This is a genomic window from Chryseobacterium sp. KMC2 (assembly GCF_016756935.1).
GTDB lineage: Bacteria > Bacteroidota > Bacteroidia > Flavobacteriales > Weeksellaceae > Chryseobacterium > Chryseobacterium rhizosphaerae.
Genome location: NZ_JAESIT010000013.1, coordinates 1 through 57671, shown reverse-complemented (window position 1 = coordinate 57671; position 57671 = coordinate 1). Strand labels below are relative to the sequence as shown.

54 protein-coding genes are annotated in these 57671 nt (G+C 35.4%); 13 read left to right on the top strand and 41 right to left on the bottom strand.

Going from position 1 to position 57671, the window contains the following annotated elements; translation table 11 throughout:
* Positions 1 to 6 precede the first annotated feature (6 nt).
* Positions 7 to 1116, bottom strand: coding sequence for a M14 family zinc carboxypeptidase (locus tag JML65_RS15735; RefSeq protein ID WP_202271374.1), 1110 nt, complete (start codon positions 1114 to 1116; stop codon positions 7 to 9).
* Between the two features lie 971 nt (positions 1117 to 2087).
* On the opposite strand from JML65_RS15735, the gene JML65_RS15730 reads away from it, so the two are divergent.
* Positions 2088 to 2633, top strand: coding sequence for a helix-turn-helix transcriptional regulator (locus tag JML65_RS15730; RefSeq protein WP_202271373.1), 546 nt, complete (start codon positions 2088 to 2090; stop codon positions 2631 to 2633).
* A gap of 460 nt (positions 2634 to 3093) precedes the next feature.
* Here the strand turns inward: JML65_RS15730 and JML65_RS15725 are convergent, their stop codons facing one another.
* From JML65_RS15725 to JML65_RS15565, 33 genes are all read right to left on the bottom strand, one after another.
* On the bottom strand, positions 3094 to 4260 hold the full coding sequence (locus JML65_RS15725; protein WP_047495877.1) for a proline dehydrogenase family protein: 1167 nt from the start codon (positions 4258 to 4260) through the stop codon (positions 3094 to 3096).
* 64 nt (positions 4261 to 4324) lie between these two features.
* Entirely contained in the window at positions 4325 to 5254 is a 930-nt protein-coding gene (locus JML65_RS15720; protein WP_202271372.1) for a UbiA family prenyltransferase, read from the bottom strand.
* Positions 5255 to 5264: 10 nt separating this feature from the next.
* Positions 5265 to 6191, bottom strand: coding sequence for a mevalonate kinase (locus tag JML65_RS15715; RefSeq protein ID WP_047495939.1), 927 nt, complete (start codon positions 6189 to 6191; stop codon positions 5265 to 5267).
* 189 nt (positions 6192 to 6380) lie between these two features.
* Positions 6381 to 8549 carry a T9SS type A sorting domain-containing protein gene (locus JML65_RS15710; RefSeq protein ID WP_202271371.1) on the bottom strand — a complete coding sequence of 723 codons (2169 nt, stop codon included), beginning with the start codon at positions 8547 to 8549 and terminating at the stop codon, positions 6381 to 6383.
* A 155-nt stretch (positions 8550 to 8704) separates the two neighbouring features.
* Positions 8705 to 10873, bottom strand: a complete 2169-nt coding sequence (locus JML65_RS15705; RefSeq protein ID WP_202271370.1) for a T9SS type A sorting domain-containing protein — start codon at positions 10871 to 10873, stop codon at positions 8705 to 8707.
* Positions 10874 to 11036: 163 nt separating this feature from the next.
* Positions 11037 to 13217, bottom strand: coding sequence for a T9SS type A sorting domain-containing protein (locus tag JML65_RS15700; protein ID WP_237390902.1), 2181 nt, complete (start codon positions 13215 to 13217; stop codon positions 11037 to 11039).
* A 151-nt stretch (positions 13218 to 13368) separates the two neighbouring features.
* On the bottom strand, positions 13369 to 14859 hold the full coding sequence (locus JML65_RS15695) for an MFS transporter (RefSeq protein ID WP_047494829.1): 1491 nt from the start codon (positions 14857 to 14859) through the stop codon (positions 13369 to 13371).
* 106 nt (positions 14860 to 14965) lie between these two features.
* Positions 14966 to 16144, bottom strand: coding sequence for an acetyl-CoA C-acyltransferase (locus JML65_RS15690; RefSeq protein WP_202271369.1), 1179 nt, complete (start codon positions 16142 to 16144; stop codon positions 14966 to 14968).
* Between the two features lie 10 nt (positions 16145 to 16154).
* Positions 16155 to 16544, bottom strand: coding sequence for a hypothetical protein (locus JML65_RS15685; protein WP_047494837.1), 390 nt, complete (start codon positions 16542 to 16544; stop codon positions 16155 to 16157).
* Positions 16545 to 16567: 23 nt separating this feature from the next.
* On the bottom strand, positions 16568 to 16972 hold the full coding sequence (locus tag JML65_RS15680; protein WP_115918821.1) for a hypothetical protein: 405 nt from the start codon (positions 16970 to 16972) through the stop codon (positions 16568 to 16570).
* A 296-nt stretch (positions 16973 to 17268) separates the two neighbouring features.
* Positions 17269 to 18651 carry a nucleoside permease gene (locus JML65_RS15675; RefSeq protein ID WP_047494844.1) on the bottom strand — a complete coding sequence of 461 codons (1383 nt, stop codon included), beginning with the start codon at positions 18649 to 18651 and terminating at the stop codon, positions 17269 to 17271.
* Positions 18652 to 18672: 21 nt separating this feature from the next.
* Entirely contained in the window at positions 18673 to 19272 is a 600-nt protein-coding gene (locus JML65_RS15670) for a bifunctional nuclease family protein (RefSeq protein WP_047494847.1), read from the bottom strand.
* Positions 19273 to 19452: 180 nt separating this feature from the next.
* The gene (locus tag JML65_RS15665) at positions 19453 to 20400 is read right to left on the bottom strand and encodes an electron transfer flavoprotein subunit alpha/FixB family protein (RefSeq protein WP_047494850.1); all 948 of its coding nucleotides are present in this window, start codon (positions 20398 to 20400) and stop codon (positions 19453 to 19455) included.
* 85 nt (positions 20401 to 20485) lie between these two features.
* Positions 20486 to 21232, bottom strand: coding sequence for an electron transfer flavoprotein subunit beta/FixA family protein (locus JML65_RS15660; protein WP_047494853.1), 747 nt, complete (start codon positions 21230 to 21232; stop codon positions 20486 to 20488).
* Between the two features lie 150 nt (positions 21233 to 21382).
* Complete coding sequence (locus JML65_RS15655; protein WP_202271368.1) at positions 21383 to 22090, bottom strand: SDR family oxidoreductase; 708 nt, start codon at positions 22088 to 22090, stop codon at positions 21383 to 21385.
* A 78-nt stretch (positions 22091 to 22168) separates the two neighbouring features.
* On the bottom strand, positions 22169 to 23059 hold the full coding sequence (locus tag JML65_RS15650; protein ID WP_081989202.1) for a T9SS-dependent choice-of-anchor J family protein: 891 nt from the start codon (positions 23057 to 23059) through the stop codon (positions 22169 to 22171).
* A gap of 265 nt (positions 23060 to 23324) precedes the next feature.
* On the bottom strand, positions 23325 to 24332 hold the full coding sequence (locus JML65_RS15645; protein ID WP_047494867.1) for a T9SS type A sorting domain-containing protein: 1008 nt from the start codon (positions 24330 to 24332) through the stop codon (positions 23325 to 23327).
* A gap of 239 nt (positions 24333 to 24571) precedes the next feature.
* Positions 24572 to 25489 (bottom strand): T9SS type A sorting domain-containing protein, encoded by a 918-nt coding sequence (locus JML65_RS15640; RefSeq protein WP_202271367.1) that lies wholly within the window; start codon positions 25487 to 25489, stop codon positions 24572 to 24574.
* Between the two features lie 343 nt (positions 25490 to 25832).
* Complete coding sequence (locus JML65_RS15635; RefSeq protein WP_047494870.1) at positions 25833 to 27212, bottom strand: dipeptidase; 1380 nt, start codon at positions 27210 to 27212, stop codon at positions 25833 to 25835.
* 156 nt (positions 27213 to 27368) lie between these two features.
* Positions 27369 to 27644 (bottom strand): hypothetical protein, encoded by a 276-nt coding sequence (locus tag JML65_RS15630; RefSeq protein ID WP_047494873.1) that lies wholly within the window; start codon positions 27642 to 27644, stop codon positions 27369 to 27371.
* Between the two features lie 55 nt (positions 27645 to 27699).
* Positions 27700 to 28848, bottom strand: a complete 1149-nt coding sequence (locus JML65_RS15625) for a class I SAM-dependent methyltransferase (protein WP_202271366.1) — start codon at positions 28846 to 28848, stop codon at positions 27700 to 27702.
* Positions 28849 to 29091: 243 nt separating this feature from the next.
* Positions 29092 to 30252 carry a methylmalonyl-CoA mutase family protein gene (locus JML65_RS15620; RefSeq protein ID WP_202271365.1) on the bottom strand — a complete coding sequence of 387 codons (1161 nt, stop codon included), beginning with the start codon at positions 30250 to 30252 and terminating at the stop codon, positions 29092 to 29094.
* Positions 30253 to 30377: 125 nt separating this feature from the next.
* Complete coding sequence (locus JML65_RS15615; protein ID WP_047494884.1) at positions 30378 to 30734, bottom strand: FtsB family cell division protein; 357 nt, start codon at positions 30732 to 30734, stop codon at positions 30378 to 30380.
* A 3-nt stretch (positions 30735 to 30737) separates the two neighbouring features.
* Positions 30738 to 31352 carry a uridine kinase gene (gene udk / locus JML65_RS15610; RefSeq protein WP_047494887.1) on the bottom strand — a complete coding sequence of 205 codons (615 nt, stop codon included), beginning with the start codon at positions 31350 to 31352 and terminating at the stop codon, positions 30738 to 30740.
* Between the two features lie 207 nt (positions 31353 to 31559).
* Entirely contained in the window at positions 31560 to 31865 is a 306-nt protein-coding gene (locus tag JML65_RS15605) for an ATP-dependent Clp protease adaptor ClpS (RefSeq protein WP_052188768.1), read from the bottom strand.
* A 14-nt stretch (positions 31866 to 31879) separates the two neighbouring features.
* On the bottom strand, positions 31880 to 33238 hold the full coding sequence (locus JML65_RS15600) for a hemolysin family protein (protein ID WP_202271364.1): 1359 nt from the start codon (positions 33236 to 33238) through the stop codon (positions 31880 to 31882).
* Between the two features lie 104 nt (positions 33239 to 33342).
* Positions 33343 to 34206, bottom strand: a complete 864-nt coding sequence (atpG, locus tag JML65_RS15595; protein ID WP_047490908.1) for an ATP synthase F1 subunit gamma — start codon at positions 34204 to 34206, stop codon at positions 33343 to 33345.
* A gap of 87 nt (positions 34207 to 34293) precedes the next feature.
* Positions 34294 to 35871: a F0F1 ATP synthase subunit alpha gene (gene atpA / locus JML65_RS15590; protein ID WP_047490910.1), complete on the bottom strand. Its 1578-nt coding sequence runs from the start codon at positions 35869 to 35871 to the stop codon at positions 34294 to 34296.
* A gap of 16 nt (positions 35872 to 35887) precedes the next feature.
* Entirely contained in the window at positions 35888 to 36427 is a 540-nt protein-coding gene (gene atpH / locus JML65_RS15585) for an ATP synthase F1 subunit delta (protein WP_047490913.1), read from the bottom strand.
* A 2-nt stretch (positions 36428 to 36429) separates the two neighbouring features.
* A complete protein-coding gene (locus JML65_RS15580; RefSeq protein WP_047490916.1) occupies positions 36430 to 36927 on the bottom strand; it encodes a F0F1 ATP synthase subunit B in 498 nt (165 codons plus the stop codon).
* A gap of 82 nt (positions 36928 to 37009) precedes the next feature.
* Positions 37010 to 37204 (bottom strand): ATP synthase F0 subunit C, encoded by a 195-nt coding sequence (gene atpE / locus JML65_RS15575; protein WP_002979108.1) that lies wholly within the window; start codon positions 37202 to 37204, stop codon positions 37010 to 37012.
* 47 nt (positions 37205 to 37251) lie between these two features.
* A complete protein-coding gene (gene atpB / locus JML65_RS15570) occupies positions 37252 to 38358 on the bottom strand; it encodes a F0F1 ATP synthase subunit A (RefSeq protein WP_084083886.1) in 1107 nt (368 codons plus the stop codon).
* Between the two features lie 59 nt (positions 38359 to 38417).
* Positions 38418 to 38789: a hypothetical protein gene (locus tag JML65_RS15565; protein WP_115918811.1), complete on the bottom strand. Its 372-nt coding sequence runs from the start codon at positions 38787 to 38789 to the stop codon at positions 38418 to 38420.
* Positions 38790 to 38981: 192 nt separating this feature from the next.
* Between JML65_RS15565 and ffh the strand changes: the two genes are divergently transcribed.
* On the top strand, positions 38982 to 40343 hold the full coding sequence (gene ffh / locus JML65_RS15560; protein WP_115918809.1) for a signal recognition particle protein: 1362 nt from the start codon (positions 38982 to 38984) through the stop codon (positions 40341 to 40343).
* A gap of 71 nt (positions 40344 to 40414) precedes the next feature.
* Here the strand turns inward: ffh and JML65_RS15555 are convergent, their stop codons facing one another.
* The 6 genes from JML65_RS15555 to JML65_RS15530 form a co-directional block, all read right to left on the bottom strand.
* The gene (locus JML65_RS15555) at positions 40415 to 41068 is read right to left on the bottom strand and encodes a porin family protein (protein WP_202271363.1); all 654 of its coding nucleotides are present in this window, start codon (positions 41066 to 41068) and stop codon (positions 40415 to 40417) included.
* A 78-nt stretch (positions 41069 to 41146) separates the two neighbouring features.
* On the bottom strand, positions 41147 to 41809 hold the full coding sequence (locus JML65_RS15550) for an outer membrane beta-barrel protein (RefSeq protein WP_202271362.1): 663 nt from the start codon (positions 41807 to 41809) through the stop codon (positions 41147 to 41149).
* A gap of 76 nt (positions 41810 to 41885) precedes the next feature.
* Complete coding sequence (locus JML65_RS15545) at positions 41886 to 42536, bottom strand: outer membrane beta-barrel protein (protein WP_047490931.1); 651 nt, start codon at positions 42534 to 42536, stop codon at positions 41886 to 41888.
* 527 nt (positions 42537 to 43063) lie between these two features.
* Complete coding sequence (locus tag JML65_RS15540) at positions 43064 to 43561, bottom strand: hypothetical protein (protein WP_047490934.1); 498 nt, start codon at positions 43559 to 43561, stop codon at positions 43064 to 43066.
* Between the two features lie 146 nt (positions 43562 to 43707).
* Positions 43708 to 44379, bottom strand: a complete 672-nt coding sequence (locus JML65_RS15535) for a porin family protein (protein WP_047490935.1) — start codon at positions 44377 to 44379, stop codon at positions 43708 to 43710.
* Positions 44380 to 44494: 115 nt separating this feature from the next.
* Complete coding sequence (locus JML65_RS15530; protein ID WP_047490938.1) at positions 44495 to 45454, bottom strand: PhoH family protein; 960 nt, start codon at positions 45452 to 45454, stop codon at positions 44495 to 44497.
* Positions 45455 to 45585: 131 nt separating this feature from the next.
* On the opposite strand from JML65_RS15530, the gene JML65_RS15525 reads away from it, so the two are divergent.
* The 7 genes from JML65_RS15525 to rplI all read left to right on the top strand — a co-directional run bounded on the left by JML65_RS15525 (position 45586) and on the right by rplI (position 51562).
* The gene (locus JML65_RS15525; RefSeq protein ID WP_047490941.1) at positions 45586 to 46413 is read left to right on the top strand and encodes an S-adenosyl-l-methionine hydroxide adenosyltransferase family protein; all 828 of its coding nucleotides are present in this window, start codon (positions 45586 to 45588) and stop codon (positions 46411 to 46413) included.
* A gap of 63 nt (positions 46414 to 46476) precedes the next feature.
* Entirely contained in the window at positions 46477 to 47784 is a 1308-nt protein-coding gene (locus tag JML65_RS15520) for a dihydrolipoamide acetyltransferase family protein (RefSeq protein ID WP_047490944.1), read from the top strand.
* 258 nt (positions 47785 to 48042) lie between these two features.
* Positions 48043 to 48390: a hypothetical protein gene (locus JML65_RS15515; RefSeq protein WP_047490949.1), complete on the top strand. Its 348-nt coding sequence runs from the start codon at positions 48043 to 48045 to the stop codon at positions 48388 to 48390.
* A gap of 312 nt (positions 48391 to 48702) precedes the next feature.
* Positions 48703 to 50055 (top strand): chloride channel protein, encoded by a 1353-nt coding sequence (locus JML65_RS15510; protein WP_047490955.1) that lies wholly within the window; start codon positions 48703 to 48705, stop codon positions 50053 to 50055.
* 136 nt (positions 50056 to 50191) lie between these two features.
* Positions 50192 to 50533, top strand: a complete 342-nt coding sequence (gene rpsF / locus JML65_RS15505) for a 30S ribosomal protein S6 (protein WP_047490958.1) — start codon at positions 50192 to 50194, stop codon at positions 50531 to 50533.
* Between the two features lie 32 nt (positions 50534 to 50565).
* The gene (rpsR, locus tag JML65_RS15500; protein ID WP_034706728.1) at positions 50566 to 50868 is read left to right on the top strand and encodes a 30S ribosomal protein S18; all 303 of its coding nucleotides are present in this window, start codon (positions 50566 to 50568) and stop codon (positions 50866 to 50868) included.
* 181 nt (positions 50869 to 51049) lie between these two features.
* Entirely contained in the window at positions 51050 to 51562 is a 513-nt protein-coding gene (rplI, locus tag JML65_RS15495) for a 50S ribosomal protein L9 (protein WP_047490961.1), read from the top strand.
* An 86-nt stretch (positions 51563 to 51648) separates the two neighbouring features.
* On the opposite strand, the gene JML65_RS15490 is transcribed toward rplI, so the two are convergent.
* Positions 51649 to 52452 (bottom strand): helix-turn-helix domain-containing protein, encoded by an 804-nt coding sequence (locus tag JML65_RS15490; protein WP_202271361.1) that lies wholly within the window; start codon positions 52450 to 52452, stop codon positions 51649 to 51651.
* Positions 52453 to 52594: 142 nt separating this feature from the next.
* Between JML65_RS15490 and JML65_RS15485 the strand changes: the two genes are divergently transcribed.
* The 4 genes from JML65_RS15485 to JML65_RS15470 all read left to right on the top strand — a co-directional run.
* Entirely contained in the window at positions 52595 to 53926 is a 1332-nt protein-coding gene (locus JML65_RS15485; RefSeq protein ID WP_237390901.1) for a TolC family protein, read from the top strand.
* A gap of 5 nt (positions 53927 to 53931) precedes the next feature.
* Positions 53932 to 54978, top strand: coding sequence for an HlyD family secretion protein (locus JML65_RS15480; RefSeq protein WP_084083876.1), 1047 nt, complete (start codon positions 53932 to 53934; stop codon positions 54976 to 54978).
* A gap of 280 nt (positions 54979 to 55258) precedes the next feature.
* A complete protein-coding gene (locus JML65_RS15475) occupies positions 55259 to 56821 on the top strand; it encodes an MFS transporter (RefSeq protein WP_202271360.1) in 1563 nt (520 codons plus the stop codon).
* A gap of 162 nt (positions 56822 to 56983) precedes the next feature.
* On the top strand, positions 56984 to 57671 hold a 688-nt coding region (locus JML65_RS15470), incomplete at its 3' end, for an aldehyde dehydrogenase family protein (protein ID WP_202271359.1).

Here is a 57671-nt window from a genome sequence, read left to right as displayed (position 1 = left end):
TATTTTTTAATCTTCTATCGTAAAACTTACTACTGCATCCAGTTTGGGATATTTAGTTTCAGAAATAAATTTCTTTCCTGTACAATCTATTTCCAGCCAACCTTTTCGTTTTTTCACATCTCCTACTTCCATTACAAAAGGGATAAAAGAAATCTCATCTTTTTCATCTTCTTTTATTTCTCTGTACTGAACAGCAATGTCCAGAATACATTCATGTTCAGTATTCAGTTTTACATTTCTGTAGACTATATCGTAATGGGTTTCTTTATTTTCAGGAATTTCAAGATAAGCCTCCCATCCCGTGGTTTCAGAATTGAGTTCGCTTATTGCTTTCAAGGCATAATAAAGGGCCACTGTATAATATTTCCTGGTTCCCTGTCTGCTATAATCATCTATAAAATGTCCTCCTTCAAATAAAATAGTCGGCATCCCGGCTTTTATAAAATTGTCTCCGGTCGATGTAGGATAAAACTCATCAGAATATCTTCCAATCTGATTAGGGATTATTTCTTTTAAATGATGGTAAACACTTCCAATAACTGCCATACATTTTTTCCTGTTTTCAGTGACGGTACGTTCTACATTTTCAGAAGGTGCCAAAAAAGAGAGTGTAGCAGGATGAATGCCGTCGGTAGTAAAAATGGTTCTCTGCTCATGAAGGTTCAAGGCATAATCGTATTTTTTAGAGGCAGCAGCATTTTTAAGGAACTTAATCTCTTTACTGGCTTCATTGTGAAAATCTCTGTTCAGGTCAATATCCGCAGCATTCAGTCTTGTCCACCTTTCTGACCCGTCAGGATTAAGCATAAAAATAAAATCAAGTGTAATCTTACTGAACAAATCTTCTTTCATCTCAGGAGCCTTATCCAAACTTACCAGAAGATCCAGCATAGCATGGGTGGCATTAGATTCGTTTCCGTGCATTTGCGACCATGCTAAAATATGAATGTCACCGGTTCCGATGCTCAATTGATATATAGGTTTCTCTAAATATGATTTTCCGATCTCCTGAATATAATCGACGAGATTCGTCTGTAGGTAAGAAAATAATTTTTCAGGGGAAATATACCGATTAGGAAAATTAGGGTGTTGGGAATAGATCTGTTCAAAATTCATTGTTGGAATAGTTTACAAAAATCAAATTTAACCATTTTAAGGCATAAAAACCAGATTAACATCTGTAAACAATTGTAAAAACAGCAAAAATTTGAAAATTTTCTTGTCTTATCGTTTTGTTTACATAAGTGAAATATTTCAATTTAAAGAGATCAAAGCCTATTAACAGATGTAACATTGTTAAACAGTATGAAGAGCCATATTGTCTGTTGATAAAATTGTGGATTGCGAATAATTTAATTCAATATATTTAAATGTCTGCAATTCAGCAATTTATAAAATCTATCTCAATCATATTTATAAAGATACTTGAAGTGAATAAAAGCCTGTTTTATAGTAAATAGGCATAATTTTATTAAACATGTCTAATGTGGATAAGTCCGTATTTTACATTACTATACATTTGTAAATTAACGAAATTCCGGGAATTTTATCAGAAATGGAGTCCAATTTTTATTAGTAAGGAGTTTTATCCGATGAAATAAAATTGCTTTGGTGGGCACGGAGATATTTAGTTCTAAGAAGCTTATAAAAGTGGTATTAATCCCCTATTTACATTCTTAATTTACCATTGTATACAATAGAAAACATCGTTATAAAGCATTACAAGCCAGTATTGGGTCTTATTATATCTTCTTTGTAAGAATATAGCAGATTAATAATGTAAATAGTAAAAAATAGAAAATTATCTCCCAAAATACCCTGGAAAAGTCTTATAATTTACATTTATAATCAAGCTTTATTGGGAAAAAACGGTTCAAAATAGACAATATCATGGAGCTTATTGTACTCTGTAAATAATTAGATTCTTATCTAGATACAATTGTAATTAATACATATCATACTGTTTTACTAGTAATTACATGTAGTTTACATTTGTATTTAATAAAACAATCTCTAAATTTACATTTGTAGTTTGTTTTTGTAAATTATAATATTTACATTTGTAACATAATTAAAAGCTTATTTTTATGAGTTTAAACGAGAGAATTTCACAAGTTATAGAGTATTCTAATTTTACGCCTTCCGAATTTGCTGATGAGATTGATGTACAACGATCATCCATTTCGCATATTACCTCAGGCAGAAATAAACCCTCTCTGGAGTTTATCATAAAAATAAAATCACGTTTCCCGGAACTTCTTTGGGACTGGCTGGTTACCGGTGAGGGTGAGATGCTGAAATCTTCACTTCCTGAAGTAGCAGTACATGAAGAAGAGGCTCATGATGATGAAAAAGAAAAAGGAAGGCCAACACCTCTACCCGATCTTTTCACTATGATGAATACCGATGATGAATTTGGAACCGACGAGATGGAAGCAGAGCTTCCCGGGGAAGGCCCTGCAGAATCGGTTATACCGGCCCCAAGTAAAGCTCAGGAAAAAATATTGGATTCTCAGCGATTAGAAAATTCAGCAGATCAAATTATCAGCCAAGCTATTGGAAATCAAACGAATAAGATAAAACGTATTGTTTTGTTCTATGAAAATGGAAAATTCGAAAGTTTTGAGCCTTAAAAAAAACCTGACCAAAAAAATGGTCAGGCTAAAAAATATTTGAAGAAGAAAACTAAAGCTATTGCTTTATTTTATTTTTAAAAATTTACGAATCCGTATTTTTATATTTTCCTGTTTTTTGATTAATCTCAGAGATGATACCCCGGCCAGCTATAATTAGAAAAATAATGAAACTGATCCCGGAGTAAAACTATCATCAGTAGGGGTAATCAGTGGAAAGTATTTTCATGCATTAGTTTTTTATTGTTAACCAAATATAATAATTTAAAATTAAATCAACAATAAAAATAAAATTATTTTACGATATATATAACACAAATAAGAATTAGGTTTAATATCTTTAATTTCGATTGTTTTTTCAAACTTAATAAATTGACATTAAATCTGTTATACTTTTTTATACCAGCATCATAAAAAAAGCCCACATTTCTGTGAGCTTTCTATTTGCTTATAACAACTGCTATTTTTTTCTTCTTTCCAGTTCCTTTTTAATAAGTCCCAGTTCTCTCCCTGTTTGCCCAGCCACAGAAGTGTTCTCACGAGCTCTTCTTGTCAGATAGGGAACAACATCCTTTACAGGTCCATATGGAAGGTATTTAGCCACGTTATAGCCCTTATCAGACAAATAGAAAGTGATATTATCACTCATTCCGTAAAGCTGTCCAAAATAAACGTGAGGATTGTCGCTGTTCAAAGATTTGGCTTTCATTTTATCCATAATCAGTTCTGAAGAAACTTCGTTATGGGTCCCAAAGAAAGCAGAAACTTTATCCAGGTGATTCATTACAAAATCAATTCCTGCGTTATAGTTTTTATCTGAAGCATCTTTGGTAGGCTGAATCGGATCTGCATACCCTTTTTCTTCTGCTCTGGCTCTTTCTTTCTCCATATAAGCACCACGAACAATCTTGTAGCCTATGAAATAGTTCTTTTCTCTTGCTCTCTGAAGGTTTGCTTCCATGTATTCCAGTCTTCCTGTTCTGTACATCTGGATGGTATTCCAAACGATAGGTTTTTCCTGGTTATACTTCTCCATCATTTCTTCGCAAAGGTGATCTGCTGCGTCCTGCATCCAGGTTTCTTCTGCATCTACCATTACTTTTTTATCATTTTCGTGGCAAAGGCTGCATACCTCATCAAATCTCTTTACCACTCTTTCCCATTCTTCTTTCTGGCTTGTGGTAAGCTCTGCTCCTTTTCCAACAGCTTCATACAAATCAATTCTTCCAAATGCTGTAGGCTTGAAAACAATAAAAGGAATTGCCGGATTTCCTACTGAGAACCTTACAATATCCTTAATCTCTTTACACACCGCATCAAAAGTTTCTTCATCTTCCTTCCCTTCAATAGAGTAATCGAAAATACTTCCAACTCCTCTTTTGAAAAGCTGTTTTACAACTTTCATACTTTCTTCACGGGTTTCTCCTCCACAGAATTGAGCAAACAGAGTGTTTTTTACAATTCCTGTTACGAAAGGAAAATTATTGTGTACTGTAAAATTAAGGACAGATGTTCCAAGGCTGGTAAGTGCAGGCTGTTCAATCATTTTAAACATCCAGTAAGCCTTTCTCAGTTGTGCATCAGATTTATCTGCAAATGCAACTTTAGTATCATTAAAAATGGGCATTCCTATTTATTAAATTTAGTTTTACAAAGGTAATAATAACCTCAGTTTATTTAAAGAATTTTTTTTATAATTTACTCTCAATTCCGTTCAAAAGCATTGCAATAATTCCTACAAAAACCCAAAAACGTAATATATTAATTGTAAAGAAGTTACTTCTCCTTGAAGAATTTAAAAGCAGATAAATACAAATAATCATCACAAATAATCCACCGGCAAAATAATAAGCCATAAAACCGGCCACCCCTGTTTTGGTAATGATTTTCATTGAAACAGTCATTGTGATCAGCAGCAGAGAGATAAGAATGGTTTTTGTATTCTTAGTTTTAAAATAGTTTGGAATCGTGGTATACCCGAATGCCTTGTCTACGCTTCTGGTCAATGTATCTTTTACAATATCAATACAAAGAAGGATCAGAAAAAGAAACACAGCCATCAGAATTATTTTTCTGGAAAAAGTTTCATAATATACCATCATTCCAAAGAAAGGATATAAGGTAAGGCTTACAAAAGTGAGATTGTTGAGTATCAGTATTCGGCTCAGTTTATGGCTGTAGAACCACATAAAAAACTGGTATACCAGAAAAAAGAAGAAAACATTATGGGAAATCATCCAGGCTACTCCCAAAGAAATAACACTTAATACCAGATAAGCATATAAAAAGTATTTCTGCTTAATAAAGCTCTGAATTCTGGTTCTGAAAGGTTTTACAATATGATCTTTCTCAAGATCATAAAACTGGTTGATAATTCCACCGGCTAAAATGGTAAGAACGGTACAGAAAATAATGCCATGAACTTTGAAGTCAAATACAAAATTCCTGAATGTTTCATCCTGATTGAAGAGGAAAAAAGTGGAAACATAGAGGGCAAATGTCAGCAGAGCGGCTACAAAAAAGCGGGCTCCGAGCATAAAGCCCACGAATTGTGAGAATCTATAAAATAAAGATTTAGAGATATAATTTTCAGATTGGAAAGTTTCTTTTTCAGAATTCATTCCAACCTGTTTAAAATCTGTAAATCACCTCTTTTTGGAAACCATCAAGCATTTTTTCTGCTTTTTCATAGTCTTTGGTAAATCCTAAGATATACCCACCTCCACCACTTCCGCAGAGTTTAAGGTAATAAGCATTGGAATCCAGACCTTTTTTCCAGATATTAAAAATACTTTCAGGAATCATAGGACGGAAATGTTCATATGCCCAATGAGAAAGTTTCTTTAAATTTCTAAAGAACGGATTCATATCTTTTTTAAGAAAAGCTTCTATACATGCGTTATTGTAACGAATAAACTCTTCTTTCAGTGTTTTACGGAAACCTTCCGTTTTCATTTTTTCAAAGAAAATTTGAATCATGGGTCCGGTTTCTCCTGTTATTCCTGAATCGATAAGGAAAATAGCTCCTTTGCCTTCTTCGCCATTAGGGATTGATACCCGGTCTAAATTCTCTTTATTTTCGATCAGTATAGGTAAATTCATATAGCAGATCAACGGATCCATTCCTGAGCTTTTACCATGGAAATAACTTTCCATTTCTCCGAAAACTGCCTTTAATTTTTTAAGATTATCTTTTGAAATGCTCTCAGCATTCAGCTTACTGACTGAATATTTTTCAAAAATAGCAGCTACTAAAGCCCCTGAACTTCCTACTCCATATCCCTGAGGAATATTGGAATCAAAGAAAAGTCCGTTTGATATATCAGTCTTAAAGCTCTTGATATCTAATTTAAAATCGTCGGAAAGATCAAGTACGGTAAGGTAATCAGCATATTTCTGCAGATGTCTGTTTGATTTAAGCTCAAATTCAGAGCTCAGATCTGAAAATTTTAAAGTTCCTTTATAGAAGCTGTAAGGTACTACAAGCCCCTGGGAATCTTCAATCATTCCATATTCTCCAAACAGGATTATTTTTGCATAAAATAGAGGGTTCGTCATTTTGACAATAAATCTTTTTGCAAAGTTAAAATTATTCTGCTGAATATAAGCAAAACTTGGACCGAATTCAGATTTATTTAAGGCTGAACCCCTGGTTTTCGGCTTTCCATCATTCTCATAAAGAAAAGATGTTGACATTAATACAACAAAAAGCCTGATCAAATCAGGCTTTTTGTTGTATTTTTAAAATTATTGTTTTATCAGTTTCTTATTTACCGTCTGTTTCTCAGTTTCTATGCTGATTACATAGTTTCCTGTCTGTATGGAAGAGAGATGTACTTCTGCTTTATTTCCTTTTAAAGAAGACGCTGAAGATACTAACCTTCCTGCTTCATCAAAAATTTTATAGGATTTTAAATTTTCTTTTGATGAAATGATGATCATTGTTTTAGCAGGATTCGGATAGATTGAAATGGTATTATCTTTCACCGCTATATCTTCCACTCCTAAGAATTTACATAGGAATCCGGCATTCCATCCATTACCTGTACCCGATTCATTAGAGAAAAACTCAACTGTAATGGCGCCGGTAGGATCTGTAGATACAAATGGCCCCGGAGGTAAAGTCCCTGTAAGGTTATTTCCGTTTGGAAATAGTGGAGAACCTGCTGAAGGTCCGTTATACACATACATATAGTCTTTAAAATTTTCCAAATTAAATTCGCTAAAAACCAAGGTCAGTTTGGAGTTGGACAGAGGATAAAAAGTTTTGGTCAGCTTTTCATTATTAGAATATCTTCCTGAAGCACCTCCTGAATCTGTAAATCGTGCCCCTGCACACCAGTCTCCGTCTGTTAAAAATGTTCTGTATTTCTGGTAAGCTGACGAACCTGAGCATTCACTTCCAACGGATAAATTATAATAGGTATTCGGATCCAGGTTGTTTATATTAAAACTATTGGAATTAACAGTTCCTGACTGTACAATAGTTCCGTCCATTTTGGAGAGTCTATATTTCCATGTTGACGAAAATCCATCAATAATAAAGGCACTTGCTGAATTCTGTGTGATGTCGGTAATACTTACATCCAGCACAGTGACTTCACAGGAAGAGGTACAGTTGGTACCCAGACAAGCTTTTGAATTAATTGTATTCCTTATGAACTCAGCGGGCTGTGGTCCAAACCCATTGGCAAAATTGATTCCCACTCCGGCCACCAAGTGGCAGTAGCTCATTATAGTACCTCCTCCAGATCCCGGAATTGGCCCAGCACATGCATTTCCCTGATTTCCACTTTGAGTTCCACAGCCATCAATGGCTGTATTATTACCATTCCACACGCAGGCATGAGTATGCTGAGATCCTAGTCCATGCCCCATTTCGTGGGTGGTTACGTTGACCGTCCAGGAATACATTGGAAACTGCTGATAATTGATTTGAACCGGTGCGTAACAATATTTCAAATCTGAACATAGAGAATTGATGTAGGCATATCCGGTAGCTGTAGGTGAGGTCACCAGCTGGGCAATATCACCGTTAAAATAAGGTCTGCCATTTCTGAACACTCCTAGATCGGGATCATAATTGCCTGTATAAGGATCCGGTGTGGTCCATACATACATTTCACTTAAGGAGACTTTAATATCATCATTAAAGTAAATGGTTTCTAAACTGTTATGAATAGCGGTCATCCAGTTAATGGTAGCGGTTATATTGGAACCATTACCCTGATAAGGTTTGTAGCCTACTTCATAAAATATTCTTACACAATTATCAGTCATCGTTCTTCTCGTGAGCTGCCCCGGATCAGGTGCTGTTTTTTGAATTTTATTCTCCTTCAATTCATCTGCACCACAGATAAAACTGTTTTGCACGGTCAGCTTAGATTCTGAATAACTTACGAAATCGCTTGAATTCTTCATCTTTCCCAGCACGATATTTCCCAACGCTGGTGTCGAGACAATTCCTACCACATCATTATCAAAGAAGCTGAAAGATACAATAGACTGATCATCTCCTTTTACAATGCCGCGATAATAAATTCCCGGATGGTAAGGTACAAGTTCATCTTTTTTAGTTTTCACTTTAAAATCTGCGGTGAAAATCTGCTTTTTATACAGTTGCACGGTGATTTCTTTGTCTCCGTCAAAAGGAAAAGAGACCTCAAGGAATTCGGGACTTTCAGCAAGTAACCTCATTAGCTTGGGTACATTCAGGTTAAAAACCGTGGCGTCCGGTGCTATTTTCTTTAGATCAACCAGATTATCAAGGTTTTTCACATCAAATAGGCCATACCTTGGCGCTCGGTAGTTTAATTTCTCATATTCATGGATTTTTCTGGCTACAGGTTTAATCTCCTGAGCAAAACTGAAAAAATTCCAAAACAACACAGTAAACATTAGAATTTTCTTAATCATTATTAATTTTTTGTTAAAAATATAAATAAATACACACATATCACTGTACATCCATACATAAAGAAGAATAAAAATCAACAATGTATAAAAAAACCACAGTAGAAATAATTCCACTGTGGTTTAGCTATTATTTTATCATAGGAGAACCCGTTATATTATTGCTTTATAAGCTTTTTATTTACCGTTTGCTTTTCGGTCTCAATACTGATTATATAATTTCCTGTTAGCATGGAAGAAAGATTTATTTCTGTTTTATTCCCTTTCAGAGAAGATGCCGAAGTCACTACCCTTCCTGCTTCATCAAAAATTTTATAGGATTTTAAATTTTCTTTTGATGAAATGATGATCATTGTTTTGGCAGGGTTTGGATAGATTGAAATGGTATTATCTTTTACATCGATATCTTCTACTCCTAAAAATTTACACAGGAATCCTGCATTCCATCCATTAGCTGTACCAGTAGCATCAGAGAAAAATTCAACCGTAATCGCTCCGGTAGGATCTGTAGACACAAATGGTCCGGGAACAAGAGAACCTGTCAGGTTGTTGCCATTTGAAAATAAAGGAGAACCTGCCGAAGGTCCATTATACACATACATATAGTCTTTAAAGCTTTCCAAATTAAATTCGCTAAAAACCAAGGTCAGTTTAGAATTGGACAGTGGGTAAAAAGTTTTGGTAAGCTTTTCATCATTAGAATACGTTCCTGAAGTACCTCCTGAATCTGTAAACCGTACTCCTGCACACCAGTCTCCATCTGTTAAAAATGTTCTGTGTTTTTGGAAGGCTGAGGAACCGGAACAGTCTGTTCCTATATATAAATTGTAATAGGTATTGGGAGCTAAACTATTTAAATTAAAACTGTTTGAATTAGTAGTTCCTGACTGTACAATAGTTCCATCCATTTTAGAGAGCCTATATTTCCATGATATGGAAGTACCATCTATAATAAAAATGCTCGCTGTGCTTTGCGTTATATCCGTAATACTAAGATCCAATATAGTGGTTTCACATGAAGAAGTACAGTTCGTACCCAGACAGGCTTTTGAATTAATCGTATTCCTTATTAACTCGGCTGGCTGCTGCCCAAATCCGTTGGCAAAATTAATTCCAACTCCGGAAACCGAACCGCAATAACTCATAATAGTACCTCCTCCCGGTCCCGGAAGTGGCCCGGGACATACACTTCCCTGAGATCCAGATGCAGCTCCACAGCCGTCAATAGCTGTATTATTACCATTCCAGGCACAGGCGTGAGTATGAGGAGAACCTAATCCATGTCCCATCTCATGGGCAATAGTATAGATCGTTATTGAAAACATTGGAAATTGATCATAATTTATAGCAACAGGAGAAAAACCATATTTCAGATCTGAACACAATGAGTTGAGATATGCCATGCCCTGACCTCCAGGAACAGTTATGAGCTCTGCAATATCGCCATTAAAAAAAGGTCTGTTACTTCTGAACATTCCCAGATTGGCATCTGCCCCTCCTGTATATGGATCCGGCGTTGTCCACACATATATTTCGCTTAAAGAGATTTTAATATCATCATTAAAATATAAGGTTTCAACACTGTTATGAATAGCAGTCATCCAGTTAATGGTAGCAGTTGTATTGGATCCATTACCCTGATAAGGTTTGTAGCCTACTTCATAAAATACCCGTACACAATTATCGGTCATGGTTCTTCTTGTGAGTTGCTCAGGGTCAAGTGATGGTCTTTGAATCCTATTTTCCATCAATTCATCTGCCCCACACATAAAACTGTTTTGTACGGTCAGCTTAGATTCTGAATAACTTACGAAATCGCTTGAATTCTTCATATTTCCCAGGACGATATTTCCCAACGCTGGTGTCGAAATAATTCCTACCACATCATTATCAAAGAAGCTGAAAGATACAATAGACTGATCATCTCCTTTTACAATGCCACGATAATAAATTCCCGGATGGTAAGGTATGAGTTCATCTTTTTTAGTTTTCACTTTAAAATCTGCGGTAAAAATCTGCTTTTTATACAGCTGAACGGTGATTTCTTTGTCTCCGTCAAAAGGAAAAGAGACCTCAAAGAATTCGGGACTTTCAGCCATTAAACGTTTTAATTTTGACTGATCAAGATCAAAGATGGTAGCATCAGTTGCTATTTTTCTGAGATCAACCAGATTATCAAGGTTTTTCACATCAAATAGGCCATACCTTGGCGCACGGTAGTTTAATTTCTCATATTCATGGATTTTTCTGGCTACAGGTTTAATCTCCTGAGAAAAACTGAAAAAACTCCAAAACAACACAGTAAACACTAGAATTTTTTTAATCATTATTAATTTTTAAATTAAAAATACAAATAATACCCACATATTAAGGTAAACTCATACATAAAGATTAATAATGTATAAAAAAACCATAGCAGAAATAATTCTACTATGGTTTATCTATTATTTTATGATCTCTACTTCTATATCATTATGAGAACACTTTTTATTATTGTTTTATCAGTTTTTTGTTTACTGTCTGTTTCTCAGTTTCTATGCTGATTACATAGTTTCCTGTCTGTATGGAAGAAAGGTTTACTTCTGTTTTATTCCCTTTCAAAGAAGAGGCTGAAGACACCAACCTTCCCGCTTCATCAAAAATTTTATAGGATTTTAATGTTTCATCAGATGAAATGACAATCATATTTTTTGCAGGGTTAGGATAGATGTTTATTGAGTTATTTTTCGTGTTAACATCTGCCACTCCCAAAACATTACAGGAGAAATTCACATTCCAGCCATTTGCAGTAACCCCGGCATCAGAAACAAATTTTACAGTTATAGCACCGGAAGGATCTGTTGATGTAAACGGACCGGGAACGGTATTTCCTGTCAGATTATTTCCATTAGCAAATACTGGTGAAGCCGTAGAAGGTCCATTATACACATACATAAAATCATAATCCTCTTCAAGGTCAAATGCTGTAAATGTCATGGTCATAGAAGAACCTGAGGCAGGATAAAATGTCTTTACCAGTTCTTCATTGTTTTTATAAGTTCCGGCAGAGCCTCCCGTATCTGTAAACGACACTCCTCCACACCAATCTGCATCGGTAAGAACCAGACCTGATTTTTGATAATACGTTTCATTTGCACATGGACCTACAGCGTCAACTTTATAGTATGTTCCCGGCTGTAGATTTGCGATACTGAAAGAGGGAGAATTTGTATTTCCTGTAGCCACATTAGTTCCATCCAATTTAGAAACTTTATACTTCCATGAGGAAGATATAGCATCCGTAATGAACATATTGGCAGAATTCTGTGTAGTAGAAGTGGGCGCTATAGAAGAAATACTTGGAACACATGATGTTGTACAATTGGTACCAAGGCATGGTTTGGAGTCTATTGTACTTCTAATTAAAGCTGCCGGTTGGGTACCAAAACCATTACTGAAATTAATCCCGATATTTGACATCAGATGGCAATAGCTCATAATGGTACCTGATGGTGGCAGAACATTACTGGTACATGTAAGTCCTTCGCTGTTTATGATAGAAGGCATTGCTGTGGGTCCACACCAGTCAATGGGAGTATTATTTCCGTTCCACGCACAAGCATGAGTATGCGGAGACCCTAAGCCGTGTCCCATTTCATGAGTCATCGCCTGAATAGTCCATGAATATACCGGCACATTATTATACGTCTGAGAAATCCCGGAATACGCATGTGCGTAGGTTTTACACAGGGAATTCAGAAAAGCAATACTTGTAGTACTCGGAGTATTAATTAAATGGGCAAGATCGCCGTTAAAAGTTTGTCTGGCAGCTGAAAATTTATTTAAATTACTACTTGGGCTTCCTGTATAAGGGTCCTGGGTAGTCCAGATATAGATCTCGCTTAGGGCTGTCTTTATATCGTCATTGGTATATAACGTAGCAATGTTGTTATGAATGGCTGTAAGCCAGTTGGTCACGGTTGTTGTATTGGAACCGTTATTCTGATAGGGCTTAAAACAAACTTCATAATAAACCCGAACACAATTCTGAGTTAATGTTGTATTCTTATTTGCATTCGGATCGTATGATATTTTTTGATCATTGTTTTCTTTCAATTCATCAACACCACAGATAAAAGGGTTTGCCCCTGTCAATTTAGAGTCTGAATAGCTTACAAAATCTTCAGAATTTTTAGCTTTTCCAACGACTATATTTCCCAGTTCCGGGGTAGAAGCTACTCCTACAACGTCATTATTAAAAAAACTAAAGGCCACAATGGAATTATTATTTCCTTTTACAATTCCCTGATAATAAACTCCCGGAGTATAATTGACTGTTTTCCCGGTATTGGTAACCACTTTGAAACTGTTGGTGAAAATCTGATTTTTATACATTTCTACGGTAATCTGCCGTCCTCCGGCAAAAGGAAATGTAATTTCAATAAAGTCAGGCTTGTCATTAACGAGTCTCTTCAGCTCGGAAGATTTTAGGGAAATAACACTAATATCTGTTGCAGACTTTCTGTATTCTGCCAGCTTATCCGTGTTGTTATTAACTTCAAACAGGTCATACGTTTTAGACTCTATTTTACCATTATGATATTCCGAAATTTTCTGAGCAACCGGTTTCAATTTCTGGGAAAATCCCAAAACAAAACATTGCATGAAGCAAATCAATAGAACTTTTTTCATGATTTTGATAATTTTATTCACTCAGCAAATAAACAAAAAAAATCAAAACGTAGTGAAAAATTAATGCTAATTTCTAATAATATTTTAAAATATCGTAATCCGTAAATTAAATTATAAAAAAAAGACGTTAAAATTAACGTCTTTTATATTTTTATAAGGTATCTCTCTCTTTTCGCATGGTAACCTTCAGGAAGCGGATCAATACGAGCCCTGCTCCAAAGAATACAGTCATTGATAAAGCTGCGATACGCATATTGTTGAAATGCTCAATAAGAGTGGCAAAGATAAATGTACCGATGATAATCGCAATTTTCTCCAATACGTCATAAAAGCTGAAATAAGTGGTATTCTCCATAGAGTCTACTGGAAGCAGTTTCGAGTAAGTAGATCTGGACATGGCCTGAAGACCACCCATTACCAATCCTACTACTGCAGCAACACCGTAGAACTGATATTCCACTGTAGGGTTTTCTTTATTTAGGAAATAGGCCCACAGACAGGCTACAATCCATAATACGATAGCAATGGAAATTACATTTTTATTACCAATTCTTTTGGATAGCCTTGAGAATATTACAGCTCCTATGATGGCTTCAATCTGAATCACCAATAAGGTACCGATCAGTTTATCCTGTGCCAGATTGATCTCACTTTTCCCAAATAACGTTGCCATCAGGAAAATGGTCTGCATTCCTACACTATAAAAGAAGAAACTTGATAAAAAGAATTTAAGGTTTCTGTCTTTAAAAAGAACTCCACCCACTTTAAACAGTTCATGAAAACTTTCTTTGGCAATATCTTTATAAAAGCTCATATTGTCTTTTAATACCTCAAAAAAACCTCCCTGCTCTTCATGCTTTTTAAAGATGTTTTTATAGTTTAACAAGACAAGGTCCTTAGGTAATTTATCTTTCACATCTCCAAATTGGGGAAGATGCTTGAACGTGTACTGAGAGAAACCGAACCACCATGCCCCGGTCAGTAAGAAGCTTATTCTTGTAAATAATAACTGTTGAGCTGCTCCTTTTGCAAAAACCTGGATTAATATTAAACAAATTACTACCAAGACTACAGATCCAAGATAACCATATACATATCCTTTTGCAGAAAGAGCATCCTGTTTATCTTGTGTGGCAATATCAGGCAGAAATGAGTTGTAGAAGACCAAACTTCCCCAGAACCCTATACTGGCGGTTATACTGAAAAGAAGGCCCAGAAATACATTGTGCATTCCTGTAAACATAGCTAATCCCATACATGAGGTAGCCCCCAGATAACAGAAAAACTGCAGGAATGATTTTTTATTTCCAATGGTATCAGCCAATGAAGACAAAAATGGAGAAAGCAATACCACTACAAAAAATGATATTGTTAAAGAATATCCATACACGGCATCCGGTTGATATTCTTCTCCAAAAATTTTGATCATGTGCCTTACCGGAACATCAATCCACTTTTTTGTTTCTGCTACATATTCCTTTTTTTCATACGCAGTGGTAAGAATAGAATAATAGATAGGAAAAATAGTAGAAGTAATAACCAAAGAGTATACAGAATTGGCCCAGTCATATACTGCCCAGGCTTTCATAATCTTTGGATTATTTTTTATGTTTTTAGGCTGTCGATTCTCAGTTTCAGACATTTCAATTAAATATTAGTAGCACAAAAATAGAAAAACCATTAAGAAATGAATAAGTTTTTAAAAAAATTATCCATTCCTTAATGGTAATGTATTATTATACAGAATATTAGATATTCTCAATCACGATTGCAGAAGCACCACCACCACCATTACAGATAGCTGCAGCACCATATTTTGCATTATTCTGCTTCAATACGTTGATCAATGTAACGATAATTCTTGAACCAGAACTTCCCAGTGGGTGTCCCAATGCAACAGCACCGCCATTTACGTTTACTTTAGAAGCATCCAATCCCAAAATTTTATTGTTAGCCAGTCCTACTACAGAGAAAGCTTCATTAAATTCAAAGAAATCAATATCTGAAACTTCCAACCCTGCTTTCTTAAGAGCAATAGGCAATGCTTTTGCTGGAGCTGTTGTAAAGTTTTCAGGTTCGTGTGCTGCATCCGCATAAGAAACGATTTTTGCTAGAGGTGTAAGCCCCAATTCTTCCATTTTTTCTTTAGAAACAAGAATTAAAGCTGAAGCACCGTCATTTAATGTAGAAGCATTAGCAGCCGTTACCGTACCATCTTCTTTCTTGAATACTGTAGGAAGCGTTGAAATTCTGTCGAAATTCACCGCTTTATATTCTTCATCTTCTGCAAAGATGATAGGTTCTCCTTTTCTTTGAGGAATAGAAACCGGTACGATTTCGTCATTAAATTTCCCTTCGCTCCAGGCTTTTGCTGATCTTTTATAAGATTCCACTGCAAAATTATCCTGTTCTTCTCTTGTAATATTATAGTCAGCAGCACACTTTTCTGCGCATACTCCCATATGTACTTTATTGTATACGTCTGTAAGACCGTCTAATACCATACCATCCAGCACTTTGATATCACCCAGTTTTGTAGCTACCCTTGCATTATAGTAATGAGGTACTAAAGACATATTTTCCATACCACCTGCAACAATTACCTCAGCGTCACCTGCCTTAATAGCCTGTGCAGCCATTGTTACAGCTTTCATTCCTGAAGCACAAACTTTATTTACAGTAGTAGAAGGTGTATGTATTGAAAGACCCGCTCCCAAAGCTACCTGACGAGCCGGTGCCTGACCTTCTCCAGCCTGCAGTACATTCCCCATATAGATCTCCTGAACATTATTAGGATCAAGACCAATTTTATCTAATGCTCCTTTTACTGCAGTAGCTCCCAGCTTTGTAGCCGGAACTGTTGATAAGCTTCCCATAAAACTCCCCATCGGAGTTCTTACTGCGGAAACAATGAATACTTCTTTCATGTGTATAATTTTATTTTGATTTTGCTTTTGCATATATCAGCTCTATCTGAGAGTTCCCGATACGTGTCTGTATTTGTAAATAGTTGTCCTGAGTCTTCGTAATGATATTACTGAAGACATCACCAACCTTTATGCGATCATTTTGAGCCGTTTTCTCTATGACTATGGCTTTATAACTACAGTCATTCAAAAAAACAAGCGATGATTTTATATAGTCTTTACCATTATTAAAATATTCCGTCTGAACATTATCTTTAATGGTCATATTCCAAATTCCAGCAGGATAATCTACGCGAACGAATCTTCCTTCTTTTATACTGGCACATTTAGCCGGGTTATCCGGTTTTTTCAGTTCAAATCTCTGAGCTTTAACCTGTGAAACACCCAGTAATATCATCATTACCGGAAAAATTTTAAAAAATCTCATATCTGTGTTCTATTATTTACTTTTTTACTCCTTCCTCCGGCGATCATCAGTAAGGCTCCCAGAAACTCTACTCCCCAGCCCCATTTCAGTTTTACGACCCCTGCAAAGGTTTCTCTCCATGATTTAAAAGGTAAAAAGCTGAAATAATCTAAAGACTGCATTTTCACTGCGATCAATGTGAATATAAAGAATAGGATCAGCAGAATACCAAAAAATCTTACGATCTTCGTATTGTTATTTACGATTCCAAAGACGGCACATGCTGCAAAAAGCCAGCACGTGATGGCTAAATAGTGGTCAAGTTTCCAATAGTTCCAATTTCCGATAATAGGTACATGTACCAAAGGTAAAAAACTCCCTATAACCACCAATAAAAGTCCTAATAACTGAATGTTTTTCATATTTACTAAAGTGCCAAAATACGAAAAAAAACACATTTCCAAATGATGTATTTCAAAAACAGAACATTCACATAAAAACAATAATTAATAACAAATATTCTTTACTAAAAATATCTATTTAATAATTAAACGGCATTTTTATTATCAAAAGAGAAAATTAAAATTGTAATTTATCATGCAATTTTCATCCCTGATTAGCAGTTTACGGGAACCAAACTTATTCCCTAAAAGGTCTTTAATAAAAAATTGCACTTTCATGACAAAAGTGCAATTTTTATTTTTTATGATTAATTGAATTAATGTTTTATTGAAGACAGCTCTTCCGGATTGTGCTTATGTCTAAACAGTATAGCAAAAAATATAGCAAGTACTAAAGCATAAATAGCAAAAGAAAGCCATATCTGTTGCCAGTCTTTCACCATAACCACTGAAGAAAGCGTTCCATCAGAATTCACAACTGCATTAAAACTTGTTTTTAAAATCTCCAGGAAAGTAGGATTGTCAGCTGTTGTATCCAAGTACGCAGAAAGATCTGAAGCAGTGGTAAACTTATGGGTAAAGAATCTATCTATAGCCCACCCTGCAATATAACTTCCAAAAACAGCTCCAAATCCATTGGTCATCATCATAAATAACCCCTGAGCAGAAGAACGGATATTCTTATCTGTAGTGGTCTCCACAAAAAGAGATCCTGAAATATTAAAGAAATCAAAAGCCATTCCGTATACAATACAAGAAAGGATGATTAATGATAATCCATAGCCATCCGGAACACCGTAGGCAAAGAATCCAAATCTTAACACCCATGCCAGCATAGACATTAACATTACTTTCTTAATTCCAAATTTCTTCAAGAAGAAAGGTATTGCCAAGATAAACAGGGTTTCTGAAACCTGAGAAATAGACATAATAATAGTAGATCTCTGTACTACAAATGAATCTGCATATTTTGGAAAATGGGCAAATTCACTTAAAAAGACATCACCATATGCATTTGTCAGCTGAAGTGCTGCTCCCAAAAGCATTGAAAACAAAAAGAACAAAGCCATTTTATAGTTCCCAAAAAGCTTAAATGCATTAAGCCCTAATTGCTCGGATAAAGGAGCTGTTTTGTCTATTAATTTTTGTGGCGGGCATTTCGGTAAAGTAAGGGCATAGATTCCTAAAACAATTGCTATTGCCCCTCCGATATAAAACTGTCCTTCAGTTGCTTTATTCCCTGTAAGATTTGTAATCCACATAGCCACAATAAAACCAATAGTTCCCCACACACGAATTGGTGGAAAATCTTTTACCACATCCAAATTATTGTTTTTAAGGATGGTGTAGGAAATAGAATTGGCAAGGGCAATGGTAGGCATATAAAAACACATTGCCACAAGCATCACCGAAAAGAAAGAATTAGGATCAGCAGAATGCGGCAAAATGAAAAGAATAGCCCCGTAAAGGATATGCAAAACTGAGAAAATACGCTCGGCGTTTACCCAACGGTCAGCAATAATCCCAGTAATGGTAGGCATAAATATGGAAGCAATTCCCATTGTTCCGAAGACAGCTCCAAACTGTGTTCCTTCCCAATGTTTTGTGCCAAACCAGAAGTTAGCCATCGTAATCAGCCATGCTCCCCAGACAAAAAACTGGAGAAAACTGAGGATGGTCAGTCGTAATTTTAAATTCATAGTTTATATAAAGTATCTCTTTTAATCAATTTTCTTTTTCCTCCTCTTAATTTCTTCCTGAATTTCAAGAGCAGTATCATAATCTTCTTCTCTAACGGCATCATCCAATAATTTCTGAAGCTCCTCCATAGAAAGAGATGTTAAGTTGTCTTCATTCTGCACGGTTTCTGAAAAGCCCTGCTCTTCTTTTGCTACATCTTCCAGTTCCAGTAAAATTCCGGCTTCGTTTAAGACCTGTTGAGTCGTAAAAATAGGCGCATCAAATCTTACTGCCATTGCAACAGCATCAGAAGTTCTGGCATCAAGGATTAATTCTTCCTCAGTAGTTTTACTTTTAAAATTGATATTTGAAAAGAAAACACCATCTACAATCTGATAAATAATAACAGAAACCAATTCATAATTGGCAGAAACTATAAATTTTGTGAATAAGTCATGGGTAAGAGGACGTGGCGGATGAATATCTTTTTCCAGTCCTAAAGAGATAGACTGGGCTTCGAAATTTCCTATAACAACAGGTAATTTTATGTGTGTTTCTTCATGCTCCAATAACAATGCGTAAGCCCCCGATTGGGTCTGACTATACGATATTCCGCGAATAATTAGCTGCTTATAATCCATAGCTACAAATATAGATTAATTTTTTATTGTGATTTTACTTTTTCACACAAAAATAAAAGCCCGGAAAGCCGAGCTTTTATTGTATTGTGTATGACGATCAATGGTCAATAGTTAGGGTTACGTTGCAAGTGAATTATTACTATTAACAAGCAGAGCTCCCGGGCTATTTTCCATTCATTTTTATCCTTTTAATGCTTTGATTTTCTCTGTTAGTGCAGGAATAATCTGGAAAGCGTCTCCTACTACTCCATAGTCTGCAGACTTGAAGAAAGGTGCTTCAGCATCACTGTTGATGACAACAATAGTTTTTGAAGAGTTTACTCCAGCCAGGTGCTGAATAGCTCCCGAAATCCCTACAGCAATGTAAAGATTAGGTGCAATAGCTTTACCTGTTTGTCCTACGTGCTCTGTGTGAGGTCTCCATCCAATATCAGAAACAGGCTTAGAACATGCTGTAGCAGCTCCTAAAACATTAGCCAGCTCTTCAATCATACCCCAGTTCTCAGGTCCTTTCATACCTCTTCCCGCAGAAACTACAACTTCTGCTTCTTTAAGGTCTAATTTCCCTGAGCTCTGCTCGTGAGAGATCACTTTAGTATCTTCGTTAGCTACTGAAAGGTTTTTCACTTCTTCTGAACCGGATACAGCATTTTCTTTTACTCCGAAAGCGTTCTGAGAAACAGTAACAATAACTCCGTTTCCTTCAGCTTTTGCATGCATAAATCCTTTTCCTGAGAATGCTTTTCTTTTTACCTGGAAAGGTGAAAGACTTTCAGGAGCTTCCAAAGCGTTAGTAAGTAAAGAATAGTTCTTCATTACTGCAAGCATTGGAGCAATTGAAGAAGCGTCAGTAGTATGAGGGAAAACAATAATATTTCCGTCTAATACTTCACTTACTGCCTGAGCATATGCTTTTGCTGAAAAGCTCTTAAGACCTTCGTCTTTGATATTAATTACATTAGATGCTCCATACTTATATAATAAATCTGAAGAATCGGTAGGGTTTACGGTGATTGCTGTCACTGTATCTCCAGCTTTATCAGCAACAGCTTTAGCATAAGAAACCGCTTCAAAAGCTGCTTTTTTGTAAACTCCGTTTATATTTTCTGCGTATACGAATACTGCCATTTTTAAAATAATTTAAAGATTAAAATAAGGGTTTAGATTAAGGCTAAGGATTGAGTGGGACCCAAACTTTGCCTCTACCTCAATACTAGATTACTTTAGCTTCTTCGTGAAGTAATCTTACCAACTCATCTAAATTGTCCGGAGAAACCATTTTTACAGCAGCTCTTGGAGGAACGCTATCATAAGATACTCCCTGAACTTTCACTTCAGAAGAAGTAGGTTCTACTACCTGTAAAGGTTTTGTTCTTGCAGACATAATTCCTCTCATATTCGGAATGATAAGGTCTTTTTCATCTACTAATCCTTTCTGACCTGCAATAATTGCCGGTAGTTTTACAGAAATAGTTTCTTTTCCTCCTTCAATTTCTCTTATAGCAGTTGCTTCGCTTCCATTCACGTCTAATCCTACTGACGCGTTAACGAAAGGCTGGTTTAGCAATTGAGCAACCATTCCCGGAACTGAACCACCGTTATAGTCGATAGATTCTTTCCCGCAAAGGATAAGGTCATATCCTCCGTTTTGAGCTACAGCAGCGATTTCTTTCGCTGTAGAATAGCTATCTTTAGGATCAAGGTTTACTCTTACAGCATCATTTGCACCAATCGCCAGAGCTTTTCTGATTACCGGTTCTGTAGCAGCGTCTCCTACGTTAATTACAGTTACAGTAGCTCCTTGAGATTCCTGAAGCTTAACCGCTTTTGTTAACGCAAATTCATCTAAAGGGTTAATTACCCACTGAATTCCGTTTTTGTCGAAAGCAGATTTATCTGCTGTAAAGTTAATCTTCGAAGTAGTATCCGGAACACTACTAATACAAACTAATATTTTCATGTGTACTATTTTATTTTTTCCCTTTTACGCACAAAACCAACAACGGTTTATGCAGAGATTTTGTTTGAATTAATTTTTGCTAATATAAATAAAAAATATATTATGCATGCATAATACTTACTAAATTATTATTCAATACATTAGAAGTATTTACTTTCCTGGTTTTGTTGCTCTAAACTCTATTTTACTTGGTAAAACTCTAGGATTCATCTTTAAAATATCCAATATAAGATTTCCCATATCTTCCGGCTGAATCTTCCAGCTGTCTTTTTCAGATGGGGTGTTTCCATTAAAATGAGTGGCCACTGATCCGGGCATAATGACGGTAGATTTAATATTATATTTTCTTAAATCAATCATTGCTGCCTGAGTAAATCCTACGACTCCAAATTTTGAAGCATTATAACCTGTTCCATTTTCAAAAAAGTTAGCTCCTGCCAAACTTGAAATGGTAATATAATAACCTTCTGTCTTTTTCAGTTCTTCAACAGAAGCTTTTAGGGTATAGAAAACACCGGTAAGGTTGGTTTCTATCATATCATTCCATTCTTCAGCTGTCAGCTCATCTACCGGCTTAAAAATACCTAATCCGGCATTGGCAATAACAAAATCCAGTCTTCCGAATTTTTCCAAAGTATATTGTATAGCTTCCTGTTCGCTTTCAAGGCTCCTTACATCAGAAACAATCCCTAACACATTTTCAGAATACTGCTTAAGCTCTTCTTCAGCTTTCAGAACATCATCTCTTTTTCTTCCCGAAAATGCCACCGAGATACCATTTTCCAGCAATATTTTCGCAATCCCAAAGCCTATTCCTTTAGTTCCTCCTGTTATATAAGCTGTTTTATTTTCTAACATAGCATAAAAAATTTAATTCTCTAAAATAACAAAAACGCTCCAATTGGAGCGTTCACTGATACTAAGATTTATCAGGTATTATTTTTTTATAAATTTCTCTGTCGTTTTACCCTCTTTCGTTTCAATATTAATGATATAGCTTCCTGCATTCAGGTTTCCAACATTTACTTTATTTCCATCTAGATCTGCAACTACTTTTCTTCCGCTGATATCATAAACTTCCACTTTGTTTACTTTTTCTTTAGATTTAATCGTAAGAACATCAGATGCCGGATTAGGAAAAACATAAACAGAAGAAGATGCCTTAGAGGTTTCAGAAGTTGCCAAAGTACCTGTTGTGGTCACTTTAAAGTCATCCACAAATAGGGCAAATTGGTCATCTGAAACACATTGTATTGCAATATATACATTCTGTCCCGCATAAGTATCTAAATTAAAAGTATGCTGAGCCCATTCTACGGCCGCCGGAGTTACTATTGTATTTGTATTAATTTTAGTAAAGTTTGCTGTTTGCGTATCTGTTGTTGAAACGTAGACATTGAATTTTTCTAATCCGTAATTAGCATGAATAGGTTTCACCCAAAAACTTAGAGTATTTCCTGTTGATCCTAAAGTTATTTGGGGACTAATTAACCAATCGTTATTGACCAGAGGCGCAGGACTACTGACATTAAAACATGCCATCGCTTTATTTCCTGTTCTGGCTGCAGTCTGATTTGAAATAGTTACAGGAACAATTCCTCCTCTATTAAAAACAATGAACGCCTTGGCAATTCCTTGATTAGGAAAAGTAGAGTTCTGCAGCACATATGACTGTTTTCCATCTAAATCTGTTAATGTCCAATTCCCTACATTTCCTGTTGTATAGGCAAAATCCGTATAATTTTCAAAACTATCTTCAAAGATTGTCGTTTGTGCATTTAAAGAGGATAATCCTAAAAAGGCACTCAAATATAAAGTTCTCATCATAATTTTTTATTTTACAACAAGTTTAAGTACACCTATATTCTATTCCAAATTTAAAATGAGGAATTTATAAAATAACCAACAAAAAGCCAAAAACCATATCATTTACTTATAAAATTGCATGAAAAAAGAAAAAATTAGTTAATAAATTCACTAATATTCTTTATGCAATTTGGTTTAATAAAAGAGTATTTATACTTTTCAGAATTGATTACAACAAAAAAACGCTCCAATTGGAGCGTTTACTGATACTAAGATTTATCAGGTATTATTTTTTTATAAATTTCTCTGTCGTTTTACCGTCTTTCGTTTCAATATTAATGATATAGCTTCCTGCATTCAGGCCTCCAACATTTACTTTATCATTATTGATGTCAACATTAATTTTTCTACCGCTCATATCAAAGATTTCAACCTTATTTATCTTTGCTTCTGCTTTAATGGTTAAGACATCTGAAACCGGGTTAGGATAAACAGATACAGGAGCTTTTGCAGAAACAGAAACATCCGCAGTTCCAAGGGTTGCAGAGTTTCCATACATAACGTTAACATTATCTACGAAAGCCTCATTTGCTACAGTATTTCCTTCATCTGTCGATGAAACAAAATCAAGCTCAGCCGGAACTAAACCGGTAGAAACACTATACCCTGGATTTGTGGCATTTGTAAAATTAAATGTTCCTTCAGGATACGTCCAGGAATATGCACCCGTTGTTTTATTATATGTAAATGACACTGATACCCATGTATTAGCCGCATAGGTTGCAGATCCCAGTCCAATACTGTAAAATCTTGCTGTACTTCCCGCTGGGGTTAATCTTCCCATACCACTAATGGTTTTTGTAGAATAATCATAATTTATTCCAACAATTCCAGCACCGGCAGCATCATACATTGCACATTGGATTTTACCAGCACCCGTTGCCGGTCCTGTATAAATATCCAAAGTTCCTTTCAGGATATTATTTCCCGCTGTAGCAGTTGTGGTGATTGATTTAAAGGCAAATCTAACATTTGAGGAATTGTCAAGATCATCATACCCTGCACCACTTTTAATTTTTAAAGAATTACCATGGGCTGCATCCAGTGCTGCTACCTGATAATCACTTCCTACTCCACCATAGATATAAAAGCCTCCCTGCCCTGGTAAACTTCCCGTTGCATCAGTGGCTAAATTCCCTAATGTTAAAGCATTAAAATTCTCATTTAAAACTGTTTGCGCTGAAACTCCAATTGAAAATGCAGCTCCACACGCAACTAGTAAAAATTTCTTCATGATATTATTTATTTTTAATTCGACGCAAAAATAGAATATTTATTCTAAAAAAAACATCAAACATCTAAAAAAACAAGTAATAATCAACTATTCAGCGTTTTTATATAAAAATATTGCATTAAAAATCATCAATTAAACACGTTAAAATAATATTAAAACAACATCATAAAGTTAATTTTTTAAACAAAATATCACTTTTTACTTAATTTTATTTTTATTCTTCATCATGCCTTCAATGGTTATTTTTTTACAAACTTTTCCGTAAAGGTTCTATCTCCTGACTGTATGCTCATAAAATAAAGCCCTGGTAAAAGGTGCTTTACATCTATTGTATTATTCTGTAATCCTATATTGATCTTTTTTCCGGTACCATCATACACCTCCACTTTATTTATTACATCCAGTGTATTTATTTTTATAAAATCTGTTGTTGGATTAGGATATAATGATACTGTATGATAGCTTATCTTATCGTCTTTAACCGTCAAAATGGTCTCGGAATTGATCTTAATCTGATCAATATAAGCCGTTCCTAAAGCATTGTCATGTACAAAACGAAGCTGATCTATATTGAGTGAGCTTACAGCCAATCCTGTATATATCAAAGTGTCATTGAGATAATATCTGATATCTGAGGCTGTTCCTATAACTTTAAACCTATACCAGGTATTTGGAGACCAGGTTTCAGGAGTAGAAACAAGCTCCAAAGAGCCGGAAACCTTGTCTAAAACTTTTATGGCACCTGTCTTATCAAAATCAAGCCTTACGACCAACTGCTCTGCAATACTGTCAACTCCCTGGAATCCAAAAACAGAGCCATCAAGCTGAGAGATATTAATATCAAATGAAACCGAAAAAAGGGTATACAGAAGGGGTGTCGGCAAATTATAAAAACCACCGATGATAGGTTCTGATTGGGTTCCATAAGTATTTTCTTTGACAATTTTCAGGGAAGCATTTCCGTTACTGGCATAATCCTGACTAATAACCTGATTCATAACATAAGCTGGGTTTCCTCCTGTAGGAGTACTTATCCAATTATTTTGTCCATGGATATTGGCGGCTAAAAAACCTTCGTTGTCTTCAAAGGAAATAGATTGCTGAGCGAAAGAAAATACTGAAAGTAAGACACATGCGATTGAGTAGTATTTTTTCATAGTAAAGTTTAAGTTTCGGAATAAAAATAAAAACTTCAAAGAATTAAAAAAATACCATTCATCAAGCAGAAATCCGATTATTGTCACTAATTTATAACCCCTAAAAAACATAACAGGGCAAGGTGTTTGATACAAAAGCGGTTTACAATTTTTACTATAAATCTCCACATAGTAAACCGGAGGAAAAAATGATTGGGTTCCTGTTTAATTGAGCATTGTCTTTCAAATTTGTATGGGGAATTTTCTAAGTGTGAATCCTTTTTTTTCACAAGCTTATTTAGATATATAAAAAAATCAAGCGCTCCTGGAAAGAAGCGCTTGAGATATTGATATAATAAGTCTATTATTTTGAATAATTTTCAAAGAACAACGGGATACTTTCAATTCCTTTATAGAAATTAAACAAACCATAATGCTCATTTGGAGAGTGAATAGCGTCAGAATCCAGTCCAAAGCCCATTAATACAGACTTAGCTCCCAGAACTTTCTCGAACATCGCTGTGATCGGAATACTTCCCCCACTTCTGTACGGTAGCACTTCTTTACCAAATGCTGTTTCCATAGCCTGTTTAGCTGCTAAAAACTCTTTGGTATCACTTTGTAACACATAAGGCATTCCTCCATGGTGAGGAGTAACTTTAACCTTTACAGTTTCCGGAGCTATTTTTTCAAAATATTTTGTGAATTTTTCGGTAATCTCTTCAGGAGTCTGATAAGGAACCAAACGCATTGAAATTTTAGCAAAAGCTTTTGAAGGAATTACTGTTTTAGCACCTTCTCCTGTATATCCTCCCCAGATTCCATTACAGTCTAATGTAGGACGAATAGAAGCTCTTTCAAGAGTTGTATATCCTTTTTCACCTTCTATACCGCTTAATCCGATTGATTTCTTGAATTCTTCAGGATTGTCTTTCAGCTTGTTCATTTCAGCTCTGTCCGCATCAGATACTACTTCCACGTTATCATAGAATCCATCAATTGTAATATGACCGTTTTCATCAATCAGATTAGCAATCATTCTTGAAAGGACATGGATAGGATTGGGAACAGCCCCTCCGTAAAGTCCGGAGTGTAAGTCTCTGTTTGGACCTTCCACTTCTACTTCTACATAGCTTAGCCCTCTTAATCCTGTTGTTACAGTTGGCTGTTCATTGCTGTAGATATGGGTATCTGAAATAAGAATACAGTCACAGGTCAGTTTTTCTTTATTTTCATTAACGAAGTCTCCTAAACTTACAGAACCTACTTCTTCTTCACCTTCTAAAATAAATTTAACGTTACATGGAAGAGTGTTTGTCTTCATCATAGCTTCAAAAGCTTTCAGATGCATAAAGAACTGTCCTTTATCATCTGCAGCCCCTCTTGCGAAGATAGCTCCATCCGGGTGAAGTTCTGTTTTTTCAATATAAGGTTCGAAAGGTGGTTTTCTCCATAGCTCCAACGGGTCTGCCGGCTGCACATCATAATGGCCATACACCAGTACTGTTGGTAAATTTTTGTCTATGATTTTTTCACCAAAAACAATAGGGTATCCTTTTGTTTCACAGATTTCAACATTGTCAGCCCCTGCATTTTTAAGGTGCGCTGCACATACATCCGCACATTTTAATACGTCATTTTTATAAGCCGGATCTGCAGAAATGGAAGGAATTCTCAGTAACTCAAATAATTCATCAACGAAACGTTGTTTGTTTTCGTTAATGTAATTTAATGTCTCTTGCATTGTAAAAATTTATTTTGTTAAAATTAAAAAAAATGCCTCTCAGAGCCAAGTAAAAACACAGGATTTTCCATACGAATTACTTATTCTCCCAACATTCATTTTTTTAATAAAAAATGCCCTGTAGAAACAGGGCACTTGTACGTCTTATACTTATAATTAGTGTTCAGCTTTTGGAGCTTCAGCCGTTTTCGGAGCTTCAGCAGATTTTGCAGCAGCGCTATCTGTTTTTGGAGCTTCAGGTTTTGCAGCAGCTTCTTCCTTGTGCCCTTCAGCAGCAGCCTCATGACCATGAGCTTTTCCACCTTGTGCATCATCAGAATATCTCTCTACTCCTTCTTCAAGTTTTAAAGTACCTTTATTCCCTCCTGCTGATACTTTTTTACAGCTTACAGCTACAGTTGCAATCGCTAAACATATAACTAATTTTCTCATGCTTAAATTTTTGATTGCCCAAAATTAAGAAATCCTGCTTTTTTCGGCAACATTTTTAGACTGATTTTAAAATTATTTTCCCTTTTTTGGATTGTGTAAAAATAAGGTAGTGCTCACCTCCGTCTTTTAAACCATATTTCTTTTTAATTTCATCAGGCTTTAAAGGATGGTTTTTTGAAATAATATTGAACTGTGATTTCTTTTCAATACTCTTAGAATCAATTAGTTCCATTTCTAAAATCCTTCCCGGAAAATTCTCTTTTTTCTCAGATGAAGTATAAATATGGGTATTAGGATGAAGTTTTTTAAGTCCAAATTTTTCTGAGACCAAATTAAAGATTCCTGCTTTTAAAATGGAATTATTAGGAATATAAATAAACTTTTCGGGTTCGGAATATTCTGAACGGGCATTTTCTTCTTCCCGAAACATAAAATTAAAAGGTAATTCTCCACTTTCAAGATTTACACAATAACATCTGATTTCGTTTACTTTTTCATTTGACAGGAAGATGACAATTTCCTTTACATCATTTTTCAAAGCAACAATATCAATCCTGAAAATATCCGGTACAACAGAAATAAGGTATTTCAGATCAATCAATGGAGAAAGTTTGATAATCACCTGTTTAGAAATAGATAATAACTTTTCCTGAATTTCAAGGATATTGGGAGACAAATCCTCCAAAAGAAAAACTTTATTCTTTTGGTGATCTCTTCTGGCCGGATCTAAATAAATGGTATCAAAATGCTCTTTATTCTCAAGTAAGAAATCCTCCAGTTTTTGATTCACAAAATTTGCTTTCTTCCCTATAATGTTCCAGTTATGTTCCACAACTTCCAGAAGTTCAGCATTTTGTTCCACTAAGGTAATGTCATCAAAATTTTTTGACAAATAGTAAGCATCAATTCCAAAACCACTTGTGAGATCAATAAATTTTTCCCCTTTTATAATTTCTGATTTATAAAAAGCTGTTTTTTCGGATGATGACTGCTCTAAATTGAGCTGTGGTGGAAAAATAATCCCTTCTTTTAAGAGAAAAGGAAACTTTTTCTCTGCCACCTGTCTTCCTTTGATCTGCTGAACAATTTCCTGAGCAGAAACCTCAGGAAAAGGAGATTTTTTTAACAGCAATGCATGTAAATCTGTATGCAGATTGGCATTAATGTAATGTTGAACTTCTTGATTTAATAGTTTATTTTCCACAAATTTTACAGATGATATCTCATTAATATTTCCGTTGATTTTTCAATTCATTGTATATAGAAAATATAGACTTTGTACATAAAGGCTTATTTGCTTTTCACTCCTCTATTCTATTTTTTTGTATTTACTTAAAATACAGTCTTCGCCCAATCAACGCTATATACATTAAAACCTTATACAAAAATTCACAGAATCATTAGTAATCATCTGTGAAAGTCTGTATAGTTTATGGTTAAAAGCAGTTTATTCAAACATTTCTGCCCAACGTACCGCTTTTATTTCTTTTTCGTTGTATAACTCGTCAATGGACTTTTTAACGTCTAATTTGGGATATAAATTAACGCCAATCAGTTTTATTTTTCCTTCTTCCACCCATTGCTGCTCTTTAACAGCATGGTCATAGATTTTTTTCTGAACCACTCCCTGCTTTAAAAGCTCCAGATAGCCTCCCGCATCTTCCATCTCAACAAAAAGGTCCCAGGCTTTCTCTGCCAGTTGTCTGGTAATATCTTCTATATAATAACTTCCATTGGAAGCATCTTCAAACACATTGATAATACTTTCGTAGGCCAGAACGATTTGTTGTTTAAAAGAAATCTCTTCTGAATTTTCAGTACTTTTTTCTACAAGATAATTATTGGTAAAAACAGCATCAGCACCACCAATCATAGCTGAAGCAAGCTCCAGTGTAGAACGGATCAGGTTATTTTCATTATCAGAAACGGCTTTATTTCTTAAAGAGGTTTCTGCAAAAATATAAGGAACTTCATCTAAGCCGTACTCTTTGGAAAGCTGATTGAAAACAATTTTAAATGCTCTCAGTTTGGCCATTTCAAAGAAATAATTTCCTCCTACAGCCAGTCTGAAAATCAGTTTGCTTACAATTTCAGGACCATAGCTTTCTACAAGTTCTTTAGTTTTAGCCAGGGCAATACCAAGCTGCTGGTAGATGGCTGCTCCCGCGTTCTGATGCAATGAAATATCAACACAGATGTTTCTTTTAAAATCTTTTGCCAACAGTTCTTTTGCCAGCTGATCATCAATACCTCCATCTTTTTCGTTAAAAACATCAATCAGGGAAAAGTACTGATCTTCTTCTTTTGGGCTGATATGGCCGGCCAGTTCTTTATTATTAACGAAAATTGTTTTCTCTTCCAGATTTTCTACATTCCGGTCTAATAAAAATGCAAATACTTCGTCTTCCAGACTTTCATGGTAAGAAGCTACCAGATGGGTACTTTCTTCAACTTTAGGTAAATTTACCAGAGGTTTCTGAACTTCTGTGTAAAATGGTTTTACCTCTATTCCTTCCAGATTTTCCTTTTCTAAAATAGGGTAAATATCCTCTGTTTTAAGTTGTTTTTTGACTAAGTTTTCCCAGTTTGGAAGTATGTTATTTGACATTAGTTTTATGTATTTGTGATGTGAACTGTCAATGGTCAATTTTGCCGTGTATGTGAGTTTCAATGTAAAGAATTAACATGCCCATTGAATTGACTTCATTATTGACTTATCCTATTCAACTTTTATTATTTCTTGGCGACTTTTGCGCTATCAACAACCAAAATAAAGATCTCTTCATTCGGCTTTTTCATAAAATAATTTTCCCGTGCATATTTTTCCTTTTCCGACTTGTTGTTCATCAGTTTTTTATAGAAAGCATCATTCTTTTCGTATTCTTTTTTATAATACTCCAGCTGATCTTCATATTTACTGATCTCACCATTCAATTCATTAATGACGAGAAATGAGGTTTTATCAAAGAAAACCATCCATACCAAAAACATACAGATTGTAATGGTATATTTATTCAAGATATACTTCTGGATCAGCTTCAATGTTTCAGATTTCGGCTGAATGTCTTTGATAAGGTTGTTTTCTTCCATTTTTTAATGTTTTCTCAACGAGTTTTTAATAACAGTAGTTAAAAAATCAATCGCTACGGAATTCTGTTTCATATTTGGGATAATAAGATCGGCATCATTTTTAGATGGCTCGATGAATTCCTGGTGCATTGGTTTCAGGGTAGTCTGGTAACGGTGTAATACTTCACCAAGGTCTCTTCCTCTTTCCTGGGTATCTCTTCTGATCCTTCTGATCAATCTTTCATCAGAGTCTGCATGAACAAATACCTTCAGATCAAATTCTTTCAACAGTTCTTTGTTGGTAAGAACTAAAATCCCTTCTACTACCAATACGTTCTTAGGTTCTACAGTGACATGATCTCCTGTTCTGGAATGCGTTACAAAGCTATAAATGGGCTGCTCAATAGACTCATTATTTTTTAAAGCTTTAACATGTTTTATCAACAGTTCAAAATCTATAGACTTCGGATGGTCATAATTGAGAGCCTCTCTTTCTGTCAGGGTTAGATTTTGGTTATCATGATAATAATTATCCTGAGAGAGGATATTCATTCCCTCAATATCAAGCTGTTGAAGTATTTTATCAACAACTGTAGTTTTGCCGGATCCCGTACCACCGGCAATTCCTATTACAAGCATTCTTTTTTGTTTCTTTATAGTTGGTACAAATATACTATTTTAGATAAAATGTAGCAATGTAAGAATATTGAGAAATTAAAAGATTAAAGGATTAAAAATTGAAAGATTCTCCGGGAAGCCTGCTATCCTTGTCATGCAAAGCTTATTACTTGGGTTTCATCTCCGGATTTAATAAAAAAAACCGGTAAATTCATTACCGGTTTTTTATTATACTATTTCGCTTGTTAATTCTCTTGAAATTAATTTTTCATGCATAGGCTTCAAAATATCCATTGAGCCTGTTTTTACGGTGCATTTGCCCTTGTAATGAACAAGCATCGTGCATTGCTCTGCCTGCTCCAGGGTATGCTTGCATACTTCAATAAGACTGTCTATCACATAATCAAATGTATGAATATCATCATTATGCAGCACCAGTTTATAGACATCATCCGTATCATCCAAAACGAGAACTTCTTCTTCATATTGACGTTTTGGATTTTCATAGTCTTTTATGCTATTATAAAAATTCATTTGTAAGCTGTTTTTTAAACTTCTCCGATTTTATCTGCTAAATTATCTATAGCATTAGGTTCCTGATATACCAATTCCACAAGCTCTACGCTCTTATTATTCATTTTCAAAATTTTGAAATGGTAATTCTCAAGGTCAAACTCCTGATTCTCTTCAGGAATCTCTGCCAATGCATTAAGGATAAATCCTGCTAATGAATTATACTCGCTTTCCTCAGAAAGAGGCAGCTTTTTAGGAAGGAATTCATTGATTTCATCCAAAGGCTGTGTAGCCTGTACCCAATAGGTGTTATCTGCTATTTTATCAACAATTTTTTCTTCGTCATCTTCCTCATCCTGAATTTCACCTACCAGCTCTTCCAGAATATCTTCAAGTGTAATAATCCCTTCTGTTCCTCCGAATTCATCGATAACAATAGCAAGGTGCTGTTTTTTCTGCTGGAAAATCTTCAATAGATCTGAAACTTTTTTACTTTCCACTACGAAAAATGCATCACGCATCAGATCTCTAAGGTCATCATGATCAAGATCTCCTTTTCTTTTAACAAATTCTCTGATAATTTCCTTGGTATAGAAAATTCCGATCACATTATCAATGGAATCTACATATACAGGAATACGGGAATAACCGCTATCCATGATCTTATTGATCATTTCATTAATATCTTCTTCAAAATCAATGGAGGTGATATTCTGTCTTGGAACCATGATCTGCTTGGCAGAATGATCTGTAAAATCAAATGCATTTTTAATGATCTCATAGTTTTCTTCTTCAATCTCTCCACTATCTGCACTTTGTTTTACCAAAAGCTGAAGCTCTTCTGTAGAGTGAATTTCCTGTTCTGAAGCAGGGTGAATTTTAACGAGTCTTAGGAATGTATTTGACATTAAGTTCATCAACCAGATAAACGGTTTAAAAACCGTATAGAAAACCCTCAATGGAACTGCTGTTGCCATTGTTGTAGCTTCTGATTTTCTGATTGCAATTGACTTTGGTATAAGCTCACCGAAAACAATATGCATAATGGTAATAAATACAAAACTGATTACCAATGCCACCGAAGTGATGGTAGCCTGACTCATATTGATACTGAGTGAGTGAAAAATATTTTCAATAATATGATGCAATGCGCTTTCCCCTACCCATCCTAAAGCCAGGGATGCCAATGTAATACCTAATTGTGTAGCAGAAAGATATTCATCCAGATGTTTGATGATATGCTCTGCCTGCTTGGCCATAGAATTACCTTCTGCGGCTTTTATTTGGATTTGTGAGTAACGAACTTTAACAATTGAAAATTCTGCGGCTACGAAAAAGCCATTTAGTAATACAAGAAATAAGGCCAGCAAAAGCCTGACTATGTCCGAGTCCATTTAGAAGTTGTATAAATTTAATTGACTACAAAGATATACAAAATATAAATAACAAAAAAAAGCATCGATAAGATCGATGCTTAATATTATGTTAAAATAATTCTTTATGAATTTTTCAAAGCTTCTGCTCCTGAAACGATCTCTAGGATTTCGTTTGTAATTGCAGCCTGTCTTGCTTTGTTGTAGAAGATCTTAAGATCATTTCTCAAAGCTTCGGCATTATCTGTAGCTTTGTGCATTGCTGTCATTCTCGCTCCGTGTTCTGAGGCTACTGAATCCAAGATAGCTTTAAAAATCTGAGTTTTAATAGACTTTGGAATCAAATTATCAAGAATTTCAGCTCTGTTAGGTTCAAAGATATAATCTGTTTCTACCTCTCCTTCTGTACTTTCAGGCATTGAGATAGGAAGAACCTTTTCTGTAGTCACTTCCTGAGTAGCGGCATTAACGAATTTGTTGTAAATAACATAAACTTCGTCAAATTTCCCTTCTCTGAAACTGCTCATTACTCCTTCGGTAACATTAGCAACCACATCAAAGTTCAGATTATCATAAACAGAACTTGCATTAGTATATACTGAACGGTTTCTTCTTACAGCATCGTATGCTTTTTTACCTACAGGAAGAACTTCAATCTCATACTGAGAATTGTTCTGAAACTGAAGGTTAAGCTCCTTAACAATAGAAGAATTAAAAGCTCCCGCAAGACCTCTGTTTGAAGTAACAGCGATGAAAAGTATTCTTTTAACCTCTCTTTTCTGAGCATATACAGAAACCTGGTCAGGATCAGAGCTAGAATTTACATTCTGGATAAGTTCCTGTAATTTTTCAGAATATGGTCTTAACATAACGATTGCATCCTGAGCTTTTTTAAGTTTCGCTGCGGAAACCATTTTCATAGCACGGGTAATTTGCATCGTAGATGAAATTGACGTAATTCTGCCTCGTATTTCTTTTAAGTTTGCCATTAATTTGAGTTAGTTGTTGGTTGTCAGTTGTCGGTTGATAATTTTAGAGAATTCTGTAAACTATCAACCAACAACCATCAACTAATTTTAGTTATATTTAGAAGCTAAATCGTTAGCTGCCTGCTTAAGAACGTTTGTAATATCGTTATCGATTTTTCCAGCCTTAATTGCAGCCATTGTATCAGGGTGCTTAGATCTTAGGAATTCGATATATTCAATTTGGAATTCTTTTACTTTTCTGATAGGAACGTTTCTTAATAAGTTCTCAGTTCCTGCATAGATCATAGCAACTTGGCTATCTACAGGAAGTGGAGAATTTACCGGCTGCTTAAGGATCTCAACGTTTCTTTCTCCTTTAGAGATAACTGCTAAAGTAGAAGCATCAAGGTCAGAACCGAATTTAGCAAACGCTTCTAATTCTTTATATTGAGCCTGGTCTAACTTCAATGTACCAGAAACTTTTTTCATTGATTTGATCTGAGCGTTACCTCCTACTCTCGATACAGAGATACCTACGTTGATCGCAGGACGAACCCCAGAGTTGAATAGATCAGACTCCAAGAAGATCTGTCCGTCAGTAATAGAGATTACGTTGGTAGGGATATATGCAGAAACGTCACCAGCCTGAGTTTCAATGATTGGAAGAGCAGTTAATGAACCACCTCCTTTCACGATTGGTCTAAGAGATTCTGGCAAGTCGTTCATTTGCTTAGCGATGTTGTCATCAGCAATTACTTTTGCCGCTCTTTCCAATAGTCTTGAGTGAAGATAGAAAACGTCTCCAGGGTAAGCTTCACGGCCCGGTGGTCTTCTTAAAAGTAGAGAAAGCTCACGGTAAGCAACAGCTTGTTTAGATAAATCATCATAAACGATCAATGCCGGTCTACCTGTGTCTCTGAAGAATTCACCGATAGCAGCACCTGCCATTGCAGAATATACCTGCATAGGAACTGGATCTGATGCGTTAGCAGCAACTACTACAGTATAAGCTAAAGCTCCTTTATCAGCAAGAGTTTTAACGATTTGTGCTACTGTAGATGCTTTCTGTCCGATAGCAACATATATACAATATACTGGATTACCAGCTTCAAAAAATTCTTTTTGGTTGATGATCGTATCGATTGCAACAGTAGTTTTACCTGTCTGTCTGTCACCAATAATAAGCTCTCTTTGTCCTCTTCCTACAGGGATCATAGAGTCGATAGCCACAATACCAGACTGTAAAGGTTCAGTTACCGGCTGTCTGAAGATAACTCCAGGAGCTTTTCTTTCTAATGGCATTTCGTATAACTCTCCAGAAATAGGACCTTTACCATCGATAGGGTTACCAAGAGTATCTACTACTCTACCTAACATTCCTTCTCCTACTTTGATAGAAGAGATTCTGTTTGTTCTTCTTACTGTATCACCTTCTTTTACTAATTTACTTTCACCTAGTAAAGCAACACCTACGTTGTCTTCTTCAAGGTTAAGTACAATACCTTCTACATCACTAGAAAATTTCACCAACTCTCCGTATTGTACGTTTTCTAACCCGTATACACGAGCAATACCATCACCGATGGTTAAAACTGTACCTACTTCCTCAACATTTGATTGAGTATCGAAGTTGGCCAATTGCTGTTTTAAGATCGCAGATACTTCTGCCGGATTTATTTCTGCCATTGTATGGTTGTTTTTCTTAATTTAATTGAAAATCTTTTTTAACTTGGTTCAGTTTAGTCTTTACAGACGCATCTACCTGCTGGTCACCTACTCTTAGAATATATCCCCCAAGAATTTCAGGTTTTACATGTAAGTTGATATCAAAATTTGAATCTGCTTTTACCAGGTTGGTAGATCTTAAAATCTGATCAAGGTTCTCTTTAGAAAGCTGTGTCGCTGTAGTAAGAGTGATTCTCTGTACTCCGTTGATATCTTCTACTTTATTGATGAACTCCTGAGCGATATTTTTCAGTTGGTTCTCACGTCCGTGCTTGATCACTAGTCTGATCAGGTTCAGTGAAGAAACTGAAAAATCTTTAAAAATCTGGTCTGCTACCTCTATTTTCTTTTTTGCATCAATGTAAGGAGTAAGGAAGAATTTGTTTAAATCCTGAGATTCAATCATGATCTTCACTACATCTTTCATTTCAGAAAATACAGTAGCCGTTTGGCCTGATTCATTTGTAAAATCAAGCAAACCTTGTGCGTATCTTTTAGCTACTTTAGATGTAAGCATTATTAGTTAAGGTTAGATTTGTTTAAATAATTTTGAACTAATTCGTTTTGAGCTTCGCTGTTGTCTAATTTTTGTTTCAAGATAGACTCGGCAATGTTTACAGATAAAGTACCAATTTGAGTTTTGATATCTGCCATAGCTGCATTTTTCTCAGCGTTGATAGTCTGCTTAGCAGCTTCGATTAATTTATCTCCTTCAGATTTTGCAGCATCTTTAGCTTCTCCCACGATTCTGTCCTTAATTTCTCTAGCTTCTTTAAGGATAGCATCTCTTTCGATCTTAGCTTCACGAATGATTCTTTCGTTGTCTTCTTTTAAGGTCTCCATTTCTTTTCTAGCTAATTTAGCTTGATTAAGAGCGTCAACAATAGAAGTTTCTCTGTCATTGATAGACTTTAAAATAGGCTTCCAAGCGAATTTACCTAACAGAAATAATAATGCTAGAAAAATAACAGACTGGATAATAAATAATCCTGATGAAAACTGATGAATTAATTCCATTATATAAATGTATAAATAATTATTACTTTTTTAAAGAACCATTACCTGTAACCAACCGTTACAGATAATGGTTTGATTTTAATTAGTTTACTGCGAATAGAGCAGCAAACGCAACACCTTCTACAAGTGCAGCTGCGATAAGCATAGCTGTTTGGATTTTTCCAGATTGCTCAGGTTGTCTAGCGATAGCTTCAAGAGCAGCAGCTCCGATTTTACCAAGACCGATACCTACACCTAGTACTACGATACCAGCACCTACAATTTTAGGGATTTCCATAATATATAATTTTAAAAAATTTGTTTAACTATAATTTTAATTTTCAATTAGTGAGCTGCGTGGTGTTCGTGCTCATGCTCGTGTTCCTGTACAGCCATTCCGATAAATAAAGCGGATAACATCGTAAAGATATAAGCTTGTAGGAATGCTACTAATACTTCTAGTAAATAGATCACTAATGTTAAGAATGGGAATGCAACACCTGCTGCAAAATTCTTAAACACATAGATCAGTCCGATCAAACTCATTACTACAATGTGACCTGCAGTCATGTTTGCAAAAAGTCGGATCATCAATGCAAATGGTTTAGTAATAGTTCCTAACAATTCAATAGGAAGCATAATTAATTTCATTGGTACTGGTACTCCTGGCATCCAGAAGATATGTTTCCAGTAATCTTTATTTGCAGAGAATGTTGTGATCAGATAAGTAAGGATAGCCAGGAAGAATGTCATGGTAATATTACCTGTAACATTGATTCCAAAAGGCATCAATCCTAGAACGTTAAGGAAAAGAATAAAGAAGAATACAGTTAATAAGTATCCCATAAATCTTTTATACTTGTGTCCGATATTTGGAATAGCCACTTCGTCTCTTACAAAGATGATTAAAGGCTCTAAGAATCTTGCTGCTCCGGTAGGAACTACAGATTTCTTATAAGACTTAGCCATTCCTGCAAATACTACCAGCATACAGATTGATACTAATAAAAGGATAAGTACACTCTTCGTAATAGAAAGATCCAAAGGTCTTTCGTTAGTAGGGAAACCATCTTCACCAAGTGTTAAAGTTCCCGCTGCATCCGTTTTGAAAATTTTCTCGTGGTGCAGTTTGTAATAAGAACCGTCTACCTCAGTAGTTTCACCATGCATGAAACCTTCTTTACTGTTGCTCATAAAAGCGTGGATTCCGTTGTCATAGAAAATAACCGGAAGAGGAAAACCAATGTGGTGACCATCTTTATCAACCATCAATGTAAAATCATGTGCATCCAATAAGTGATGATCGATGAACTCTTTGTTTTCTTTACTTGCTTTGTCTTTTTCTGAAAGCTCTTGGGTAGGAGCTGCCCCAGCAGCAACCTCACCGTGCTGTGCAGACACTAAGTTTAATACAAAAATACTGTAGAATAAAACTGCGAATTTCTTAAACATTGATAGGTTTTTTTCGTTGTGCAAAAATATGATATTTTTTCTATTTTCAATAAATAATTTTACTGTTTTTTATCATGATTAATTAGCTTGATCGCATAGTACGTAAGCAGCGTTGTCAGGACAAAATATGGGATTATAAAATGAAATTTATAGCCTGGGATGACTTCAAAGTTCAGTTTTTTTCTGATTAAGTACATCAAACCGAATTTTAAAAGGATCAATCCGATCACCGATAATCCTAAAAACTCCGGCGCTACTCTATTAATTAAAATAAGAAGTGTTACCATCATCATAAACATAACACTCAGGAAAAGGTAAAATTTCACGATAATAATTTCGTCCAGATGAAAAACAAATTTCCAAAGAGAAAAATGAATTAGAAATGTCAGAAAGAACAGGACGACAATTAAAATATTAGGATTAGATTTCATTTTATAATTTACTTTCACCTTGTCTTACTATATCAAGGTTTTTTTAGCTGATCACAAAAATAGACTTTTTCTATCGTATTATAATACGATTTGATATATATCATTTTTTCTCTATATATAATATTACGTGTATAGACTCTTTAGATATGCTAAAAATTCCTTATTTTTGCAAACCTATAATTTACAATACATATGTTTAATAGTTTACAGGATAAATTAGACAAGGCATTACATAATATTTCCGGACGTGGAAAAATTACCGAAATCAATGTAGCGGAGACCGTAAAGGAAATCCGTAGAGCATTGGTAGATGCTGACGTTAACTATAAAGTAGCAAAAGATCTTACTAAGAGAGTTCAGGATAAGGCATTAGGAGAAAATGTACTGACTTCTCTTACTCCGGGACAGTTGATGACCAAAATTGTTCATGATGAATTGGTAGATCTTATGGGAGGTTCTCAGGAAGGAATTAATCTTTCAGGAAAACCTACTGTAATTCTTATTGCCGGTCTTCAGGGATCTGGTAAGACTACATTCTCAGGAAAGCTTGCTAATTATTTACAGACAAAAAGAAATAAAAAACCTTTATTGGTAGCCTGTGACGTTTACCGTCCTGCTGCTATTGATCAGCTAAAAGTATTAGGAGGGCAGATTAATGTTCCTGTTTATACTGAAGAAGGTTCTACCAACCCGTCTACGATCGCTGAAAATGCAATCAATTTTGCAAAAGCCAACAACCACGATGTGGTTATTGTGGATACTGCAGGCCGTTTAGCGATTGATGAGCAGATGATGAACGAGATCAAGTCTGTACATTATTTCATCAAGCCACAGGAAACACTTTTCGTAGTAGACTCTATGACAGGTCAGGATGCTGTAAATACAGCAAAAGCATTCAACGAAGCTTTAAATTTTGACGGAGTGGTGCTTACCAAATTAGATGGTGATACAAGAGGGGGTGCTGCATTAACGATCCGTTCTGTAGTAGAGAAGCCAATCAAATTTATTTCTACAGGAGAAAAAATGGAAGCTTTAGATCTTTTCTACCCTGAAAGGATGGCAGACAGAATTCTGGGAATGGGAGACGTTGTTTCCTTAGTAGAAAGAGCTCAGGAGCAGTTTGACGAAGAGGAAGCTAAGAAACTTCACAAAAAAATTGCTAAAAATGAGTTTGGTTTCGATGACTTCCTTAAGCAAATCAACCAGATCAAGAAGATGGGTAACATGAAGGATTTGATGGGAATGATTCCTGGAGTTGGGAAAGCAATCAAAGATGTAGAAATCAGTGATGATGCATTCAAGCATATTGAGGCTATCATCTACTCTATGACTCCTGACGAAAGAAGAAGACCTTCTATCATTAATACACAAAGAAAGAGCAGAATTGCTAAAGGTGCAGGAAGAAAGATAGAAGATGTGAATCAACTGATGAAACAATTCGATCAGATGGGTAAAATGATGAAGATGATGCAAGGACCTCAAGGAAAGCAAATGATGCAGATGATGAGCAAAATGCCTAATATGCCTGGAATGGGTGGCATGCTTGGAAAATAATTCAAATAACAATATGCATAAAAAACCTCTCAGAATTTCTTCTGAGAGGTTTTTATTTTATTTAGATCTGTTTATTTAAACTTATATCCTAATCCGATCTGTAAGAAATTCATCTTCAGCTTTTCATCATTAACAGGATTTTTAAGCATATTAGTAAGTCCAAAACTATAACGTGCATCTACAAATAATCCTTTATAAACATTATAATCAGCTCCGAAGAACAAACCGAAATCCGTAGACTTCATATTATCATTAAAAGCTCTTTCAAGGAACTCCTCTCCTTCTCTGATGGCTCTTGGATCTGCCATAGCTCCACTTACTTCTATTTTGGCTGTAGTATTTGTCTTAAAGCTTACATATGGCCCAGCATAGATTCCCAACTCAGGTGTTGCATAATATCTTGCTGATATAGGAATTAAAATCCTGTTAAAATTAAGCTTTTCAGTCACTTTAATATTGGAAGGAAATCCTACTTCAACTTTTCCACCTAAATTTGCATACTCAACTTCTCCCTGAACAGCAAATTTATCGTTGAATTTGTGTTCAACCAAAGCGCCTACATAAAATCCGGATTTAGATTTTAAACTTCCACTTACCCCTTCAAATTCAGGATTTTCATTGGAGTTTAGTTTTGATAATGCATAACCGGCTTTTACCCCGAATTTTGTCTGCGCATTCAAACCTGCAACAAGCGCAAGCGCCGACACTAAAAGAATTTTTTTCATGATTATTATATTTTAATTTCTATTTGAAATAAAGCTCAAAAATAAACTTTTCCCGCTTTACTTATATTGTTTTGTTTTTTATTTTGCAAACACGTATTTAACTCCAAAAGTCACAGAAGATAAATCCAGTCCGAATTTATAACTGTTCCTACTGACAGCTCCCTCATAGTCTCCTTTATATCTATTATATCCAAATTCTCCCAGGGTAGCTTCAATACTCCAGTTTTTGTTAAGGAAATAATCTAAACCTGGCTTGATATTAACCCCGATATGAGTATAATTATTTTTCTGGGAACCAAAATAATAAAGAATAGGATCTCCTCCGTTACCAGAGCTGGTTGCTTCTATTTTAGACTGACCAAACTCCAACGGCACCTGTAATTGGCCAAAGATGTATAACTTTTCAGACAAAGTCCAGTACTTTCTAATAAACGGAGCTACCACAAATGCATTATCCGTGTCTTTAATTTCAAGTATATTACTTACACCAACATCCCCAACTTTATATTTTGTAACGGCACTTTTATACCCCACTCCTAATCCTACAGCCAGATTTGAATTGATGAAGTATCCTGCAGTGGGAAGAATTTTAAAAACATCATCCTTTCTCAGGTTGTTGAATTCATTGCTTTCATTGTGACGATACTCTACCTGTCCGGAAAGATAAGTTGTTCCCTTAGTAATTTGGGCATTAGAAAAGCTGAAAAGAGCGACAGCTCCTGCCAATAATAGTTTTTTCATGATTATTATATTTTAATTTAAATAGTAAAAAAGCCCCAAGAAATTCTCAGGGCTTCATTGCTATATGCTTTGTTTATTATTTTGCAAATACATACTTAACTCCGAAAGTTACAGAAGATAAATTCAATCCGAATTTATAGTCGTTTACTCTCTTAGCTCCGTCAACATCTACTTTAGAAGTATTGTATCCGAATTCACCGATAGTAGCTTCGATAGACCAGTTTTTGTTTAAGAAATAATCTAAACCTGGCTTAACGTTAACTCCGATAGAAGTGAAGTTGTTTTTAGTAGAAGTAGATGTAGTAGCAGTAGTTCCTCCAACAGTAGTTGTAGAAGTTGCTTCATCTTTATTTTGACCAAATACCATTGGTACTTCTAATTGACCGAAGATATATAATTTCTCACCAACAGTCCAGTATTTTCTTACAAATGGAGCTACAACAAATCCAGAAACAGTTTCTTTTGCATCTACAGTAGTTGCACCAATTGTAGAAACAGTTTTTGTGTTATCATTTTTGTAACCTAAACCTAAACCTACTGCTAAGTTAGTATCTACGAAATATCCTACAGTTGGAAGAACTTTGTAGCTCTCAACTTTTTTATCTGTATTGTTATTTTCAGTTTGAGAATAACCTACTTGACCTGATAAATATGTAGTTCCTTTAGCAATCTGAGCGTTTGATAAACCAAAAAGTGCAACAGCACCCGCTAATAATATTTTTTTCATTTTAAAAAATTTTAATACTTTCTGAGGGCAAATTTACAGTGGCCTCCACGAATATTAAAATTTGTTAACGTGATTAATATCATTGTTAAATATTGATCTTTTGTAAACATAAATCGTAGTCAACAAACCTTTTTGATTTTTTCACAATATTATGAATAAAAAAATTTCGATTCTTCAATTAGAGATCGATATCTTTGCTCTTTATGATTTGTCATTTTTGTCAAAAATAATACCCTTGAAAGAATTTTTGTTAAAATTAATAACGTAAAATATTAACATATAATTAATTAACTCTTAAAAATTAAACAATTGTTTATGAAATTTCAGAAAAAGCTCAACCCTCCTTTTGAGAATTATATTTAAAAAATTCACAATAACCCTCAGAAAGTAAGTTTAATAGAACTTTAAGAATATTCTATATATCACTGTATCCTGGAGCATTATTAATCAGAAGAAATAGACTTGATGATGAGAAATAAGAAACTCTGGCTTTTGGCCAGAGTCTGCTATACTGTTTTTAAACTTTCTTATTTCAAAAAGAAGTTGTATCCAAGGTTTACTGCTCCTACATTCCAGCTATAAGAACCCCATCCCACTTTTCTACTGTTACTGATTGACTGGTATCCTAAGTACAACTCTCCTTTAGACATTTGATATCCGAATTTTGGCTGTGCATAGAAACCTCCGTCCATACCATCTTTTGTAGAAATACCATATCCAAGGTCTAACCCTACAAAGATAGGAGCACCAGAAAATTTATACTTACCGGATACTGCTACCGGAATAAATCCGAAATCATCAAAATTATCTTTTCCAAAGAAATGAGAATATCCTGTTGTAACTCCAAGGTCAAGACCTTTTGTAATATTCCACATATAAGCAGCGTCTACACCTAATGTAAATGAAGAAATATCACTTGCATCAGATACAGGAACACCAATATGTCCACCTAGTTTAAAACCTTCCTGTGCTTGAGCAGCACCTCCTAAAAGTGCAAAAGCACCAATTAATAATAGCTTTTTCATTTATTTGACTAGCGTTTGAATTATGGTGCAAAAATACTAATTATTTCTATGATAAACTAAACCACTAAGAATGATATTATTTAAAATAAAAAAAGCAGAACAAATTTGTTCTGCTTTATATCTTGATAGATTAAAATCTTAAAGAATTAGTTTCCTCCGAATTTGAAACCGATACCTACTTGCAGGAAGCTGTTCGTTAATTTTCCGTCTCCTGAATCTTTTGCCAGGTTAGAAACACCGTAGTTGTATCTTGCATCAAAGAACAATCCGTTTTCCAAAGCATATTCTGCACCGATGAAAGGAGCAATATTCAAAGTATTCACCTGATCTTTGATATCTACTTTATCTCCTAAACCAAATTCAGCAGCAAGCTCTCCCGGAATCTCCGCTCCTCCTGTTACTTCATATTTTGCTTTAGCAGTAAGGATAATACCAAAACTTGCACCAGCAGAAACAGCTAAATTTTCAGTAATAAAATATTTAGCAGATACAGGAATCAATAAAGTACCGAAAGTCGTTTTTGCTTTTACACGAACATTTCCGTCGAAATCTCCTTCAAATGCACCTGTTTCGTCTACTTTTCCTCCAAGTGGCGAATATAAAACTTCCCCCTGAATTCCGAATTTGTCTCCGAATTTATGCTCAACCAAACCTCCTACATAGAATGTATGCATTGGATCTGAACTCTCAGATTGGCCATCAGCCTTCATTTTCAACGTAGATAAAGAATATCCGGCTTTAGCTCCAAATTTTGTTTCCTGAGCGTTTACATTTGCTCCCATGACAGCTACTGCTGCAATAAGTAAAAGTTTTTTCATTGTAATTAGTCTTTAATTTTAGGTCTGCAAAACTAATTATTTTTTTCTATTAAACAAATTTTAAAGAATAAAACAAACGTTAATAGAAGGTTAATGGAAACTTTTTTACATGAAATTAGTCATTTCTTAGTCTTTTTTCCTCATCATTATATGCCAGGATAATTTTTCTTACCACAGGATGTCTTACCACATCTTCTTCCGTAAGATGCACAAACCCAATTTCTTTTACTCCTCCTAAGATTCTCATCGCCTCTTTCAATCCGGACTGCTGATTTTTTGGAAGGTCAATCTGGCTTGGATCTCCGGTAATGATAAACTTAGCATTCATCCCCATTCTCGTCAAAAACATTTTCATCTGAGCATGAGTGGTATTTTGCGCTTCATCAAGGATAACAAAAGCTTCATCCAGAGTACGCCCTCTCATAAAAGCCAGGGGTGCTACCTCGATTATTTTTTTCTCCATGTAACCTTCAAGCTTTTCATGAGGGATCATATCGCGAAGTGCATCATATAAAGGCTGTAAATAAGGATCCAGTTTTTCTTTAAGATCTCCCGGTAAAAAACCAAGGCTCTCCCCTGCTTCTACTGCAGGTCTTGTGAGAACAATTCTTTTTACCTCTTTATCTCTTAAAGCCCTTGCAGCCAATGCCACACTGGTATATGTTTTTCCGGTTCCCGCAGGACCAATTGCAAAAACCATATCTTTTTTCTCTGTTTCCTTAACCAGTTTTTTAAGATTAGTGGTTTTCGCTTTTATTATTTTTCCATTGACTCCCTTTACAATAATATCCTGATCAAAAATCAGTTGTTTCTCATTTTCGTCTTTAATATTGAGAATATTTTCAACATCTTTAAGCTGTATCGAATTGTTTTTAGAAATAAAACTGACGATATCATCAAGTTTTTGCTTCAATATGTCTAAAACCTCCTGATTTCCCATCGCAAAGATAAAATGATCTCTTCCTGTAATTTTAAGAGTGGGGAAGCTTGATTTTATTAAGTTGAAATATTGGTTACTAACTCCATAGAAGATTTTCAAATCAGTATCTTCCAAATCATAGGTTAATTCAAACATGCAGTATTTTTATTTTAGATTTTAAAATTAAAGCTTTTTTTCAAATTTATATCAAATTCTTTTCAACAATCTTTCGGGCATTCTTTTTATTTTAAATAACTTTGCAATACTTCACTATTCTAAAATTGCTCATGTCAATTATTACCCTTACTTCGGATTTCGGAAATTTAGATTACAGAGTTTCGGCTGTGAAAGGCAAAATTCTGTCTCTAAACCCTGAGGTTAATATTGTTGATATAACCCACGATATCCAGGCATTCAACCTTATACAAACTTCATACATTGTAAGAAATGCCTATAAATACTTTCCAAAAGGAACCATACATATCCTTGCGGTAGACAGTTTTTTCAACAAATCAAGAAAAAATATTCTTTACAAAGCAGATGGCTCTTACTTTCTTGCAGCAGACAACGGTCTTTTAAGTCTTATATTTTTTGACATCAAACCTGAAGCGATCTATGAGATTACGCTGAATAACCGTTTTGATGATATCATAGACTTCACCTCTACTGATATTTTTGTTCCTGCAGCCGTACATCTTGCAAACGGGGGACTCCCGGAGGTCATTGGACGGAAAATAGAAACCACTAAGCAGCTGATGTTCCCAAGACCTGTCCTTAATGAATCTGAGGGAATGATTATTGGGGAGGTTACCTATATTGATAATTTCGGAAATATAATTTCAAATATCAGCAAAGATTTCTTCGAAAGTGCCGGCAAAGCCTATACAAGTTTTACCATAAAATTCAGAAATCTCACCCTTTCAAGAATTTTTTCAAGCCATACGGAAGTCGTTTCCGATTGGGAAAGGGAGACAGAATTCCACGGGCAATCCGCTGCGATCTTCAATGACAGTCAGCTTTTGGAACTTACCATCTATAAAGGGAGCAAGAAAAATGGGGCCAAAAGCCTGTTTGGATTGAATGTAGGCGAGAATATCTATATTGAATTCTCCTAAAATTATATATTTCATAAAAAAACCGATTTTTTTTATATATTTGTCAAAATCTAAAAATCAAAAATGGCAGAATACAAATTATTGCTTCCTTCCATGGGAGAAGGGGTTATGGAAGCGACAATTATCACTTGGTTATTCAATGAAGGTGATAACGTAAAAGAAGATGACTCTGTAGTAGAAATTGCAACAGATAAAGTAGATTCAGACGTTCCGACACCAGTTTCGGGGAAAATTGTAAAAATTTTAAAGCAAAAAGATGAAGTTGCCAAAGTTGGTGAAGCCATTGCTATTTTAGAAATCGAAGGAGAAGGCACTTCATCAGAGGAAGTAAAAACGGAAACTCCGGCTGCTACTCCGGACACTGAAACATTAAAAACAATTGAAGAGCCATTACAAACTGTAGCTGCTTCAAATGTAGAATTCTCAGGAGACCTTTATTTATCTCCACTTGTAAAATCAATTGCACAACAGGAAAACATTTCTGAAACTGAACTGAAGTCTATCAAAGGAAGCGGTTTGGAAGGAAGAATTACCAAAGAAGATATATTAGCCTATGTAGCGAACAGAGGAAACCAGCCGGCTCAGCAAGCAGCTCCGGTACAGGCAGCTTCTGCTCCGAAACCGGCAGTATCTGCTCCGGCAGCTACGGTTCCGGTAAGTGCAGGTGATGAGATCATTCCAATGGACAGAATGAGAAAGATCATCGCTGAAAATATGGTGAAAGCAAAACATATTGCTCCACACGTTACTTCTTTCATAGAAACAGACGTTACCAACGTTGTAAAATGGAGAAACAAAAACAAAGCAATCTTCGAAAAACGTGAAGGTGAAAAACTGACGTTCATGCCTATTTTTGTGAAAGCGATTGTAAAAGCAATTCAGGACTTCCCGATGATCAACGTTTCTATCAGTGGAGACAATATCATCAAGAAGAAAAACATCAATATTGGTATGGCTACTGCCCTTCCTGACGGAAACCTTATTGTTCCTGTTATTAAAAATGCAGATCAGTTATCACTGTCAGGTCTTGCAAAAGCAATCAATGATCTGGCTTACAGAGCAAGAAATAAAAAATTAAGACCGGAAGATACACAAGGAGCTACATATACCATCTCTAATGTGGGAAGCTTTGGAAACCTTATGGGAACTCCAATTATTCCACAGCCTCAGGTTGCTATTTTAGCAATTGGAGCTATCGTTAAGAAACCTGCGGTTCTTGAAACAGCAGACGGAGATGTTATTGCGATCAGAAACTTAATGTTCATGTCTCACTCTTATGACCACAGAGTAGTAGACGGATCTTTAGGAGGAATGATGCTGAAACATGTACATGACTATCTTGAAAACTGGGATCTGAACACGGAGATATAAAAGCAGAAGATACTTCCTTTAAAATTTAACCAGAAAACAATAGTCTAACCAACACTTAAACAGATATTACATGAAAAATGCAACTCTAATTGCAATAATTTCACTAAGCCTCATTATTCTTATTGATCTTATTCAGTTTATTTCCAGTTTTTTTGAGTTTTACTCTATGGAGCTGTTTCGCGTTTTTGGTGTTTTAAATCTTATCTGTTTTATGGGAATTCTACAGTTTTTCGTTAAATTATACAATAAACAAAAGGAATGAATCGTGAGCTCAGGGAACTTTTTGAAATAAAACAGGACGAAGAAAAAAGTATTCAACCTACTGGCCAAAACGTAAAAAAACATATTTTGATACGTCTTGCAGTACTTATTTTTGGAAGTGTTGCTTTTTTAATTGCCATGAGCCAGGCCAAAGGCTGGGATGTTCTGGGTTACCTTTTCCTTATGATGATATTTCATGCTGTATGGCTGCTTTTCATCATTATCGAAATGGTCATTCTTCAGGGCAGCGAGAAACTTAAACTGAGGAATGTAAATTTAATTTTCACCCTTGTTCTCTTATTGATTTATGGCATAGGAAGTGCCGTCGTCTTCAGCGGATCTTAAAATAAACTACAACAGGCTTTCATTTTTGAAAGCCTGTTTTGTATTATAATGATATTTGTTTTTTATAGATACACCCTATCAATTCTTTCAAAAATTATTCTATTTTTGCACCAGACTTTAATTAAGACACCAATCGGTGTTTATATACAATCTTTTCCCGATAAGGATTTTAGACTTGAAATTAAAAATACTATTTTAAGCATTGGGATTCCAAAAGAATTAAGTGTAAATAATACCCTATCTATCGCAAAGTTTTTAGAGGAAATATAAATCTCAAAATTTTACCGTAATTTCATCCCAGAAAATAGACAAATGCTGAAAATCCTTGCTTTTATACGGAGATCCGTTAAAAAATCTTTTGACAATATTCGGAATGAGCAGCTAAAATATAATCTGCTTCAAGCCATTCCCTTCTGGATAGGATCTGTTATTACCGGTTTTTTTGCTGTATTGTATGCCAAAATATTTGCATGGGGTGAAAACCTCATGAATTTTATCTTTAATTGGCATGCATGGATGATTTTCATTATAGCCCCTGCCGGATTCGTACTTTCCTGGTGGCTGGTAAAAGAATTCGCTCCTAATGCTAAAGGAAGTGGTATTCCACAGGTAATGGCAGCAGTAGAACTCGCCAATCCGAAGGAACATAAAAAGATCAGAAGCCTTTTAAGTCTTAAAATTATTTTTTTCAAAATCCTGTCTTCTGTCATTTTAGTGATTGGAGGAGGCGCCGTAGGGCGTGAAGGTCCTACAATTCAGATTGCAGGTTCTGTTTTCAGAAAAGTAAACGAATACCTTCCTGAATGGTGGCCGAAAATTTCCAAAAAAAATATGATTATGACCGGAGCTGCTGCCGGACTTGCTGCCGCCTTCAACACTCCGTTGGGTGGAATTGTATTTGCAGTAGAAGAACTTTCAAAAACCCATATCAATTATTTTAAAACGGCTTTATTTACAGCCGTTATTATTGCCGGCCTTACTGCACAAACATTAGCCGGATCTTATCTCTATTTGGGATATCCGAAAACACATGATGTTTCTTTACTCATTATGTTCCCTATTGTGCTTGTAGCGGCAACTGCAGGTATTCTTGCAAGCCAGCTTTCCGTTATTATGCTTAAAATCAATAGCTGGAAAAAGAAAAAACTGAAAACAGATAAAGCCACGGTGCTGTTTCTTATTATTTGCGCCCTGATTATAGCCTCTATCGCTTACTTTATTAACAGGGAAATTCTGGGTTCAGGAAAAGAGATTATGGAACGTGTTCTTTTCACCAAAGATAAACATGAAGACTGGTATGTCCCGATTTTAAGAATGCTTGGTCCTGCCCTTTCTTTTACATCAGGAGGTGCAGGTGGTATTTTTGCACCGGCTCTCAGTGCCGGAGCAAGCATAGGTTCTGTAATCTCAGGAGCTATCCACCTAACACCCAACGAAACCAATGTTGTGATTCTCGCCGGCATGGTTGCTTTTCTGACAGGAATTACCAGAGCTCCGTTTACTTCAGCAATTATCGTTCTGGAAATGACCGACAGACATTCCTTAATTTTCCACCTTATGCTTGCCGGAATGGTATCTTCTATTGCCTCTATTTTAGTAAGCAGACATTCGCTGTATGATGTACTGAAGGTTAATTTTTTAACGGAAATCCGAGAAAAGGATTAGTTTAGACTTAAATCCTGCACCCTTGCGCGCTCTTATCTCAACTTTAGCGCTCAATTATTTCACCCCTACTCTTGCATATTATAAATATATTTTCTAATTTTGCACCTCGAAATAATTAACAAATTCATTTAACATTATGAACAATTACGAAACTGTTTTCATTTTAACTCCCGTTCTATCTGAATCACAGGTAGAGGAAGCAGTGAACAAGTATGTAGATCTTTTAAAAGAAAAGAACTGCGAAATCGTTGCTAAAGAAAACTGGGGATTAAAAAAATTAGCTTATCCGATCCAATTAAAAAAGAACGGATTCTACACTTTAATCGAGTTTAAAGGAGAAGGAACTATCGTTGGCGATTTAGAATTAGCATTCAAACGTGACGAAAGAGTAATCCGTTACCTTACAACAAAACTTGATAAGCATGCTATTGAGTACGCTGTAACTAGAAGAACTAAAGTAAAAGCAGCTAAAGCTTAATTAATTAACCCTATTTTTTAAAACGACAAGACATGGCAATAGATGAAATGGCTAAACAAGCCTCAGCTGGAGGAGAATCAGAAGTAAAATTCCTTACTCCGCTTGATATCAATACAAAATCTGAAAAGAAATATTGTAGATTCAAAAAATACGGAATTAAGCACGTTGATTACAAAGATGCTGATTTCTTATTACAGTTCGTTAACGAGCAAGGTAAAATTTTACCAAGAAGATACACTGGTACTTCTTTAAAATACCAAAGAAAAGTTTCTGCTGCTATTAAAAGAGCAAGACACTTATCTTTATTACCATACGTAGCTGACTTATTAAAGTAAGATATAAAAGAAACAAGAAGAAAGAGAAAAGACTTCGGTCATTTTCTCTTTTTTTAAGTTGCTGAATAAATAATTAATTCTAACGATTTTTAGATTAAAGGAAAGAAATAATTTTTAAGACACCTGTCTTTTTTCTTTTTTCTTTGTTCTTTTCTCTAAAACTAAAAAACGGACAACAACAATGGAAATTATCCTAAAAAAAGACGTAGAAAACTTAGGACTTGAGTTTGATACAGTAAACGTAAAGCCAGGTTATGCTAGAAACTTCTTAATCCCTCAAGGATTTGCACTTTTAGCTACACCTAAAAACAAAGCTACTTTAGAAGCAACTTTAGAAGCTAGAAAAGAAGAAGAAGCTAAATTAATCGCTACTGCAAACACTGTAGTTGAGCAATTAAAGAAAACTTCTATTACTATTCCTGCAAAAGTAGGTTCTGGAGACAAATTATTCGGATCTATCAACAATGGAGATCTTTCTGCTGCTCTTGCTAAGGCTGGAGTTTCTGTAGAGAAGAAATACATCAAAATCCCAGGAAACACTATTAAAAGAACTGGTAAAGTTACGGCTAACATCAGACTACACAGAAATGTTGAATACAATTTCGAATTCGATATCGTTTCTGACGCTCCTCCTGCTCCAGCAGCTCCGGCTCCTGCAAAGAAGGAAGCTCCTAAAACTGAAGAAGAAGCTTAATAAGCCCATTTCTACATATACAGAACCACTTCATCTGAAGTGGTTTTTTTGTGCAGTATATCCAGCCTTCCTGTTCTGGGAACCGTTTACTTATCGCCTCTCAGTTTCTGTTGGTATTCCGTAGGAGGCACCCCTATTATTTTTTTGAAAATATTGCTAAAAGAAGATAAGCTATTGTAGCCCACCATCATCGCTATTTCATACATATTGTATTTTCCTTCCAGCATAAGTTCAAGGGAGCGGGTAATCCTTAAAGCTCTTAAAAAACGGACGTAATTCATCCCTAAAATCTCTTTAAACTTCCTCGACAGGGTTCTTGTACTCATTCCGAATTCTTTAGCCGTAGATTCAATGCTAAGTGGCTTCTCAAGGTTGGCATGAATGTACTTTGCAATTTTCAGCAGTGTTTCATCTTTTGGAAAGGGATGCTGAACCGGAAATGCCAGTTTTTTATCAATAGTTTCGGAAAGAACACCCTTTAAAGCTTTAAGAAAATTATACTGAGAACCATCATTTTTTATGATTTTCCCATCCCATTCTTTTGTATATAAAATCATTTCCCGGAGTAAGTTATTAACCGAATAGATATTAATTTCATCAAAACGGCCATTCTCCTCCGCCTCTTTTTTAAAATAGAAATTATACAAATCTACTTTCGGACTGGTAGAGAAAATATAATGGGGTGTTCCGGCCGGAATCCACATAAAGCATCTTGCCGGAAGATACCAGTGTTTCAGTTCTGTGAAAACGTGTACAATACCTCCTTCTGCATAGATTAATTGTGCAGAACTGTGGTAATGAATATCTGTAGTCACATTTCCCGTAAGCACATGATATACATAAAATTCGGCATCTTCTTCTTCTACTGCTTTAAAATGACTGTCATTCATAGGGTAAAGGTAAGAAGAAATTTCAAATTGGCGTAAATGAGCAAATCTTTTTCTGTTTTCACAAATAGGGTCATATGCTAGTGATCGTAACTTTGCTGCATCAAAATCATTTTAGCAAAAATCCTTTAAATAAATTATGAATATGATATTTAACGCATGTAAATATCAATGCATCGCGTTGTGCTTATTATTGGTAAGCAACCTTTTACATACACAAATGATCGATTATCAGCATCTCAGCTTGCAACAGGCTGTAGGCATTGGTCTGAAAAACAACAAGAACATTCTGATCAGCCATTTAAAACAGGAAATGTCTGTTACCAAAGAGAAAGATCTTAAAATGGAAAAACTTCCGGACATTGAGTTTCATACCAGCTATAATCAGGTGACCAATCTTTTTCAGCATCAAAACGGTGTATTCAATGAAGCTACAAAATATGACGTCATCAACGGAATGTATGATTTTACCTTATCAGCTTCAATCCCAGTATATATGGGAGGAAGAATAAAAAATACGGAAAAGAAAGCAGCTATTGACACTGAAATTTCAGGTTTGAGAACTCATCTGGATGAAAGACAGCTTACCATGGAGATTATTACTGCTTTTCTACAGATCCACCATTTAAAAGAACAGCAGAGCCTTATTAATGATAAAATGAAAGAAGATTCTGTGAATATCAAACAGGTAAAAGCATTAAAGGCCAATGGTGTAGTTACGGTGAATGAGGTACTGAGAACTTCTTTACAACTATCCAACCACAAAATGAGCTGGACAGAACTTGACAATGATGTTCAGATTGCAGAACATAAGCTGAAAACCATTCTTTCTCTTCCGGAAAACCAGGAAATACATGCAGATACAGAAGATCTGATCTCTGATACGGTGACTATTCCTTACCTTGAAGAACTTACTGAAACCGCTTTACACAAAAATGAATCTGTAGACATTACATACAAAAATCTTTCTCTGAAAGAACTGGACCGGAAGATCACCAAAGCCAATTATTTACCTAAAATTACGGCAGGGGGTGAATATTTCTTAAAATATCCGAATATGATGTTTTTCCCTCCGGAACCCTATGCCTACCGCTTGGGAATGCTTGGAGTGAATCTCACCTACCCTATAGAAAACCTGTATAAAAATAAATACAGGATGCAGGAAGCGAAAGAGAATATTGATCTGGCAAAACTTCAGATTGAAGAGAATGATGAGAAGATCCGACACAGTGTATATGAAGCCTACAAAAAGTTTGAAGAAACTGATCAGAAAGTAAAAATAGCTGAAGAGGCTATTGATCAGGCTAAAGAAAACTATCGTATTGTAAGGACAAAATATGCCAATAAATTAAGTCTGATCACCGAGCTCATTGATGCCGATAATACTTATCTGGAAGCTGAATCTAATCTTATTTCTGTAAAAATTAACCGACAACTAAAATACTACCAACTCCAATATACGATTGGAAACTTATAAAAACTATGGCAAAGAAAGAACTGACACAAAAGGAAAAAAGAATCAACAAGACCATTACTTTACTGGCCTGGATCCTGATTATCAGCGGAATTACTGGAATGGTGAGTTTTTATCTGTTTTCAAGGAAAAATGTAACCACCAATGATGCTCAAATCGAACAATATATTACTCCTGTATCCAGTAAAGTCTCAGGATTTATCAAAACGATCAGATTCAATGAAAATCAATTTGTACATCAAGGTGATACACTGATCGTGATAGACAACAGGGAATTTGTAAACCAGGTAAAAGTAGCAGAAGCCAATCTTCATACGACGACTGAAAATATTACAACCATTCAAAGTGGGGTGAGCACTAAAGAAAGCGACACCAAAATCATTGATGCCAAAATAGCTTCAGCCAAAATAGACATCTGGAAAACTGAACAAGACTATAAAAGATATAAAAACCTGCTATCGGAAGATGCTGCTACAGAACAGGAATTTGAAAATGTAAAGGCTTCCTATGAGCAGGCGAAAGCCAATCTCATGGCATTGGATCAGCAGAAAAATGCGGTCAGAGCCGGAGCCAATGAACAACAGACCAAGGTTGCACCGGCCAAAAGCCAGATCCAGCAGAGTTCTGCCAACTTAAATAATGCCAAACTTTTCCTTTCATATACTGTTATTACTGCACCTTACGACGGATGGGTGGGTAAAAAAACAATTCAGGAAGGTCAATTAATCAAGGAAGGTCAGGCCTTGGTACAGATGGTCAGCAAAGAAAAATGGATCATTGCCAATTATAAAGAAACCCAGCTTGGACAGATTGACCAGAAGCAGGAAGTGACCATTACAGCAGATGCGTATCCCGATATTGAGTTCAAAGGAAGGGTTGTTTCTGTTTCACCGGCATCAGGATCTCAATTTTCCTTGGTAAAGCCTGACAATGCTACCGGAAACTTTGTGAAAATAGAACAGAGGTTTCCCGTGAAAATTATCCTTGATCACAATAAAGATAATGAAAAACTGCTTTCCGGAATGAATGTTCTGGTAAGTGCGAAGAAGATATAGTTTGAGAGTATTAGGGTTTGAAAATACTAGAGTATTAAAATGCAAAATCATACTTCTTTTTATTTTCCAATCATCATATTTCAAATTTTCAAATTAATGTTAGATTTTTTTAGCGAAAAGGCAAGACCGCAAAAATTACAGATCTGCTTATTTTTTTACTGAGCATATTTGTCATTTTACCTTTTACTTTTACACCTTGCTCTTTTGTCTTTTCGCTTTTTTTATTCCACAGAAAAAGTGAATGCATCTATCTGCATTCTCAGCTTTTCACCACTATTCTATGCAACACAATACAGTTTATCATCAATGGTTACCTCAATGGCTGAAACTACCACTTCTTGTACTGGCATTATTTCCCCATATCATGTTGTTGTCGCTGTTACATTCCAACAGTGCTTTCACCTCTTCTTTTATGGGGGTAGATTCCGATGACATTCAATACTTAATGATGTTGATGTATGGGACATTTGTCGTTACTCTCTTAGTTTTACAAAGGTTTATGGCCTATTTCAGTGTGAAATATTATGTCCTGCTGATGTCTTCTGTTTCAGTAATTCTTCTTTATATTTTATCTGTCACCAATGATTATCATGTTATTTTGGTCATACGATTTTTAGAAGGTTTTTTTGGACTGTTGGAAGGCGCTATTTTCCTGCCTTTAATTATAGCCGAACTAAAAACCAGACACGCCAAAGTTATTGCTTACCTCTTTATGTATTCTCTTATGCTGACAGGAGGAACAGTAACAACAACCTTATTAAAATCAAGTATTCAGGATTACGATTTTCAACATATGATTTTAATGATGGCGTATTTTCACGTTTTTGTATTGATACTGGGAATTGCTATTTTCAACAGAAATCGATTTTTTCCTAAAAAACCACTGTACCAAATGGATCTTCCAAGCTGGTTTTTACTCTGGGTATGCCTGCAATCGGGAGCATATGCTATTATCTATGGAAAAAGACTGATGTGGCTTGAGTCCGATACAATCGTTATCTGTTTATTTATATTTATGATTTCCGGAGGATTATTTATGCTTAAACAAAGATCCTCAAAGCGACCCTTATTCCATTTTGAGGTTTTCAATTCAAAAAATGTAATTACAGGGATGATTCTCTTCTTTATTTTCTATATCATCCGCTCAGGATTGAATAATGTATACAGCATTATGGCGACTGTATGGAAATGGCCATGGGATTATATCGTTAATATTCAATATTGGAATGTAGCAGGAACACTTATTGGAGTTTTTGTATCAGGCATTTGTCTGGTTCGTGGAATTTCTTCCAGAATAGTCTTCTTTACAGGGTTCCTTTTATTGGCAATAGATTGCGCCTGGTTTACCTATACTTTTTATCCGGATACAACCCTTTCCACCATATGCCCGCCCTTATTTCTGCAGGGTGTAGCCCAGGGATTATTATTCACTCCTCTGGTATTCTTTCTGATCTCAGGAATGCCGGAAGAATATGTAGCAAATGCCAGTGCCATGGGAACTACTACCCGCTTCTGGGCAACAGCCAGCGGATATGCTTTAATGCAGAATGTAATGCTTTTTTTAACATTAAAACATTCTGATGCTCTTAGTTTTACCCTTACTGACACCAACCCTGTCTTTTACAGCCAATGGAATCAGGTTTTTGGAGGCCATATTTCAAAACTGCCGGTCAATGAATCTCTATCGATGACTGCAGGAGCTTTTAAAGCAAAAATAACGGCTCAGTCCATTCTTCTTTCCAATATGGAAATTTTTACAGGATTATTCTGGCTAGCCTTGATAACAGCCCTTCTCTTACTGCTGTATCATCCCGTAAAAATAGCTGTAAGAAATATTATGTAATGCAGTAAAGAAAGGAAACTGGATACAGTATTGACGTTTCAGTGATCCATAATGCTCTTCCGAATCCCACTTTTGAGTCCCTTTCAACTTTGGCCAGCTTATTGTTCGTTGATTAAAACGGCAATACTGAACAAATATCTACGTTTAAATACAAAGCATAGTATGGAAATTGAAAAGATTTTACAGGGACAAAAAGATTTTTTTAAAACACAGCAGACCAAGAATATTGCATTCAGGAAAATGTATCTTGAAAAGCTCCGAAACCTTCTCATAGCCAATGAGGGCATGCTGTATGAAGCAATTAACAAAGATTTTGGAAAATCTAAATTTGACACCTTTACCACAGAGATTTCTTTTTTATTAAAGGATATTGACTATTATTTAAAAAACCTGAAATCTCTTTCTAAACCTAAGAAAGTAGGTACCAACCTTGTCAATCAGCTTGGAAGCAGTAAAATTTATTCGGATCCGCTGGGATGTATATTGGTTATAGGTGCCTGGAACTATCCTTATCAGCTGTCGCTCTCCCCTCTTATTGCCGCTATTGCTGCGGGTAACTGCTGTATTTTAAAGCCCAGCGAAATAGCAGAAAATACCATGATGGCCATGGCAACAATCATCAATGAAAACTTTCCTTCTGACTATCTGTATGTATACGAAGGAGGTATTGATGAAACAACAGCACTTTTACACTTGAAGTTTGATAAAATATTTTTTACAGGAAGTACTAAAGTTGGAAAAATCATCTATAAAGCTGCTGCCGAACATTTAACTCCTGTAGTTCTTGAATTGGGAGGAAAATCTCCTGCCATTGTAACCAAAGAGGCTAATCTTGAAGTTGCTGCCAAAA

What these genes read in the sequence shown, in the direction of transcription:
- JML65_RS15735 (WP_202271374.1), bottom strand. Translation starts at nt 1,116, where the DNA reads ATGAATTTTGAACAGATCTATTCCCAACACCCTAATTTTCCTAATCGG.
- JML65_RS15730 (WP_202271373.1), top strand. Translation starts at nt 2,088, where the DNA reads ATGAGTTTAAACGAGAGAATTTCACAAGTTATAGAGTATTCTAATTTT.
- JML65_RS15725 (WP_047495877.1), bottom strand. Translation starts at nt 4,260, where the DNA reads ATGCCCATTTTTAATGATACTAAAGTTGCATTTGCAGATAAATCTGAT.
- JML65_RS15720 (WP_202271372.1), bottom strand. Translation starts at nt 5,254, where the DNA reads ATGAATTCTGAAAAAGAAACTTTCCAATCTGAAAATTATATCTCTAAA.
- JML65_RS15715 (WP_047495939.1), bottom strand. Translation starts at nt 6,191, where the DNA reads ATGACGAACCCTCTATTTTATGCAAAAATAATCCTGTTTGGAGAATAT.
- JML65_RS15710 (WP_202271371.1), bottom strand. Translation starts at nt 8,549, where the DNA reads ATGATTAAGAAAATTCTAATGTTTACTGTGTTGTTTTGGAATTTTTTC.
- JML65_RS15705 (WP_202271370.1), bottom strand. Translation starts at nt 10,873, where the DNA reads ATGATTAAAAAAATTCTAGTGTTTACTGTGTTGTTTTGGAGTTTTTTC.
- JML65_RS15700 (WP_237390902.1), bottom strand. Translation starts at nt 13,217, where the DNA reads ATGAAAAAAGTTCTATTGATTTGCTTCATGCAATGTTTTGTTTTGGGA.
- JML65_RS15695 (WP_047494829.1), bottom strand. Translation starts at nt 14,859, where the DNA reads ATGTCTGAAACTGAGAATCGACAGCCTAAAAACATAAAAAATAATCCA.
- JML65_RS15690 (WP_202271369.1), bottom strand. Translation starts at nt 16,144, where the DNA reads ATGAAAGAAGTATTCATTGTTTCCGCAGTAAGAACTCCGATGGGGAGT.
- JML65_RS15685 (WP_047494837.1), bottom strand. Translation starts at nt 16,544, where the DNA reads ATGATGATATTACTGGGTGTTTCACAGGTTAAAGCTCAGAGATTTGAA.
- JML65_RS15680 (WP_115918821.1), bottom strand. Translation starts at nt 16,972, where the DNA reads ATGAAAAACATTCAGTTATTAGGACTTTTATTGGTGGTTATAGGGAGT.
- JML65_RS15675 (WP_047494844.1), bottom strand. Translation starts at nt 18,651, where the DNA reads ATGAATTTAAAATTACGACTGACCATCCTCAGTTTTCTCCAGTTTTTT.
- JML65_RS15670 (WP_047494847.1), bottom strand. Translation starts at nt 19,272, where the DNA reads ATGGATTATAAGCAGCTAATTATTCGCGGAATATCGTATAGTCAGACC.
- JML65_RS15665 (WP_047494850.1), bottom strand. Translation starts at nt 20,400, where the DNA reads ATGGCAGTATTCGTATACGCAGAAAATATAAACGGAGTTTACAAAAAA.
- JML65_RS15660 (WP_047494853.1), bottom strand. Translation starts at nt 21,232, where the DNA reads ATGAAAATATTAGTTTGTATTAGTAGTGTTCCGGATACTACTTCGAAG.
- JML65_RS15655 (WP_202271368.1), bottom strand. Translation starts at nt 22,090, where the DNA reads ATGTTAGAAAATAAAACAGCTTATATAACAGGAGGAACTAAAGGAATA.
- JML65_RS15650 (WP_081989202.1), bottom strand. Translation starts at nt 23,059, where the DNA reads ATGATGAGAACTTTATATTTGAGTGCCTTTTTAGGATTATCCTCTTTA.
- JML65_RS15645 (WP_047494867.1), bottom strand. Translation starts at nt 24,332, where the DNA reads ATGAAGAAATTTTTACTAGTTGCGTGTGGAGCTGCATTTTCAATTGGA.
- JML65_RS15640 (WP_202271367.1), bottom strand. Translation starts at nt 25,489, where the DNA reads ATGAAAAAATACTACTCAATCGCATGTGTCTTACTTTCAGTATTTTCT.
- JML65_RS15635 (WP_047494870.1), bottom strand. Translation starts at nt 27,212, where the DNA reads ATGCAAGAGACATTAAATTACATTAACGAAAACAAACAACGTTTCGTT.
- JML65_RS15630 (WP_047494873.1), bottom strand. Translation starts at nt 27,644, where the DNA reads ATGAGAAAATTAGTTATATGTTTAGCGATTGCAACTGTAGCTGTAAGC.
- JML65_RS15620 (WP_202271365.1), bottom strand. Translation starts at nt 30,252, where the DNA reads ATGTCAAATAACATACTTCCAAACTGGGAAAACTTAGTCAAAAAACAA.
- JML65_RS15615 (WP_047494884.1), bottom strand. Translation starts at nt 30,734, where the DNA reads ATGGAAGAAAACAACCTTATCAAAGACATTCAGCCGAAATCTGAAACA.
- udk (WP_047494887.1), bottom strand. Translation starts at nt 31,352, where the DNA reads ATGCTTGTAATAGGAATTGCCGGTGGTACGGGATCCGGCAAAACTACA.
- JML65_RS15605 (WP_052188768.1), bottom strand. Translation starts at nt 31,865, where the DNA reads ATGAATTTTTATAATAGCATAAAAGACTATGAAAATCCAAAACGTCAA.
- JML65_RS15600 (WP_202271364.1), bottom strand. Translation starts at nt 33,238, where the DNA reads ATGGACTCGGACATAGTCAGGCTTTTGCTGGCCTTATTTCTTGTATTA.
- atpG (WP_047490908.1), bottom strand. Translation starts at nt 34,206, where the DNA reads ATGGCAAACTTAAAAGAAATACGAGGCAGAATTACGTCAATTTCATCT.
- atpA (WP_047490910.1), bottom strand. Translation starts at nt 35,871, where the DNA reads ATGGCAGAAATAAATCCGGCAGAAGTATCTGCGATCTTAAAACAGCAA.
- atpH (WP_047490913.1), bottom strand. Translation starts at nt 36,427, where the DNA reads ATGCTTACATCTAAAGTAGCTAAAAGATACGCACAAGGTTTGCTTGAT.
- JML65_RS15580 (WP_047490916.1), bottom strand. Translation starts at nt 36,927, where the DNA reads ATGGAATTAATTCATCAGTTTTCATCAGGATTATTTATTATCCAGTCT.
- atpE (WP_002979108.1), bottom strand. Translation starts at nt 37,204, where the DNA reads ATGGAAATCCCTAAAATTGTAGGTGCTGGTATCGTAGTACTAGGTGTA.
- atpB (WP_084083886.1), bottom strand. Translation starts at nt 38,358, where the DNA reads ATGTTTAAGAAATTCGCAGTTTTATTCTACAGTATTTTTGTATTAAAC.
- JML65_RS15565 (WP_115918811.1), bottom strand. Translation starts at nt 38,789, where the DNA reads ATGAAATCTAATCCTAATATTTTAATTGTCGTCCTGTTCTTTCTGACA.
- ffh (WP_115918809.1), top strand. Translation starts at nt 38,982, where the DNA reads ATGTTTAATAGTTTACAGGATAAATTAGACAAGGCATTACATAATATT.
- JML65_RS15555 (WP_202271363.1), bottom strand. Translation starts at nt 41,068, where the DNA reads ATGAAAAAAATTCTTTTAGTGTCGGCGCTTGCGCTTGTTGCAGGTTTG.
- JML65_RS15550 (WP_202271362.1), bottom strand. Translation starts at nt 41,809, where the DNA reads ATGAAAAAACTATTATTGGCAGGAGCTGTCGCTCTTTTCAGCTTTTCT.
- JML65_RS15545 (WP_047490931.1), bottom strand. Translation starts at nt 42,536, where the DNA reads ATGAAAAAAATATTATTAGCGGGTGCTGTTGCACTTTTTGGTTTATCA.
- JML65_RS15540 (WP_047490934.1), bottom strand. Translation starts at nt 43,561, where the DNA reads ATGAAAAAGCTATTATTAATTGGTGCTTTTGCACTTTTAGGAGGTGCT.
- JML65_RS15535 (WP_047490935.1), bottom strand. Translation starts at nt 44,379, where the DNA reads ATGAAAAAACTTTTACTTATTGCAGCAGTAGCTGTCATGGGAGCAAAT.
- JML65_RS15530 (WP_047490938.1), bottom strand. Translation starts at nt 45,454, where the DNA reads ATGTTTGAATTAACCTATGATTTGGAAGATACTGATTTGAAAATCTTC.
- JML65_RS15525 (WP_047490941.1), top strand. Translation starts at nt 45,586, where the DNA reads ATGTCAATTATTACCCTTACTTCGGATTTCGGAAATTTAGATTACAGA.
- JML65_RS15520 (WP_047490944.1), top strand. Translation starts at nt 46,477, where the DNA reads ATGGCAGAATACAAATTATTGCTTCCTTCCATGGGAGAAGGGGTTATG.
- JML65_RS15515 (WP_047490949.1), top strand. Translation starts at nt 48,043, where the DNA reads ATGAATCGTGAGCTCAGGGAACTTTTTGAAATAAAACAGGACGAAGAA.
- JML65_RS15510 (WP_047490955.1), top strand. Translation starts at nt 48,703, where the DNA reads ATGCTGAAAATCCTTGCTTTTATACGGAGATCCGTTAAAAAATCTTTT.
- rpsF (WP_047490958.1), top strand. Translation starts at nt 50,192, where the DNA reads ATGAACAATTACGAAACTGTTTTCATTTTAACTCCCGTTCTATCTGAA.
- rpsR (WP_034706728.1), top strand. Translation starts at nt 50,566, where the DNA reads ATGGCAATAGATGAAATGGCTAAACAAGCCTCAGCTGGAGGAGAATCA.
- rplI (WP_047490961.1), top strand. Translation starts at nt 51,050, where the DNA reads ATGGAAATTATCCTAAAAAAAGACGTAGAAAACTTAGGACTTGAGTTT.
- JML65_RS15490 (WP_202271361.1), bottom strand. Translation starts at nt 52,452, where the DNA reads ATGAATGACAGTCATTTTAAAGCAGTAGAAGAAGAAGATGCCGAATTT.
- JML65_RS15485 (WP_237390901.1), top strand. Translation starts at nt 52,595, where the DNA reads ATGATATTTAACGCATGTAAATATCAATGCATCGCGTTGTGCTTATTA.
- JML65_RS15480 (WP_084083876.1), top strand. Translation starts at nt 53,932, where the DNA reads ATGGCAAAGAAAGAACTGACACAAAAGGAAAAAAGAATCAACAAGACC.
- JML65_RS15475 (WP_202271360.1), top strand. Translation starts at nt 55,259, where the DNA reads ATGCAACACAATACAGTTTATCATCAATGGTTACCTCAATGGCTGAAA.